At 63.4% G+C, this 40,680-nt stretch carries 31 protein-coding genes and 1 pseudogene; 13 read left to right on the top strand and 19 right to left on the bottom strand.

Features of this window, described 5'->3' with window-relative positions:
* From OXT71_10685 to OXT71_10675, 3 genes are all read left to right on the top strand, one after another.
* The coding region (locus OXT71_10685; protein MDE2926851.1) for a hypothetical protein at positions 1 to 430 on the top strand (430 nt) is incomplete at its 5' end.
* A 212-nt stretch (positions 431 to 642) separates the two neighbouring features.
* A complete protein-coding gene (locus tag OXT71_10680) occupies positions 643 to 1,410 on the top strand; it encodes a polyprenol monophosphomannose synthase (GenBank protein ID MDE2926850.1) in 768 nt (255 codons plus the stop codon).
* Between the two features lie 83 nt (positions 1,411 to 1,493).
* Positions 1,494 to 3,917, top strand: a complete 2,424-nt coding sequence (locus OXT71_10675) for a tetratricopeptide repeat protein (protein ID MDE2926849.1) — start codon at positions 1,494 to 1,496, stop codon at positions 3,915 to 3,917.
* Positions 3,918 to 3,927: 10 nt separating this feature from the next.
* Here the strand turns inward: OXT71_10675 and OXT71_10670 are convergent, their stop codons facing one another.
* The 3 genes from OXT71_10670 to OXT71_10660 all read right to left on the bottom strand — a co-directional run bounded on the left by OXT71_10670 (position 3,928) and on the right by OXT71_10660 (position 8,094).
* Entirely contained in the window at positions 3,928 to 5,808 is a 1,881-nt protein-coding gene (locus OXT71_10670; GenBank protein MDE2926848.1) for a CocE/NonD family hydrolase, read from the bottom strand.
* A 111-nt stretch (positions 5,809 to 5,919) separates the two neighbouring features.
* Positions 5,920 to 7,146, bottom strand: a complete 1,227-nt coding sequence (locus OXT71_10665; GenBank protein MDE2926847.1) for a family 10 glycosylhydrolase — start codon at positions 7,144 to 7,146, stop codon at positions 5,920 to 5,922.
* Positions 7,147 to 7,149: 3 nt separating this feature from the next.
* Entirely contained in the window at positions 7,150 to 8,094 is a 945-nt protein-coding gene (locus tag OXT71_10660) for an ankyrin repeat domain-containing protein (protein ID MDE2926846.1), read from the bottom strand.
* A 174-nt stretch (positions 8,095 to 8,268) separates the two neighbouring features.
* Here OXT71_10660 and OXT71_10655 point away from each other — a divergent pair, with 174 nt between their 5' ends.
* Complete coding sequence (locus tag OXT71_10655; GenBank protein ID MDE2926845.1) at positions 8,269 to 9,960, top strand: dihydroxy-acid dehydratase; 1,692 nt, start codon at positions 8,269 to 8,271, stop codon at positions 9,958 to 9,960.
* Between the two features lie 111 nt (positions 9,961 to 10,071).
* Here OXT71_10655 and OXT71_10650 read toward each other — a convergent pair whose 3' ends face one another.
* The 3 genes from OXT71_10650 to OXT71_10640 all read right to left on the bottom strand — a co-directional run bounded on the left by OXT71_10650 (position 10,072) and on the right by OXT71_10640 (position 13,884).
* Entirely contained in the window at positions 10,072 to 11,829 is a 1,758-nt protein-coding gene (locus OXT71_10650) for a ThuA domain-containing protein (GenBank protein ID MDE2926844.1), read from the bottom strand.
* 128 nt (positions 11,830 to 11,957) lie between these two features.
* Positions 11,958 to 12,941: a zinc-dependent alcohol dehydrogenase family protein gene (locus OXT71_10645; GenBank protein MDE2926843.1), complete on the bottom strand. Its 984-nt coding sequence runs from the start codon at positions 12,939 to 12,941 to the stop codon at positions 11,958 to 11,960.
* Position 12,942: 1 nt separating this feature from the next.
* Positions 12,943 to 13,884: a hypothetical protein gene (locus tag OXT71_10640; protein ID MDE2926842.1), complete on the bottom strand. Its 942-nt coding sequence runs from the start codon at positions 13,882 to 13,884 to the stop codon at positions 12,943 to 12,945.
* Positions 13,885 to 13,895: 11 nt separating this feature from the next.
* Between OXT71_10640 and OXT71_10635 the strand changes: the two genes are divergently transcribed.
* The 5 genes from OXT71_10635 to OXT71_10615 all read left to right on the top strand — a co-directional run bounded on the left by OXT71_10635 (position 13,896) and on the right by OXT71_10615 (position 21,435).
* Positions 13,896 to 15,101: a PQQ-dependent sugar dehydrogenase gene (locus OXT71_10635; protein MDE2926841.1), complete on the top strand. Its 1,206-nt coding sequence runs from the start codon at positions 13,896 to 13,898 to the stop codon at positions 15,099 to 15,101.
* A 100-nt stretch (positions 15,102 to 15,201) separates the two neighbouring features.
* A complete protein-coding gene (locus OXT71_10630) occupies positions 15,202 to 15,852 on the top strand; it encodes a cytochrome c3 family protein (GenBank protein ID MDE2926840.1) in 651 nt (216 codons plus the stop codon).
* Positions 15,849 to 17,150 carry an MFS transporter gene (locus tag OXT71_10625; protein ID MDE2926839.1) on the top strand — a complete coding sequence of 434 codons (1,302 nt, stop codon included), beginning with the start codon at positions 15,849 to 15,851 and terminating at the stop codon, positions 17,148 to 17,150. Before OXT71_10630 ends, OXT71_10625 begins: the two co-directional genes overlap by 4 nt.
* A 96-nt stretch (positions 17,151 to 17,246) precedes the next feature.
* A complete protein-coding gene (locus OXT71_10620) occupies positions 17,247 to 19,763 on the top strand; it encodes a sulfatase-like hydrolase/transferase (protein MDE2926838.1) in 2,517 nt (838 codons plus the stop codon).
* Between the two features lie 256 nt (positions 19,764 to 20,019).
* Entirely contained in the window at positions 20,020 to 21,435 is a 1,416-nt protein-coding gene (locus OXT71_10615; GenBank protein MDE2926837.1) for a PP2C family protein-serine/threonine phosphatase, read from the top strand.
* 27 nt (positions 21,436 to 21,462) lie between these two features.
* Here the strand turns inward: OXT71_10615 and OXT71_10610 are convergent, their stop codons facing one another.
* The 6 genes from OXT71_10610 to OXT71_10585 all read right to left on the bottom strand — a co-directional run bounded on the left by OXT71_10610 (position 21,463) and on the right by OXT71_10585 (position 28,623).
* Positions 21,463 to 22,824, bottom strand: a complete 1,362-nt coding sequence (locus OXT71_10610) for a pyridoxal-dependent decarboxylase (GenBank protein MDE2926836.1) — start codon at positions 22,822 to 22,824, stop codon at positions 21,463 to 21,465.
* Positions 22,825 to 22,872: 48 nt separating this feature from the next.
* A complete protein-coding gene (locus tag OXT71_10605; GenBank protein MDE2926835.1) occupies positions 22,873 to 24,276 on the bottom strand; it encodes an anion permease in 1,404 nt (467 codons plus the stop codon).
* Positions 24,273 to 27,110 carry a hypothetical protein gene (locus OXT71_10600; GenBank protein MDE2926834.1) on the bottom strand — a complete coding sequence of 946 codons (2,838 nt, stop codon included), beginning with the start codon at positions 27,108 to 27,110 and terminating at the stop codon, positions 24,273 to 24,275. Before OXT71_10600 ends, OXT71_10605 begins: the two co-directional genes overlap by 4 nt.
* A 70-nt stretch (positions 27,111 to 27,180) precedes the next feature.
* Positions 27,181 to 27,765 (bottom strand): HD domain-containing protein, encoded by a 585-nt coding sequence (locus tag OXT71_10595; GenBank protein ID MDE2926833.1) that lies wholly within the window; start codon positions 27,763 to 27,765, stop codon positions 27,181 to 27,183.
* Between the two features lie 194 nt (positions 27,766 to 27,959).
* The gene (locus OXT71_10590; GenBank protein MDE2926832.1) at positions 27,960 to 28,172 is read right to left on the bottom strand and encodes a hypothetical protein; all 213 of its coding nucleotides are present in this window, start codon (positions 28,170 to 28,172) and stop codon (positions 27,960 to 27,962) included.
* The gene (locus OXT71_10585) at positions 28,159 to 28,623 is read right to left on the bottom strand and encodes a PIN domain protein (GenBank protein ID MDE2926831.1); all 465 of its coding nucleotides are present in this window, start codon (positions 28,621 to 28,623) and stop codon (positions 28,159 to 28,161) included. The genes OXT71_10590 and OXT71_10585 overlap by 14 nt, the downstream gene beginning before the upstream one ends.
* A gap of 182 nt (positions 28,624 to 28,805) precedes the next feature.
* On the opposite strand from OXT71_10585, the gene OXT71_10580 reads away from it, so the two are divergent.
* Genes OXT71_10580 through OXT71_10570 form a run of 3 tightly spaced genes read left to right on the top strand, consistent with a single transcriptional unit; the run spans position 28,806 to position 31,130 of the window.
* Positions 28,806 to 29,696 carry a homocysteine S-methyltransferase family protein gene (locus OXT71_10580; GenBank protein ID MDE2926830.1) on the top strand — a complete coding sequence of 297 codons (891 nt, stop codon included), beginning with the start codon at positions 28,806 to 28,808 and terminating at the stop codon, positions 29,694 to 29,696.
* Between the two features lie 31 nt (positions 29,697 to 29,727).
* Positions 29,728 to 30,066 carry a hypothetical protein gene (locus OXT71_10575; protein MDE2926829.1) on the top strand — a complete coding sequence of 113 codons (339 nt, stop codon included), beginning with the start codon at positions 29,728 to 29,730 and terminating at the stop codon, positions 30,064 to 30,066.
* An 8-nt stretch (positions 30,067 to 30,074) separates the two neighbouring features.
* Positions 30,075 to 31,130: a hypothetical protein gene (locus OXT71_10570; protein MDE2926828.1), complete on the top strand. Its 1,056-nt coding sequence runs from the start codon at positions 30,075 to 30,077 to the stop codon at positions 31,128 to 31,130.
* Here OXT71_10570 and OXT71_10565 read toward each other — a convergent pair.
* The 7 genes and pseudogenes from OXT71_10565 to OXT71_10535 form a co-directional block, all read right to left on the bottom strand.
* Positions 31,127 to 32,077, bottom strand: a complete 951-nt coding sequence (locus tag OXT71_10565; GenBank protein MDE2926827.1) for an ABC transporter permease — start codon at positions 32,075 to 32,077, stop codon at positions 31,127 to 31,129. The two genes, OXT71_10570 and OXT71_10565, sit on opposite strands and share 4 nt — an antisense overlap.
* A gap of 23 nt (positions 32,078 to 32,100) precedes the next feature.
* Positions 32,101 to 33,594, bottom strand: a complete 1,494-nt coding sequence (locus OXT71_10560) for a sugar ABC transporter ATP-binding protein (GenBank protein ID MDE2926826.1) — start codon at positions 33,592 to 33,594, stop codon at positions 32,101 to 32,103.
* Between the two features lie 2 nt (positions 33,595 to 33,596).
* On the bottom strand, positions 33,597 to 34,553 hold the full coding sequence (locus OXT71_10555) for a substrate-binding domain-containing protein (GenBank protein ID MDE2926825.1): 957 nt from the start codon (positions 34,551 to 34,553) through the stop codon (positions 33,597 to 33,599).
* 547 nt (positions 34,554 to 35,100) lie between these two features.
* Positions 35,101 to 35,877, bottom strand: a complete 777-nt coding sequence (locus OXT71_10550; GenBank protein ID MDE2926824.1) for a DUF3883 domain-containing protein — start codon at positions 35,875 to 35,877, stop codon at positions 35,101 to 35,103.
* Positions 35,878 to 36,427: 550 nt separating this feature from the next.
* Positions 36,428 to 37,225, bottom strand: a complete 798-nt coding sequence (locus OXT71_10545; GenBank protein MDE2926823.1) for a DNA cytosine methyltransferase — start codon at positions 37,223 to 37,225, stop codon at positions 36,428 to 36,430.
* 27 nt (positions 37,226 to 37,252) lie between these two features.
* Positions 37,253 to 37,639: pseudogene (locus tag OXT71_10540) on the bottom strand (DNA cytosine methyltransferase).
* A 1,517-nt stretch (positions 37,640 to 39,156) separates the two neighbouring features.
* Positions 39,157 to 39,354 carry a ribbon-helix-helix domain-containing protein gene (locus OXT71_10535; GenBank protein MDE2926822.1) on the bottom strand — a complete coding sequence of 66 codons (198 nt, stop codon included), beginning with the start codon at positions 39,352 to 39,354 and terminating at the stop codon, positions 39,157 to 39,159.
* A 597-nt stretch (positions 39,355 to 39,951) separates the two neighbouring features.
* Between OXT71_10535 and OXT71_10530 the strand changes: the two genes are divergently transcribed.
* Positions 39,952 to 40,452, top strand: coding sequence for a hypothetical protein (locus OXT71_10530; GenBank protein ID MDE2926821.1), 501 nt, complete (start codon positions 39,952 to 39,954; stop codon positions 40,450 to 40,452).
* The last annotated feature ends 228 nt before the right edge of the window (positions 40,453 to 40,680 follow it).

The raw sequence follows: 40,680 nt of genomic DNA, 5'->3' as shown, positions 1-40,680 counted from the left end.
GGAAAGAGTCTACATGAATGAAGCGGGGGTGTCAAGCATTAGATATAATTCCCTTGATTTTCCGGGCGTCGGCGTGGCCGGCGTGGGAGCCAGCCAGCCGCTCCGCGACGCCATCATCCCGGTACGCCGCCAAGCCGGCGGGGTCAACACGGGAGCGGCCCTCCGCAACCTGAGCGAGTCCGAACTGGAGTTGAACTGCCGGTTGATGATGGGTGGCGAGATGATCGAAATGAAGCCGGTGACTCTGCCGGCCAATGGTCAGGACGCCATGTTCATCGATGAATTGTTCGACCACGACACGTCGGACTTCACTGGTTCGGTCCGTTGTACGGCGTCGGCAGGACAGCAGGATTTCACCGGCGTGGCCGTAGAGATGGACGTCACGAACGGCGTCTTCACCACGCTGCCGGTGGTGCCGGTGGACAGATAGACTGGCTCGCGTCTCGTACATCGACAATCCCAAGCCTCCCGTTGGGCGCACCGAGCCGTTAGAAGCCGGTGCCGAAGTCGCGGGTGATGCGCACGCATTCGGAAGCCGTGTGCGGGCACAGCGCAAGCCCGAGGACGAACCCCGAGTTGACGTCGGAACCAGCTCCAGACTTCGGAAAGCCGCCCTCCGCCGGTCAAGAAAGTTTGTCGACCTTGAGCGACCCATCGCCTCCTGGGCACAACCCGGTGTCCATCGTCGTGCCGACGTTTCGGGAGGCCGCCAATATCCCGACCCTGGTCCGCCGGGTATCCGCCGCTTTGTCCCATTGGCCCGCCGAGTGGGAGTTGATCCTGGTCGATGACGACTCGAACGACGGCAGCGAGGCGATCGTCGCCGAGTGGGGACGCCGCTTGCCGGTGCGGATGGTGACCCGCCGCGGTGCGACCCGGGACTTGTCCCTCTCGGTTCTCGAAGGCATGCGGCTCGCGCGCTTCGACCGGCTGGTGGTCATGGACGCCGACCTGTCCCATCCGCCGGAACAGATCATCGACCTGCTGGCCGCCCTCGACGCCGATTGCGACATGGTCGTCGGCAGCCGCTACGCGCCTGAAGCGAGGATGGACCCGGCCTGGAGCGGCGCCCGCGCGCTCCTGTCCCGGGCCGGCACACTGATGGCGTGTCCGCTCGCCGATTGCCGCGACCCCCTGTCCGGCTTCTTCGCCACCGATCGCCGGGTCCTGCCCGATCTGGAGGATCTCCATCCCGTCGGCTATAAGATTGCCCTTGAGCTGATGGCCCGGGGGCGGCTTCGTGTCCGGGAAGTCCCGATCCGATTCGGCGCCCGCCACCGGGGAAAGAGCAAGTTGAACTGGCGGACTCCCTTCAACTATCTGCGGCACCTGTCCCGGCTCTACGGCTACCGTGTCCACGACAGGGTGCGGCGGACATTCTCGGACAGACCCCCGCGCTCTGCGTCGTGAGCGCTGCGGAGACGGTGGCCGCTGGCCCTCGACGCGCCGTCGCAGTCATCGCCGGCAATTGAGACATGCCCGAGAGGAAGCGAATGGCACTCTCCGCCAACGGTGGCCGCTCTGCCGGCTGGTTGATCGCCCATGCCCTGGTTCTCGGCCTCCTGGTCGTCGCCAGCTATCTGCCGGCGCTTGAAGCCGGATTCGTCTGGGACGATACGATCTTCGCCGATGAGCCGGTGGTGCACGCTTGGTCCGGACTGTGGAACATCTGGGTCTCGCCGGCCGACATCAAGAAGGAAGGTCACTACTGGCCCGTCGTCTACACCAGTTTCTGGCTGGAGCACAAGCTGTGGGGGGTGAATCCGCTCGGCTATCACGCCGTCAATCTACTTTTGCACATCGCCAACGTCCTGCTGATCTGGCGGATCCTCGGGCGCATGGCCGTGCCCGGCGCCTGGGTCGTCGCGGCCGTGTTTGCCGTCCACCCTCTGCATGTCGAGTCGGTCGCCTGGGTCATCGAGCGCAAGGATCTGCTCTCCGCGATGTTCTACCTGACGGCGGCGCTGACCTGGATCCGGTACGTGGAGGCGCCGAAGCCCTCCCGCTACCTGCTGGTGCTCGGCCTGTTCACAGCCGGACTGTTGTCCAAGTCCATCGTGGTCACGCTGCCGGTGTCGCTCTTGATCTGGCACTGGTGGCGATCAGGCCGGGTGACGCGAACCGACTTGCTCCGTGTGGCGCCGCTTTTCGCGCTGGCGGCGGCCATAACGGCCCTGGACCTGTCGTTCTATACCTCTCGGGAGCCCCTGGCGCTGGGCTACTCGTTCGTCGACCGGATCCTGATTGCGGCGCGGGCGCTGTGGTTCTACGTGGGCAAGCTGCTGTGGCCCACCGGTCTGGCCATTATCTATCCGCTTTGGAAGATCGATCCCGTGGATCCGGTTGCCTGGATCTATGTCCTGGCTGCCGCCGCCCTGCCGGCTTTGCTCTGGATCGGCCGGGATCGGCTGGGGCGGGGACCCCTGGCCGGCGCCCTCTTCTATGCCGTGACGCTGTCACCGGTGCTCGGTTTCGTCGACTACGGCTACATGCAGTTCTCTCTGGTCGCGGACCGGTTCCAATACTTGGCCGGCCTCGGCGTCCTGGCGGTGCTCCTCGGAGCCGCCACACTCGCCGTCAGCCGGCTACCGTCTGCGTTGAGAACGGGCGCAGGCGGCGTGCTCGTCGTCATGCTCGCGGTGCTGGGCACCCTCACCTGGCGCCAGACGGGCATCTACCGTGACCCGGTCGCCTTTTTCAGCCACATCGTCGCACTCAATCCGGAGTCGCGGGACGCCCACCTCAACCTGATGGGTCCCCTTTCGGACGCCGGCCGTCACGAGGAGGCGCTGGCCGCCGGCCGCATCGGCGCGGCACAGCGTCCCGGAAGTGCGGACATCCATTCCAATCTGGGCCGGGTGCTCACCCGTCTGGATCGCCTCGACGAGGCCGAATCGGCGCTTCGCACGGCCCTGGGCATCGAACCCCGGCATCTCAACGCCAACCAGAACCTCGGGGAAGTGCTGCGGAGACAAGGCCGGTACGCCGAGGCCATCGAGACCTACCACCGCGTGCTGGAAATCGACGACAGACTCGTTTACGGGAATGGCGGACTCGGCATTGCGCTGTTCCATTCGGGACGCTACACGGAAGCGATTGCGCCTCTCGAGAAAGCGCTTGAATTGGCGCCTGACGCCCATTTCACGGGTGAACTCGCCATGTACGCGGGGCGTGCAGCGCTCCGGTTGGATCGGCTCGACGCCGCGAGCGCGCATCTGCGGCGTGCCGCGGCGTCGATGCCGGATCCTGCGGAAGCCCTGGTGGAACTGTCCAATGTCAGGTTCGCGCAGGGCCGGGCCGACGAAGCCTTGGATCACCTGCGCCGGGCGCGGGAGTTGCGGCCGAACGACCCCGCGACGCTCGTCAACGCGGGTGAGGCGCTGAGGAAGGGGGAACGGAGCACGGAGGCGATCGCGTTGTACCGCGAAGCGCTGCGGATCGATGCAGACTTCGTGCCCGCCCAAGTTGGCCTGGGTGCGGCGCTGTTCAACCTGGAACGCTACGAAGAAGCACTGGAATCCTTGACCCGCGCCATGCAGCAGGAAACGGATCCGGAAACAGCGGCGACGGCACACTACCTGTCCGCCCGGACCCTGTTGGAACTGGATCGGAAGGACGAGGCGGCGGCGCAATTCGAACGCGCTCTGAAACGGGATCCGAACCACGCGAAAACCCTGGACTACCTGGCCCATTTGAGGTTCGGACAGAAGCAGTACGAGGCCGCCCTGGACCTGTATCGAACCCAGGCGACGCTGAAACCGGGCAGCGCCACCGTCCATGCCAACATCGGCGTGACGCTCTACTTCCTGGGACGTCATGCCGAAGCGCTGGAGAGCATGGAACAGGTGCTGCGGCTCGACCCGGACCACCAGATGGCCCGGAAAATGGTCGCTCAACTTCGCAAGGGGAACCGGTAAGCGGTCCCGCCTATTCTTGCCGCTGGTTTCCGTCCGTGCTGACGGCAGGCGACGGGTCCGATTTCCGACTCGGGATCACCGGCAAAGTGACGTGGGAGGGAGATTCGGCGTCATGAAAGACCTTCTGCCGGGCCACTTCTGAACGGGTCTCCAGACCGATATTGTCGGCGCCCGTGTTCAAATTTCGCAGGTAGTAGGGGAAGTAACTGCTGGAGATCTCGACGCGGATGCGGTGCCCCTTCTTGAACACGTTCCCGGTCGACCTCCAGAACTCGATCGTATATTCGTAGACCTTGCCGGGCTCGATCTCGCTCAGACGCTCCGGATTGAACGCCCCTCCCCGTTGCGGGTCCCGATGCCGCGCCCGGATCACCCCGTCACACAGGAGGGCGGCATACCCATCGGGATGGACGTCGATCAGGCGTACCATCCAATCGGTATCCCGCGCCGAGGTGGCCGCATAGAGTTTCGCCTTGACCGGCCCCGTCACTTCCATGTCTTCGCCCAGCGGCGATGTCGTATAGACCAGCACGTCATCCCGGATCGCCGGGATACGCGCATCCACCGCTCCATCGATATGGCCATTCGTAAAAGGGGCGCTGGGCGTGGGATCGGACGGATCGTAGACATAGGCATCCCATGCTTCCTCACCCGGCGGTGTGGTGTTCAACACCCCGTCACCCTTCAGCGAATTTGCCTTCCCTTGACTGTGCAGGTAGTACTTCGTCCATTTCGTTTGAGGCAGCGGCCAATCCGGTTCCGCGTACCAGCGGTTGGGGCCCATGACGAAGACATGGACGGGAGGCCCATCGGTCACTCCGTTGTCGATCCCCTTCAGGAAATGGTCGAACCACCGGCAGATCATTCCGTTCAGGTCGATCTCGGCGTCGGGACCGTAGTCGAATCCCGCGACCACCCGCTGGTTGATGGAGTGTTGCCAGGGTCCGATCACAAGAGATGGACGTCGGGATTCCGGAGTCGCTCCGTACTGCTTCATCCCCTGGTAGTTCATGGGCGAGCCGGGATAATTCGCATCGAACCACCCCGTGATGTTCAGGGCCGGCACCGTCATCTTCGAATAGTTTTCTTTGCCCTGGTAGGAAATCTTCTTCCAGTATTCACCCGTCGAGAGGTTTTGCCGGATCCAGGTCCCGAACCAGGGCGCATCCAGCGCTCCCTTCACTTTCGGAAGGTCGATATAGGGCAGACGCATGTATTCTTCGTGCCGATTGTTTGAAAAGCCGCCGTAGGGCCCCTCGCCGATCACCTGTATGGTGCGGCCGGCCATCATTCCCGCGCCCCAATCCATGGCCCAGCTCACCAGGATGCCGTTCTGGTACGGAGCGTTGAAGAACTGGTCCGGAGGAGCCACCTCGGGCGCGATCGCCTTCAAGGAAGGAGGCGCCTGGCTGGCAGTCCACCACTGGGTCCAACCCAGATAAGAGCCCCCGGTCATGCCGACATTGCCGTTGGACCAGGATTGGCGCGCCAGCCACTCGACGAGGTCGTAGCCGTCCGTCTTGTGCTTCGCGTCGAAGATGTCCGTTTCCCCTTCCGAATCGTATCGGCCGCGCAAGTCGGAAACGGCGTAGACGTAACCGCGCCGGGCGAACCACTTGGCTCGATCCGTTCCAAACCCGGGTGTTCCACCGAGATTGCTGTAACCCGTGTGAGTCAGGATCACGGGAAATCTTCCCGGAGCGTCGGGCCGGTAGAGGTCCACGGAAATCCTGACCCCGTCTCTCATGGGCACCATGTTCCCCAGCACGACCTTGGTTTCGTACTCCGGCTCGGAATAGTGCCCCGAATCCGGTTTCTGGTGCCCTGCCAGGGCCGGAAGGCCAAGCCCCACCAGGGACAGGGTCGATACAATCCTTTGCCCGCGTCCCATCACTTCTCCTTTTGGCGCCTTCTTCTTGGGTGGGTATGGGCTGCCGGGAGAGGGGGCATTCCTGTCCCCTTCTTCTGTTCCCCACTTCATCGGCGACTGAAACGGCCCCGATCACCCCAGCGATCGGATTTCCTCGATGAGGGGCCAGAAGTTCAACTGGTCCACGGCATGGCCGCGGTACATTCCCACTGATTCGGCTCCGTTGGCCAGGGCGGTCCGGGCGGCCCCCATCATCAGTTTCGGATCCTGAAAACTTCCGACGTGGTAGCAGGACAACTCCACGATCAGCGGACAGCGTCCCTGGATCAATTCCGCAAGCTGGCTCGTATGGCGCTCCACCCGGTGCACGTCCGAAGTGGTCCGAAACCAGAGGGTGAGTTCGTCCATCAGCGACTCGTCGAGCCAGGCGCGGAGATCCTGGAAGGCGCCCAGGTAGCGGTCTCCGTGCGGCCCCTCCAGGTCCTGGGCAATGACGGCTATGGAGAGGGGAGCTTCAGGGCGGCGCTCCTTCAACCGGCGGCGCAGAGCCCGAAGGGTTTCGGTGACGAAGCCGGCCCGGAAGCGGAGCCAGTCCGGGTCATGGTTCGGGAGTTCCGAGGGGCTCTTGCCGTACCGCTTGCGGTACTCCTCCACCATGGGGGGTTCGTAGCCGTGGATCGCCGCGCCGTGGCGGTCCCGGAACTCGCTCACGAACTCCACCTGGATGCCGTGGCCGCCCGATTCCTCCACGATGTTCATATACCGGTCGACCATGTAGGACCGGACCTCGGGCACGGCCAAGCTCATGGAGAGCCGGCTCCCCACCTTGAGTTCCCGGTCCCCTTCCAGATCCAGCGCCCACCAGTCGGGATGCTTCTCGGCAAAGGGGCTGACGCTCAGGACGGCCCGGGGGCTGTTCCAGATGGGACGATGGCGATCAAGCTTTTCCTTGAGCTTGGCGGAACCGTAAGGAAGACCGATGTAGTTGAGAGACCAGTTGGCCCGCATCCGCCTCGCGCCATGGCTGTTGAACGCCATGTAGGGATGCATCACGATCCCCTTTTCCGCCGCCGCCTGGGCCAGGATCGGGGATCCGCGGGTCGGAATCAGATGGGTCACGCCATGGCGGGCGCACTTTTCGACGAAGTCGATGACGGCCGCCTCGTCGGAAGGCTGAGTTGGACTGATCAGTCCGCCCGGAGCGCACCAGAGTGAAAATCTGCGTTCGCCCGAACTTTTCGCCGCCGAAGCCGAAACCGCCTTCGCCGCCGTGGACGGAGCCGCGGCGACGGCTCCGCAGGCCAAACTCCTCTCCAGGAAACGGCGGCGGCTCAGATGGGATGCGGACGGTTCGGACATGGGCTACTTCAAGAGGGCGGCGACCTCCTCCTTGTTCCCCTCTTGAGCCAGCGTCCGGGCCGTCTTCCCGTCCTCGTTCCTGGCCCTGGCGTCGGCTCCGGCTTCCAGCAGCACCTTGACCGCATCGGCATGCCCGTTGACCGCCGCGTACATGAGTCCGGTCCAACCCTGCTTGTCCTGCACGTTGACGTCGGCTCCCGACTCGGCCAGGGCCTTCACGGTTTCGGTGTGTCCACCCTCGGCGGCCCACACCACCGAGGTCTTTCCGTCCGGATCCGTTCCCTCGGCGTCGACTCCTTCTTCCAGCAGGGCGTTGACACTCTCCGTGTCACCCAGTTTGGCCGCCAGCAGGACGGAAGGAGATCCGTCGCTGGTCATGGCATAGGCGTCCGCGCCGTGGCTCAGCAGTGCTCGCGCCGTTGCTCCGTGCCCGGCCCCGAGGGACATGATCAGCGCGGTTCCGCCGCTCTGATCCGCCACGTCCAGATTGGCCCCCTTCTCCGCCAGCGCTCCGATGACCTCGTCGTGGCCCCGAGCCGCGGCCCAGAGCACGGCCGTCCGCTTCCGGTTGTCCTGCGCCTCCACATCGGCGCCGGCCTCCAGCAGGACCCGGACCGTCCCGGCCTGACCGCTCGCCGCGGCGGCCATCAAGGGTGTCCGCTGTTCGGAATCGCGGATTTCGATGTCGGCGCTGCCACCGATCAACGACTGGACCACGGCGTCGTGGCCGTGACCGGCGGCCAGGATGAGGGCGAGCTGTCCTTCCTGTCCCTCCTCCTCGCTGGCGACATTGGCGTCGGCGCCTTGTGCCAGGAGTTCCTTGACGGCGGCGTCATCCCCATTCCCCGCGGCATCGATCAGCTCCTCGTTGATGTTCCCGCCACAACTGCAGAGCAGAAGAAGAGAGGGGGCCAGCAACGTCACGAATCCCCGAAAATTCAGCATCATGGATCTCCTTTCTGAGTTGCGGGACGCGGACCGAGCAGTCACAGAATCCGCCGCAGGAACGGCCCTCCACCGCCCTCCGGGGTGTGCGGTCCAGCGAGCCCTCTCCGAATTGTGTCGGAGTTGCGGGCATGATAACACAGGGCTCGGGAATTTTTCGGGGTGGAGGCGAAGGGATTGAAGAACGGAAAAAGGCGCAACTTGCGCAGCCGCGAGTGGTTCGACACCCCCGCACTGTACGGGTGGACCCGGCAGGCCGCCCTGCAGGGACTGGGCCTCGACCCCGGCGTGTACCGGGACCGTCCCCTCATCGGCATCTGCAACACCTGGAGCGAGTTGACCCATTGCAATGCCCACCTGCGCACCCTCGCCCAGCGGGTCAAGGAAGGGGTCTGGCAGGCGGGCGGAGTGCCCTTCGAATTTCCCGTCATCTCGTTGGGCGAGTTCAACATGCGGCCCACCGCCATGCTCTTCCGCAACCTCCTGAGCATGGACGTGGAGGAATGCATCCGGGCCAATCCTCTGGACGGCGTGGTCCTGCTGGGAGGATGCGACAAGACCACGCCGGGACTGCTCATGGGAGCCGTGAGCGCGGACCTGCCGGCGATCCTGGTGACGGGCGGGCCACAGCTCACCGCCCACTGGCGGGGCCAGGAGCTGGGATCGTGCACCGATTGCAGGCGCTTCGAGGCCGAACTGAGAGCCGGGAGAATCAAGCAGGAAGACTGGCTGGATCTCCAGGGCGCCATGATCCGGAGTCCGGGGCACTGCATGACCATGGGCACGGCTTCCACCCTGGCCACATTGGCCGAAGCCCTGGGATTGGCGTTGCCCGGGAACGCCGCCTACCCGGCGGCCGATTCCCGCCGGACCCGGCTGGCGCACCGCGCCGGACGCCGGATCGTGGACTTGGCGGAACGGGATCTGAAACCGTCCCGGCTGCTGAGCGCCGCGTCGTTCGACAACGCCATCCACACGCTGCACGCCATCGGCGGATCCACGAACGCCATCGTTCATCTTCTGGCCGTGGCCGGACGCGCCGGCATCCCGCTGTCGCTCAAGAGGTTCGACGAACTGTCTCAGACGACACCGGTGCTCCTGGATCTGAAGCCGGCGGGGCGTTTCCTGATGGAGGACTTCGCCTACGCGGGAGGGGCGGCGGCGCTTTTGAATGAGATCGCGCCTCTGCTGGACCTGGACCAGCCCACGGTCACCGGAAAGAGCCTGGGCGAAAACCTTCAGGGAGCCCGCAACGACAATTCGGAAGTGATCCGTCCCCTGGACCGCCCGCTGGAACCTGCCGGCGGCCTGGCCGTCCTCTACGGGTCGCTGGCTCCGGACGGATGCATCATCAAGCACAGCGCCGCCGCGCCCGGACTGCTGCGCCATGAGGGCCGGGCGATCGTTTTCGACGATCACCACGAACTGCTGGAGCGCATCGACGATCCGGATTTGGAAGTCGGTCCCGAGGACGTGCTGGTGCTTCGAGGCGCCGGGCCTCTCGGCGGTCCCGGCATGCCCGAATGGGGACTGCTGCCGATCCCCCGAAAACTGCTCCGTTCAGGCGTTCGGGACATGGTCCGGATCAGCGACGCACGCATCAGCGGCACGGCTCGGGGAACGGTGGTGGTCCACGTCTGCCCCGAGAGCGAAGCGGGAGGACCGCTGGCCGCGGTCCGCACGGGCGATCCCATCCGGCTCGACGTTCCGGCCCGGCGATTAGACCTCCTGGTCGAGCCCCGGGAGATCAAGCGCCGGCTTGCGGGCTTCCGTCGCCGAGTCCGGCCCGAATCAAGAGGCTACCGCCGACTCTACTTCGAACGCGTCCTGCAGGCGGACCAGGGATGCGATTTCGACTTCCTGCGATGAGCCACGCCATCCCTGCCGCCGAAGGAGCGACGGCGTTCCTACCGCCATAGGAGCGGCGGTATTCCTACCGCCGACAGGGGGTCAGGGGGGACAGGAAAGTCCCCCCTCCTATCACTCGGCCCGAAGGCACCAGCGGACGGCGTTCTTCATCAAGCGCTGGTACATGGGGTGAAACAGCGGTTCGGCCGGATGGCCGCCGGCCAGGTGGCAGACTCTGCCCTTCCCGGCCTCGCGGACCCAGCCGGCGGGGACCGCGATTCCGTTGTCCATCCGGCTCTCCAGGATCATGTGGACCTGGCTCTCGTCGTAGATGACCGGCGAGTGCTGCTCGTCGGCGGTCGTGTAGTCGCTGACGCCCTCCGTGATGGGATGATCCGGGTCCACCACCTCGACGCGGAAGCGCTCATAGGGTCCGTGCCCGATGTAACGTCCTCCCACCAGCTTCAAGTAGGGTCCGGCGGGAGGATAGAGCCCCAGCGAGTTGTGGAGATTCAGGAAGGAGCCGCCCTTCTCCACGAAATCCACCACCGCCCGCTCCTGTTCCAGGGTCACCCAGGTCTTGATCTCCCCATGCAGGGGATCCACCAGAACCCGCAACGGCTCCCGGCCCTCCCCTTTGCGCTCCACCTGGCGGCCGTCCCGCAGAATGACCAGCAACTGGACCCGGGACAGGTTTTCCGCCGACAGGGCGTTCACGTCCACCGTGAAGTGGGGAGTCACGCCGGTGGCCTGGAATACCATTGCCAACGCCTTCCGGATCGGCGCCGGTGGATGGGGACTGTCCCCGATCAGGACCAGCGCATGGGGACCGGAGTCGCCGGGCCGGGGCGGACGACCGTGGAAGGGAGCATTGGGGACCGTGAGCTCCCGATAGACATGGGCGATCTGTGGGTCTCTGGGGCGCGAATGGGTGGTCCAATACTGGAGCCCGTCGGGAATCCGGACATACTTCTGGACCTCGGCCAGGGAGTATCCAATGGCGATCCCGTAGGCGACCTCGTCCCGGAGCTCCGCCAGCAGGTCGCGGAGACGCCCCAGCATGTTGGTCCCGGTCCAGGAACCGAAGCCCGGTACGACCTCTCGCGCGCCCAGGTCATGGAGGCGGTCCAGAACCTCGATCCAGGCCGCGGTGTCCTTCCCATCCGGATGGAACCGGATGCCGTTCATGACCAGGGGGCCGCCGAAAAGGACTTTTTCCTTCCGCAGATAGAGAGCTCCGGCTCCCTCGTCCCAGACTCCGTCCAGCGGCAGGAACCGGATCGACCGGGCGGAGTCTCCAACGAAGCCCGGACTCGACAGGGCCGTCACCATGGACGGATCCAGATCCGGCATCTTGCCCAACAAACGCTGGCGAATCTTGGGAGAGGTGACGATCTGCTTGACGCCTCCCTTGATCAGCGCGCCGACCAGAGGAGCGATCGCGTCCGGTCCCATGGGTTCGGGAGAGCGGTACCAGCGCTTTTCCACCGGTTCGTAGGCCGAATAGGTCGCCCAGGACGAATCCTCCCAGATGTGGGTCAATACCAGAAGCCGCGCGGGCCGCTTTCCTTGAGCCGTGACCCGGTCCAGATAGGCCTCAACGGATCGGCCTCTGGGCAGGTCGACCAACAGGGTCTCCCCGTCCAACTCCACCCATCCGCAGTTGGCGCTGGCGAATTGGTGGGAGAACCCGGCGGCGTGAACCCCCGGAGCCAGTTCCTCATGATGAGGGAGGAGCTGTGGTTGCGGCTCGGCTGTCATCGATCCCGTGGAGAGTAGCAGAATCAACAACCATCCAAACGATCCGAGCCTCGACGTATGCGGGATGGCTCCCAATGCGCCGGGTCCGGTGAAACGAGCTATCGAATCGGCCCCCACCTGATATGACATGTCGATCCTCCTGACGGACAGGATGCGGCTATTTACCGGCCCCGAGGCCCGGACCCGGCGTCAGTCTACTATGAGTCCGAGACTGCCGCATAAGCCGTGCCCGCGCACGGCGAGCGCCGCATCCCGCATCAAGGGACCAGCACCGCGGCTCCATCCAGCTCGCCCTGCGCCAAACGGCGGAGGGCTTCGTTGGCCTCGGCGAGAGCAAACGTCTCGGTCTCGGTGCGCACCGGCACCCGCGGGGCCACCTCCAGGAACTCCGCTGCGTCCTTCCGGGTCAAATTGGCCACCGAACAGAGCCGGCGTTCCTCCCACAACAGGCGGTAGGGAAACGACGGAATGTCGCTCATGTGGATTCCGCCCAGGACCACGATTCCACCCTTGTCCACGGCTTCGAGAGCCAGCGGCACCAGCGGACCCACCGGGGCGAAGATGATGGCGGCATCCAGCGGTTCAGGGGGCATCCGTTGCGAACCCCCGGCCCAGACCGCCCCCAGGGACACGGCGAAATCCTGTGCCGTCCCATCGCCGGGACGGGTGAAGGCGTAGACGCTTCTGCCCTGGTGCCGGGCCACCTGGGCGACGATATGGGCGGCCGCGCCGAACCCGTAGAGGCCCAGACGCCGTCCCGGGCCGGCCATGACCAACGACCGGTAGCCGATGAGGCCGGCACACAGGAGGGGGGCCGCCTCGATGTCCGAGTACTCCGGCGGCAACGAAAAGCAGTAGCGCTCGTGGGCCACGACCTCTTCGGCGTAGCCTCCGTTCAATGTATACCCGGTGAACCGGGCCCGTTCGCAGAGATTCTCCCGGTCCGAACGGCAGTAGCCGCACTGCCCGCAGGTCCATCCCAGCCAGGGGATTCCGACCCGGTCCCCGACGGAGTGCCGCCGCACTGCGGGACCCAACTCGGCCACTTCTCCCACGATTTCATGCCCGGGGATGATGGGCAGCTTGGTGCCGGTCAGATCTCCGTCCACCACGTGCAGGTCCGTGCGGCACACGGCGCAGGCCCGCACCCGGACGCGCACCTGCCCCGGTCCCGGGTGCAGGGGCGGCAGGTCCACCGGCTCCAGGCTCGTCCCCGGCCGCCTCAGGATCATGGCCCGCATGTCAATTCCCCCGCCGCGATACCTCTTCAGTCCCTCGAACAAGGTCCGAGAGACGAAAGAGAAAGGACTCCAATTCGACCGGGTTTTGAAGCTGATAGTGGGCCGCGGTGGCCGATCCGGCCCCGCCCACGACGAGGGTCAGCCCCTCTGCGCTCAGCGCATGAAAGGCCGTCTCGTCGGCCGGGTGCGTCCCCGCGTAAAGGGGGATCCGTCCGGTTCCGGACGGCGCCAACTCGGCCGCGATCCGCGTGGCCGCCCTTCCCCGATCCCATTCCAAACGGGGCCGCACCAGCAGACCATCCCGGTCACGGATCTTCTGCAGGCGAGGATATCCCCTGAGAACCGAATCGAGAATGCGCTCTATTTCAGGGGAGCGGGCCCGGGCGGCCGGATCCAATTGGAGGCCCAGGGAAACGTCCCTGGGATCCACCAGGACACCGTCGGTTCCCAGGAACGCCTGGACCAGGTCGGCCGCGAGGGAGCGAACCTGCCGCACCCACTCCACCTTGGCCCGCGACCCGCCCCTCAGTCCCGGTCCCGAGAAATCCAACCCGTCGCTGCCGGCGTGATAGAGGCCGTCGATATCCACCATGGAGGCCAGGTCCTGTCGTCCCCGCCGGCTCACGATCACCGTGGGGCAAAGGCCGGCCAATTGGCGGAGCGCCTCCTTCATTCCCCGGGACAGCACCGCCATGTCCTCCCGGGAGACCAGGGGGGCCAGCGCTCCGTCGTAGGACAGAAAAAGCAGCAGCCGGCGGGCCTGAAGCCGATCCCGAATCCGCGGCCAGCGGTCCAGGGCAGAAGGCAACCGGCGATCCCCCACCATCCACGCCTCCAGAAACTCCGGTGTCAGCGTCGTCCGGTCCGCATTGTTTCGCCCCCTCCGGCGCCGAGTCAATCGAGGGCGGTGCGCCTTGACTCGCCCGCGTGCGGAAACTACCATCCCGAACCATCATGAAGGCGCGTCAACTCCTCGGATTCTCCTGGTGCATCCTGCTGGCGGCCGGTGGCGCCGTCCTGGCTCAATCGTCCGATCTTCCGGTGAACTGGAGGAAGCTTCCCGAGCCGTTCCATTCCAAATCGTCCAGCAACCGACCGCAGATCGTGCCCCGGCCCGAGGGGGCCAGCCTGAAGCTCCCCGACGGCTTTCAGGCCGAGGTCATCGCCAGCGGTTTCGAGAAGCCGCGCTTCATGCTCCTGGGTCCGACCGGTGAGATTCTGATCACCGACAGCGGCAAGCGGAATGAACCGACCGGAACCGTCACCCGGCTGATGCACGGCAAGAAGACCGTCCTCCTGGAAGGATTGGACCGGCCTTACGGTTTGGCCCGCTACCAGGGTTACCTCTACGTGGCCGAGCCCACCTCCGTCAAACGCTATCCCTACAAGAACCTCTGGATCACGGGAGAGGGCGAGGAGGTCTTCTCCATGGCGGGATTCGGCAAGGGCCATTGGACCCGGACCCTGTTGTTTGACCGGCAGCGCGAAAAGCTCTACGTGACGGTGGGTTCCAGCTCCAACATCGGCAAGGGGGACCCTCCCGTCCGCGCAGCCCTCAACCGGATCAATCCCGACGGGAGCGGACACGAGATCTTCGCCACCGGTCTGCGCAACACCGTGGGTCTGCGCTGGCGCCCGGGGACGGATGAGCTCTGGGGAAGCGTGCAGGAACGGGACGGACTGGGCGACGATCTGCCGGACGACTACCTGGTCCACATCGAACAGGGCGGTTTCTACGGCTTCCCCGATGCCTATTCCGGTCCCCACAAGGAGCCGCGCCACAAGGAGACCGACCAGGAGAAGGTCGACAGCAGCCGCTACCCGGACGTCCTGCTGGGCGCACACGTGTCGGTCCTGGACATTCTCTTTTACAGCGGGAGCCAGTTCCCCGAGAAATACCACGGCGGCCTCTTCCTGGCCTTTCGCGGCTCCTCCAACCGGGCGGTGCGGGTCGGGTATTCCATTGCATTCATCCCCTTCCTGAAGGGCCGTCCCACCTCGGGTCCCACCGACTTCCTCACGGGCTGGATGTTGGCGCCCGATCGTCCCGAGGTCTGGGGACGGCCGGTGGGGCTGCTGCAGATGGTCGACGGGTCGCTGCTGATCTCCGACGACGGGGCCGGCAAGATCTGGCGGGTGTCCTACGATCCCAAGAGGTAACCCGCCGCCACAGTCGCCGCGGACCGGTGTTCGCGGAGCGAATCGGCGCACAGGCCCGCCCCGGCGATGGCCCCATGCGTCCCCGACGGGAGCGGTCCTCATGTCCGGGAAGCGCCTGAGCCAAACCGGCTTCGCCTTTGGCGCGCCCCTGGTGTTCGGCTTGACCCTCCTCGCCTCCCCGGATTTCTCCCACCCGGTTCATCTCGAACTGGGATTGGCCTGCGCTCACTGCCACGCCGGGGCCGAAACCAGCCGTCAAGCCGGCGATCAGATCTTCCCGCGGCCCGCGGTCTGCCTGTCGTGCCACTCCGACCCCGAGCGCACGCCTCTCGACCCGGCCCGGCTCCGCTGGACCGCTCCGGAGCGCACCTACCGATTCGATCACGCCTTCCATGTCCGGATGGGCGACCTCGCCCCTGTCCTTGCGGCTGCCATCGACGGCGGCAAGTATTTCGGATCACCTGAGATCCGGCCCCTCCTGGACCAGTCCGGCGGCTGCATGGCCTGCCACCGGGGACTCGACGCCGGAGAGGCCACTCCCCTTCCCGTCATGTCCGACTGCCTGGTCTGTCACTCGGAGATCGACAACCCCTTCAGTTGCGGCGACTGCCACCTGGAGGGGGTGAACCTGCGGCCCGCGGATCACACCCAGGAATTCGCCGATCTCCACGGGACGGGCAAGATCCAACTGGACAAGGCCAGTTGCCTGCCCTGCCACGGAACCAGCTTCGAGTGCCGAGGTTGCCATTGAAACCAATACCGCCCAATGAACCCGGCGCGACCGGCACACTCTTCCTCCCCACCGAAGAGATGAGCCGCCGCAACGGCCTCCTCTACCTCGTCTCCATGTGCATCTTCATGTTCGCGGCGCCGGTGGTCTACGTGGGCGTGGTCCAGGCCGCCCTTGCGGACAAGCTGGGGGCCAGCGCCATGGTGGCCAACCTCCCGGCCTCCACCTATCTTCTGGGCGCCTTCGCTCCTCCCCTGCTGTCGTGGCTGGTTCCCCACCGGTTCGTCCGGACCACCGCCGTGGTCGCCTGCGCCGTGACCACCACCATGATCTCGCTGGTCTGCATCTGCCTCTTCGCGCCGTTCAGCGATACGGTCCGCTTGACCGCAGTCATCGGTCAGGGCCTGATCCAGGGTTTTTCCGCCTACACCTTCCAGGTGTACAAGTACCAGTGCCTGAAGCGGGGCACGACACCCCAAGGCCGCGCCTGGGCCTTCAAGTGGACCTTCGCGCTGGGACCGATCTTCGCCGTGGCCGGATCCCTCTGGGCCCAGTACGTGCTGGGGGGTGGCATCGAGTGGCTCCCCTACCCCTATGACTTCGCCGTGCTCTACCTCATCGGCGCGCCCAGCATGGGCATGGCCTGCTACCTGACCAGCCGGTACCACTTGGCTTCGGTCCCGGAATCCCCGCGTCAACCCTTCGTCAGCTACTTTTCCGGCAGTTTCAAGTCCTTCGTTCAAAACCGCACGCTGGTCTACCTGTGGCTGGGCTTCTTCATGTGGTTCATGGTCTTCACCGCCATGCCCACCCTCTCGCTGTACAGCCGGGAGGTTTTGGGCGGCGACCCCAAGGACTACTCGGGTTGGGTGATGGCCCTTCGCTTCGGATTCAAGGCCGCGGCCGGATACGCCCTGGGCGTGATCACGTTGCGGTACGGCCTGCGGGCCTCCCTCTTCGTCTGCATGGTACTGCTGGGGACCTCCATCATCTGGGGCTGGACGGTTCCCGGCTACTTCTTCCTCATCGCCTTCGGATTGATGGGAGCCGGTGAGCTGGGCGGCGCCTACTTCCCCAACTACATCGTCGGGATCTCGTCACCCGCGCTCTCCACCCGGAACATGTCGATCCTGATGATGACCAGTTGCGCCAGCTTCTTCGCTCCCAGCACCCACGGAGCCCTGGCCGACCATTTCGGGTTCCAGGCCAGCTTTATTTTCGCCCTGGCGGCGGCGGTGGTGTCGCTGTTCCTGATCGCCAAACTTCCGAAAGTCCGCGCCCAGGACGAGGCAACGAGCTCGACGTCCAGGGAGGGATAAGGCCGAATGGCGCTCGGGCGTTCGCCGCAAACCGTATAGTAGGGGTGCCCGTTGTGGGGCGCCCCAGGCCAGCGCGGGCACACCATTCGATAACACATGCCGGCCACGAGAGAGAACCGAGTTTGGAAATACGCCCTGCACATCGGGACTCTCTCCAGCTTGTCGGTGGCACAACCGGTTCTGGATCTGCTCTCCCAACAGACTGAGTACCTGGTCTCGCGCCAGGTGGGAGTCCTGGAAGCATCGTTCCTGATCTTCTTCCTGGTCCTCGCCGTTCCGGGACTGGTGGTTGCGGGGACCTTTCTGGCGGGATGGGCCATCGGCGCGAAGCGTTGGTTTTACGGCGCCGGCATCGGGATCCTTGTTGTTCTTTTCGGCCTGCTGGTGCTGAAGACCCTCATGCCGGATGCGGGAATACTCCTCTCCGGCGCAGTAGGCCTGCTGGCGGGGTCGACGGCAATCGTCTATGACCGCTCCTCAACTGCGCGCCGGTATCTGACCCTCCTGTCGCCGGCCCTGCTCATCGTTCCGGCGCTCTTTCTGGCTAATCCCTCGGTTCAGAGCGTTCTCAATCCGGACGCGCCGCAAGGCGTCGCATTGGACAGCGGTCGGACGCAGACGCCCATCGTCATGTTGGTCTTCGACGAACTCCCACTTCAGTCTCTCCTGGACCGCCGGGGCGAAATCGACTCCTTGCGTTTTCCCAATTTTGCCGGGCTGGCCGAAGACGCCGCCTGGTTCCCGAATACGGCGACGGTTTCCCCTTCCACCCAATACGCCGTCGCGGCCATGCTGACCGGGAATCTCCCGGAACCGGACCGGACGGCTCGCCCCACGCGGGCCGACTATCCGGACAATCTCTTCACCTGGCTCCGGAATTCCCACCGGCTCAACGTCTTCGAATCCACGACGCATCTCTGCCCGGCGTCTCAGGCGCGCGCGAGTTCCCGCGTGCAGAGCCTGATTCGTCTGCTGGTGGATGTTTCCCTGATCTATCTTCATCTCGTCCTGCCCGAGGATTTGACATACCGCCTGCCTGACATCCGATACGGATGGACTTGGCAGTTGGGTCATCCGGCCCGGCAATTCGAGTCATTCCTGGAGTCGATTCCGGGCCCGGAGGAGCCCGGATTGCATTTCATTCACCTTCAGATCCCCCACCTGCCCTGGGTCTATCTCCCCTCGGGAAAACGCTATCTGTCCGGTGGGGACATCAGCCTCTTCGGGAAGCGGGGCCTCTGGACCCGGGATGAAGCCCTGGTGACCCTGGCCTACCAGCGTCACCTGCTGCAGGTGGGATTCGCCGACCGGCTCCTGGGCCGCCTGCTCAAGAAGCTGAAATCACACGAACTCTACGATCGGAGCCTGATTGTCGTCGCATCGGATCATGGCGTCAGCTTTCGGCCCGGCGGGTCCAGGCGAGCCATGACCGACGCCAACTTCAAGAACATCCTGAACGTGCCGCTGTTGATCAAGGCTCCCCACCAGGAACAGGGCCGGTCGTCGGATCGCCCCACACGAACCACGGATGTCCTCCCCACCATCGCCGGCATTCTCGGGGTTCCGGCGCCATGGCCCACAGACGGAATCCCGGTCACGGAAACCGAGCTTCCGGAAAACCGGGATCTGGCTTCCACCGCTCTGAACATCGCTCGCCCGTATCAGTTTCTGCGTTCTCAAACGACGATATGCCTCCAAGGGCGGTCGTTCGACGTGACCCAGCGTGGATCCCGCGTTCATCTGGATGAGGTGAGCGAGAGCGGCGGCAGGATCATGTTTTTCGGCTGGGCGGCAGACATGGAAACCCTGGCGCCGGCCGACTCCATACTCGTGTTCGCCAACGGCGAACTGGTCTATCGGGGAATGGCTCGGCGCCCGCGCCCGGACGTGGTCGAGTCCTTCAAGGCCGCGGAATTGGAGAATTCCGGGTTTTTGCTCGAGCTGGACCGGGAACTCCTCGAAGGGAATCCCGCGGTGCGTTGCTTTGCGTCTTTCGGAGACCGAATCCGCGAGGCCCAATATCCAGCCAGTTTCCCCTGGTCCACCGAATCGGACGAGAGTTTCGATAAAGCCAAGACCGCCGACGCTGGCCGGATCTGCTCCCAGGATCAGAACGAGCAACGATCCTTTCTGATCACACGGCCGCTCACATCCGAGTCCCTCATGGCGGCCTCCAAGCCCAGTGACTTCGAAATCGGTCTCCGGGAGCGGGCTTGGGACGCAGGCGAAGACGGATTGTTCCAGCCCGCGCCATTCCGTGCCCTGATCGGGAAACGGCTGGATCAACTTACCGTACGGCCGACTCCGGACCTCCGGATCGAGTTGGACAAGCCAGGCTTTCTTTCAAGGCTGAGGCGGCGACTGGACTCCGACTTCATTCCGGCCGCCGTCGAAGGACGGGTCTCGACGAAATACGCGGAGGTCTTGGCCGTGGCCGTGAACGGAACCGTCCGAGCCGTTGCTGCCACATTCGAAGGACGAAGGGGCGACCGTCGTTTCCAGGCGATCGTCCCCGAGTCTACTCTGCGGGACGGGACGAACCGAATCCAGGTGTTCGCGGTGGGACAAAACAACGGCCACGTGACCTTGTTCTCCTCAGCCGAAACCGACTGACTTCAACCTCCAGTTGATTAGGAGCGGGAGCGGGAGCGGCGGTTTCCTAACCGCCGATTCCCGGTGTGACAAACTTGGCGACGAAGACCGGACGATTGGAAATCGTCCCTCCTTTTTCTTAGAAACGCGAGGGTTTTCCTACCCCCGCCTCACGACGGGACAAGACTGCCCCTCCTGGTTTGGAGACATCCCAAGCGCCAGATATAGTTACGATGCACGCGCCAAAAGCGAGGCCCATGCGATCCAAATCCTCCCCATGACGACAGACCCGCAAGTTCTCGACATCGCGGTCGGATCCATCCTGGTATTCAACGGCCTCGCCGTGTTCCTCCTCTGGGGGTCCGTACGTTCACGGAGCGGCATCGAGCTACCCGCCTTCGCCGTCTGCTGGCTGCTCTACGGAATCCGGATTCTGGGCCCGGTCGAGGCCATCCGGAATGCAACCCCAATCCCCCCTGCCGTTTGGGACTACATCACCTTCGGGGCCTACTACAGCCAGGGAATCGCCGCATGGTTCTTCGTGGAAGTGTTCTGGAGGACCAAAGGCGTCTTCAATTGCTTTCGCCGGATCTGGCAGTTCCACATCATTTTCGTGATCGTTGCGATGACGGTCGACCTGTACAACGGCGCGCCGGGCTCGATGCTCCCGGTCCACGTCAATCTGCTCCTCATCTACATCCTGACCACCATCGCCAACTACTTCACCGGCCACATCCGATACGAGCGGGAAACCGCCCCCGCATACATTGCCATGGTCATCGCCTCCGTCATCATCCTCCACGACGTGTTCGCGCGGCTCGAACTGCTCCCGTGGACCATATTGTTCGGTCCCATCGGAAATTTCGTGCTCGCCGCCGCCATCTGCTACGCGTTGCTGCACCGCGCCCTCAACAACGAAAAGCGGCTCGCCACCATCGAGTCGGAACTCAATACCGCCCGGCAGATTCAACACTCCCTCCTTCCCCGGCAAGGGCCGAGCATCGAACCCGAGAAGCTGAGCGTGCGTTACATCCCCATGGACGCCGTGGGCGGCGACTTCTACGACTTCATCCCCATCGACGATCACCGGTTCGGCGTCATGGTCGCCGACGTCACCGGACACGGCATTCCGGCCGCCCTCATCGCCACCATGGTAAAGACTGCGTCGGCGTCACAGTCTCATGCCGTGGCGGAGCCCTCCCGAGTCCTGGCCGGGATGAACGATGCCCTCTACGATCAGACGGACCTCCACTTCGTAACCGTCACCTACGCCTATATCGACCTGGAGGCAAACGAACTGCGTGTCGCGAGCGCCGGCCACCCGCCACCTCTGATCTATTCGCCCACGCGGCAGTCCGGCAACGAGGTCGACATCAACGGTATCGCGCTGGGAGTCCTGCCCGTCCAGAGTTATGAGACCGCAACGATCCCTCTGGCTCCCGGCGACCGCATCGTCATCTACAGCGACGGCGTGACGGAGGCCGCCGCGCCCGACGGCGAGGAATTCACCACAGAACGTCTGCTCAAGATGCTTGTGGAGCGTTCCGACACCACGACGGATGAATTCGCCGACTACACCCTTCGGCAACTGATCGGATGGACTCGCAAACCGCGGCTCGCTCTGGACGACGACCTGACGCTGCTTGTCATTGACGTGCCGGAGAACGGAAACAGGGCCCGCCAAACCCGTTGAAACCGGATAGTCACTCGATTCACAGAGTCAGACACCCGGCCGCGCCATGTCATCGGCGACACGCAGAATCGCAGCCAGACTTCGCTCCACGTCTTCGTCGGTCGTCGCCCACGACGAGACACTGATGCGCATTGCGGCGCGGCCGTTCCAGTTCGTTTTCCCGCACCAGCAGGTTCCCTCACGCTGCACGCCCCTTATGACGTCAGTCGTGATGCGATCGTCGCCGAACGCGACGAGCACCTGATTGAGCACCACATCATTGAGAATCTCCCAACCCGCGTCGAAAAGTCCGGCCGCGAACCGCCGCGCCTGGAGGCAGTTGCGATCCACCAATTCCTCGATTCCGTCCCGGCCGAGCGCGAGCAATGCGGCCCAGATCTCCACCCCGCGCATCCGGCGGCTCGTTTCCGGCGTGAACTCGAACGGATCGCGGCTGATCCGGCCGGGGAGATAATCGGCATGCACGGACATCGTCGCGCGCAGGGCACCCGCATCACGGACGATGGCAAGACCGCTGTCGTAGGGCACGTTCAGCCACTTGTGGGCGTCGGTCGCCCACGAATCGGCACGTTCGACGCCGGCGGACAAGGGACCGAGCCGTCTCGATGCTCGCGCCCACAAGCCGAAGGCGCCGTCCACATGGACCCAGACGTCCCTGCCTCCCACCGCGTCGCACACCGCGCCCACCGGGTCGAACGCGCCGCTGTTCACGTTCCCGGCCTGAGTGCAGACGATCGCCGGCCCGTCGAGATCGGGAACCGAACCAACTTGCATCCGGCCCTGCGCGTCGACGGGCACGCGCCAAACCCGGTCGCGTCCGAGACCCAGCATGCCGAGCGCCTTGAACAGGGTGGCATGGGCCTGCTCGCCCACGACCACCGTGATCTCCGGCGCCCCGTGGAGTCCATGCCGGTCGACATCGTGACCGTGCGCGTGCAGGACCGCGCGCCGGGCCGCAGCGAGTGCGGTGAAGTTGGCCATGGTCGCTCCGGTGACGAACGCGGCTCCTGCGTCCGCCGGCAATTCCAGCGCTTCGAACACCCAGCGCATCGCGACCTGCTCGATGGCGGCACCGGCCGGCGAGCCGGCCTCGCTGAAGGCGTTCTGATCCCACGCCGCCGCGAGCCAATTCGCGGCCAGCGACGCCGGCAGCGCGCCACCCGTGACGAAGCCGAAGTAGCGAGGTCCGGCGCTCGCCACCACACCTTGCACGCCGGTCACGTCGAGCCGCTCCACGATCTCCGATGCCGGAAGTCCCTTTTGGGGCAGTTCGCCTCCGAGATCCGCCACGAGCTCTTCCGCGTTTCGTGCCGCCGAGACCCGGCGTTCGGGGAGTGATTCGAGGAACTTCGCGGCGCGCTCGGCCGTCTCCTGCAACAAATCTCGCATGTCGTTCATGATTGGACCTTGGGAGACGAATCGCTTCGCCGATCCCGTCTACCAGATCCCCAGCACCTTCCACCAAAACCCGCCGGCGACGAAGTAGATGAGGATGTTCACCACGCTGAGGAGGCCGCCCAGCTTCCACCAGTCGCCCATCTCCACGTAGCCTGTCCCGAAAAAGACCGGAGCGGGGCCGGTGCCGTAGTGCGTCATGCCGCTGAACAGGTTGCTGAAGTAGCCCAATACCAGCGCCGCCAGCAGGGGCGGGGTTCCCACCGCAATGGCCACCGCCAGGAAGGGAGCGTACATGGAGCTGATGTGGGTCGTGTTTCCCGCAAACAGGTAGTGGCTGTAGAAATAGAGAAGGCTCAGGAGTACGAAGGACTTCATCCAGTGCCCTTCTCCCAGTACGGCGGCCAGTTGATCTCCGAACCAGGGGATCAGCCCCATGGAGTTGAGGTGACTGGCCAGGTTGATGAGGACTCCGAACCAGATGAGCGCGTCCCAGGCTCCTCTTTCCCCCAGGATGTCCTTCCACCTCAGCGTCCCGGTCAGGAGCAGGATGGCCAGTCCGGTCAGCGCCGCGACTGCGCTGCTGATCCCCAATCTACCGCCGAACACCCACAGGATCAGAAGGAGGGCGAAGGTGCCCAGCATGATCCGCTCGGACGGCTTGAGCGGCCCCATCTCCTCCAGCTTCCGCTTGGCCATCCGGGCGGCTCCGGCCGTCTCGGTAATCTCGGGAGGATAGATCCGGTAGAGGATCCAGGGGCCTGTCATGAGACACAGCAGTCCGGGAACCAGGGCGGCCAGGAACCACGTGGTCCAGTCGATCTCGATTCCCATCCCCGCAGCCAGCCCGGCCGCCATGGGATTGCCCGCCATGGAGGTCAGGAACATGCCGCTCACCACGACGCCGCCCTGATAGGACGTTTTGATCAGAAACGCGCCCAGCCGGCGGGCGCTGGCGCCGTCGGGACGGCTCCCGAAGGAGACGGCCACGGATTGCAGGATGGGGCAGATGACGCCGCCGCAACGAGCTGTGTTGCTGGGGATGGCCGGGGCCAGGACCAGATCGACTCCGATCATGCTGTAGGCCAGCCCCAGACTCTTCTTCCCCACCGCCGCCATGAACAGGTACGCGATTCGCAGTCCCAGGCCGGTGACCAGGAACCCCCGGGAGATGAAGAAGGCGGACACGATGAGCCAGACCACGGGGTAGCCGAACCCGGCCAACGCTTCGTCCGGCTTCAGGACGCCGGTGAGCATGGACGCGATGACCCCCAGTAGCGCCATGGCGCCCAAGGGGAGGGTCTTGGCCAGGATCCCCGCGATGGTGGCCAGGAAGATGGCCAGGAGGCGCCAGGCCTGGAGCTGGACCTCGTCCGGTGGCGGCACGAACCAGACCAGCAGTCCGATGAGGACCGGGGGAAGGAAACGCTGCGGAAGACGGCTCATGGCTCGGACGGTTGGTAGGTCACCCAGACGGGAGAGCCCCAAGCCACCATGCCGTCCTGCTGCAGGACCCGCACGTAGTAGTAGTGCTCGCCTTCGCCCGTGTCGGCGTCCACGTACTCGAAGGAGATCTCCTGCTCCTTCTCGGGAGACACCTGGTAGACGATGGCCTCATTCCGGATGACGTCCACGCGGTGGAGCGGATCGGTCCCCACCACCCTCGCCTTCAGGCGCAGCGGTCCCGATACGTCGAACTCCTCGCCCATGAGATGCTCGCCACCGGCGTGGACGAAACGCACGTCCAGGATGATGTTGTCGGTGGAGGCGTAGGCGCGCCGGCTCCGGATCGCCTCCATCAGGCTCTCCAGGGTCAGTTCCTCGGCCAGCAGGCAGGCGTAGCTCATGTGGGTGGAGTGGTGGTCCGAGGAGGCGATGAATCCCAACCGGTAGCCCTTGGCCAGAGCGTTCCAGACGTAGCCGGGACGTTCCTCGGCGTTCCGGGGCTTCAAGGTTCCGGGCTGCGGCGCTCCGGCGTGCTCATAGGTGTCCCGGAGACCCTGGTAGATCTCCACCAGGGTTTCCACCTCGGGGTCGTTGTCGCGCCAATCGTTGGACCTGCCGGTGGTGTGAGGGATGGAGGTTCCCCCGTGGCGGCGGAGGTACCAGAAGAGCCGCTCGGCGCCCTCCTGGCCCCGCTCCTCAGGCCCCAGGATGGGATGGATGGGCTTCCCCCGTTCGGTGAAGAAGATGTTCCGGTGACCGCTGGGGAAACTGAGCGACCGCTCGTAGCCGTAAAACGAGACAAAATCCTCCAGTTGGAAGAGGTCGGCGGTCTTCTGGCTCCGCCACCAGGTGTAGGGCTCGTCAACATGGTGGGTGTGATCGCTCACTCCCAGGAAATCCAACCCACCGGCATCCACGGCATACCGGTAGGCATCCAGAAGCGTGCCGTCCGCCGCTCCGTCAATCGAGATCTCGGTGTGGCGGTGGAGATCTCCCCGGTAGATGGAGTAGGTCTTGCCGCGATGCTCCACCCGGAAAGCGCGGATTCGGTCCAACTCCTCCTCTTCGTCGGGATGGATGGGCGGGACCGGAGGATCCTCCGCCGACGACGGGGCGGGAACCAGGGAAACGCCTTGTTCCAGCTCCGGCGGCTGCAGCTTGGCCAGGAAGACCTGGTTGTGTTGCTGCATGTAGCTCTTGGCGTTCCGGTGGTCCGTGGCCCAAGTGAGCCAGAACGCGCCGTCCGGAGCCCTGGAACCGGAGGGCATCAGGGCGTTGCGGCCGCTGGTGCGGGCCAGACGCATGGGTGCACTCCATTGGCCGCCCCGGTATTGGGTCAGATGAATGTCCCAACGTGGGTAGTAGACGGGTCCCAGTTTCCCTCTCACTTCCCGGATGTCGGGCTGGCGCAGATACAGTTTCCGGACCAGCAACCAGGGTTCCCCGGAGGGCCCCGTCTCCAGGTGGGGCATCTCCCAGAGATCTCCGATGAAAATCGTGGAGAGCGACCCCTCCGTGGCCAACCGCTTCTCACCGTCCAGGCAGACGATCCGGATCTCCCTGGACTCGCGAAGCTGTGTCCCCTGCACCCGGGACAGCCGCCCCGTGTCCTTGCCCCACTCGACGCCCGACTCCTGCCAAGCCACCCAGATCCGGCCTTCGGGACCCACGGTGACGGAAGGGTTGGCCTCGAACCGCGCGGTTCCCGCCACCGTCCGGACCGGAAGCCACCGGCCCGATGACCAGACCCGCAGATAGACGTCGTAGCTGCCGGAGGCATAGCCGTCCCAGACCACCGCCAGCGAGCCGCCGGGTCCCGCCGAGGCCACGGGCCACCAGTTGTTGCCCGCGGCCGAATCCCCCGTGCTGATCTGCCGGGGCGGCGACCACCGGCCCTTCTCCAGGCTTTGGGCCATGATTTGAGCCCGGTCCTGCGGCACGGAACGCCAGATCAGCCAGAGGCGTCCCGCGGCATCCCGGACCAGGGAGTGGTGCGTGTCGGGACCCGCTCCCTCGGTGAGCCGCTCCAATCCGGACCAGCGGCCTCGCTCATGGGATCGGCCGTAGAGATCCCAATTGCCGTCCACCTGCATGGACCAGACCACCCAGACCCGCCCGGAGTCGTCCTCGGCCACCGCCGTTTGGAACACGTCGGACTCTGTTGCCAGCACCTGCGTCGGTCCCCAGGAATCCCCCGAAAGGTTCCGGACGCAGACCGCATCGGAGTCGTTCTCGTACTCCTGCCACGCCAGCCAGAGTTCCCCCGAGCCGGAGGCCCAGATCGCCGGGTGGTCCTGTTGTCCCGCGTATCGGGAATCGACGGCCAGGGGTGAAGGCACGGACTCGACCAGCACACCCCCGTCCAGATACTCGGCGGACGAGAATGGGGGAAGTTCCCGGAAGACGAAGGAAAAGGCGCCCCGGACGGTCTCGATCCGGATCGGTCCCTGGTTGGGGTTCTCCCAGACCTGGACCAGGACGCTGGGATACTCCAGTTGGAAGGCCTCCGGATCCCGCATCCACGCTTTGCGCGAACTCGCGACCCAACTGGACCCGGTCCGGACGTAGTCGTTGGGGAAGAGCGGGTCCTCGCCGGTCGCGAGGTTGTGCTCCCGGAGCAGGTCAGGCAACGCCTGAATCCGTTGTCCCGGGGAGAGAACCAGGCGCCCGTCCCACGCCGTCGGAGAAGCGTCCTTCAGACCGAAGGTCAGGCGGTAGGTGGCTTCGGGGACCGGAGGCTGGCTCGCCGGACGGTTCGAAACGGGGGCCGAGTCCAGGGCGCAGCCTGCGGCCAGAGCCAACAGCGAAAAGAGAGGCCAGACACGGACTCGCATCACCGCTTCCCTCCGAAATCCGATCCACCCTCCCGGGGCGGTTTCCAGGCGCTGGCCGGGATGGTCAGCCTCAATCCGAATCCAGCAGGCCGGCCGCCTCCAGAGGCCGCCAGAAGGCATAGTCGGCGTGGTGGACGATGGTCACGTGAAGCGACCGGCGGACCAGCTCCCCCTCGCCCGAGTGGCAGCCGGCGGCATGGCAGACCTCCTCGGGCAACCCCACCGTCAGGCAGACGTGAGTCCCGTACTGGGGATGGCGAATGGGGGGCCAGCCCGAGGCGGCGGGCCGGCTGCTCCAGCGCGCCTGGCGCTCGGGGTCGAACTCGTAGGGCTTGCCCACGTCATGGCAGAGCGCGCAAGCGGCCAGCAGGTCCCGGTCGATGGGGAGCTGGGGAAACTGTTCCTTGAGGGTGTCGCCCAGGGCCAGCGCCAGGCGGGTCACCCCGCGGATGTGGTCGGTCTGGGTGCCCCCCTTGAGAGTAGGGGTGTCGGGGTTGCCCGAGGGGCGAATCTCGTCGATGGACCGGAAGGAACTCTGGCCCAGGCAATAGGCCCAGGCGTCCACGACCAGATTCCGGAGGCTTTCGTCGATGATTTCCGACAACTCCGGCAACGAATTCCGGACCGATTCGCGCAAGTCCTCACGTATTTCCATGGCTTCACCCCCAGTGCGGTCACGCTATCCCCGCCTCCAAGGGGAGTCAAGTGGGGGTACGGGTCGTCCACAGGGTGACAGGGTCGCCGGAGCCGCTCAGCGGTAGCGTGCATGAAGAGGCAAGGAGTCAGACCAACGGTCAGACACGGAACGCCACCTTGGATTGCCGACCAAGCCTGGTGGCTCTCATCACTTCAGTTGTCTCTCGTTGGCCTTGCGAGCCTACCGGGCGCAGGAAATCCTTTGTCACCAGAACCAATGACAGGCGTGTTGGATGCGTCCCGAAGGCGCTTTTTGATATAGGACTGCTCCTCCTCGAAGGTCATGCCATCGATCTCGTCACTGATGCGATCCCGAATCGAGCGCATCACCTGCACAGCGTCGAACTTTTTCTCAATCATTGCCATAGTCGATGACCTCCCTGGGAGTTCGAATCTCCAGGATAGGATAGCCTTCACGTAGATTCACCGAATTATAAGCCTGTATTCGCTTCAAGTTCACTATATGTTTGAAGTTCCAACTCACCAACGCATCTACTCGGCTGACCGTTGCTATGGCTATGTGTTGGGCGTCTGCCCTGTTTGCCGGACCAATGGCGCGGGCGTCAATGTACAGCCCCGCAAGCACTAACGCCTCTTCCGTCATCTCAACGCGTTCTCGGTGCACCTCCGGCACTTGAGCTAGCGTGGCTTGTACACCGGACGGAGCCGACAAAAGCTCCAGCTCCGTAAGGCTTGAAATCACCAACGTCGCCTCACCATGCCTGAACGTATCCATCAGGATCTGTGACGACTGAGTGAATTCCACATCAAGGACACCCCCCATCACGGAGGTGTCGGTGTAGATTCTGCGTTTCATTTCAGTAGAATTCTGCCTGAAAACTCGGACGGCCGTCATTCATGGCCATTCGCGCCCCCAACGATCACGGGAACTCGTCCATTTTCGCTGTCTGGACGACCTCCTCGAATTTCGTCTGTGCGCAATAGCCCCGGTGCGATTTGTCGACTCCAATTGAAAAATCCGAGTATCCTGTTCCGGCTATGCCCAGGCCGCCGTTGTTGAGCCGATTGGCCCAGGATGTACCCATCATCTCGGATGGGGCCACCGGAACCTACCTCCAGATGCACGGCCTGGAGCCGGGTGGTTGTCCCGAGGCCTTCAACGCCGACCATCCCGACATCGTTCGGGGAATGTCCGCCGCCTACTCCGAGGCGGGATCGGAGATGGTGCTCACCAACTCCTTCGGCGGCAACCGCTTCATGCTCAAGAAATACGGCTACGGCGACCAGCTTCACCGCTTCAACAAACTGGCCGCCCAACTCGCCCGCGAGGGCGCCGGCGACGACTGCTACGTCGTGGGTTCCATGGGACCCACGGGGGAGTTCGTCGAGCCGCTGGGCGAGGTCACCGAACGGGAAATGTTCGAAGCCTTTGCCGAGCAGGCGTCTGCCTTGGCCGAAGGGGGCGCCGATGCGATCCTGGCCGAAACTATGACCGCGGTGGAAGAGGCGACGCTGGCCGTTCAGGCCGCCAAGGAGGCCACCGGGCTTCCGGTCCTGGTCTCCATGACCTTCGACAAGGGTCCGCGCGGCTACTTCACCATGATGGGAATTTCTCCCGAGCAGGGCGTCCTCAAGTTGGACGCCGCCGGCGCCGACGTGGTGGGAACCAACTGCGGGAACGGCATCGAGAGAATGGTGGAGATCTCCGACATCATGACGGATCTGACCGACCAGCCGCTGGTGGTTCACTCCAACGCCGGCATCCCCAAACTGGTGGACATGAAGATCGTCTACGACGAAGAGCCGCGCTGGATGGCGAAACGCTTTCGCCGCATGGCCGATATGGGAATCAAGATCATCGGCGGCTGCTGCGGGACTACTCCCGAACACATTCGCGAACTGGTCAAGGCGGTGCGGCCCGCGGCGTGAGCAAAGCACGAATCGCACCAACGGGGTATTCGTGCCGAACTTGACGGAGTTGATCGCGAGAGCGCCGTGGCGCGAGGCCAAGACCTACCGCAATACCTGGCCGCACGAGTACGTTCTCATCAGGAAGGACAAGCAGCAGGCGCTACTTGAGGCCTTCTGCGAACGCATCCGGGACGGCGAGGGGATTGACGGGAAGTTCTTCAGCAAGTCGTTCACCTACCTCTTCATCGGGGAGTACAAGTATTGGACCTACACCCCCTGCATGAATATCGATTTGGATGCGACCAAACATGAGTTTGTCCTGAACCGGGCTCGACTCTACCGGGACCGGCGGGATTTCTCCGTTCGACCTGGCGACAAGGGAGTTTAGTGTCGCCATTGCTCTACAAGAAGCTGGCGGACATGGCCGTCGCCGGCCTGGAGATTCAGGCAGGTCAGTTCGTTGAAATTCGCGGCGACGCTGCCATGTGGAAATGCATCGAAGCCGTATCGCTCGCGGTAGAAAGAGCCAAGGCGATCCCCTGCCTCAACGTCACCTCGATTGCTCACGAGGCGGAACGCATTCGGACGTTGCCCATTGAGTGGCTTCGATCTCCGTCACCGTTTCTATCTGACCTCGCCACCAGGGCCGCTGCCGCCATCGTCATCGAGCGTGACTGGCGTCCATTGACGGAATCTTGTCCTCCCGAACGGCTTCAGGCATGGAACCAAGCCATAGGAACGCTTTTGCATCAACAGGAATCCAGACGCGTTCCCAATTGCATGATCGCGCATCCGGGCGCGGTGCCACAGGATGAGCTCCTGGTCCCGAGGGGAGACATCTATCGCGCAATGGAGAACTCGATTGACGTGGATATGATCGAATTGGACCGGCGTGTACGGTCCGTCAAGCAGGTCATTGAAAATGGAAGCGTCCTGGACATCAGGACTCCCAATAGCGGCCGCCTGGAGTGTCAGCTTGGCGGCAGACCCGTATTCGAGAACGATGGCCGTCTCAACAGTCTCGTTCTGAACCTGCCGTTCGGTGCGATTTCGTTTACCGTACCGGAAACCACCGTTCAGGGCTCCATTTGTATTGAACGGTGGAGAAACGTCCGCGATCTGACCCTTACTTTCGTCGACGGCCGTATTTCCGGCATTTCGGCGGCCAACAGCCCGAAATCCTTTACGGACTTTGTCGGCACACATTCCGGCCACCGTGATCGAATCAGCCACGTGGGGATTGGAGTCAACCCGGGTATCCACTCCCCGACGGGAAACATAGGCGTTGACGAATGTAAAACAGGGATGCTGTTCTTTGCTTTGGGAGAAAACAGGTACCTGGGTGGAAAGAACGAATCCACCCTGAATATGGATCTGACCTGTCCCGGTGCGACGGTGTTTGTGGGGTCGCGATGTGTCGTCCGAGACGGCCGATTGACTCTCGCCAGCTAATCCCGAGACCGCTCGTTGATCCGGTTGCCGAGAACCGCGGCCAGGATGAGGGTGCCCCGGACCACGTACTGCCAGTACTCGTTGATGTTCATCAACGTCATGCCGTTGACCAGGATGCCCAGGAAGATGACGCCCATCAGGGTGCCCCGGATCCTCCCCTCCCCGCCCATAAGGCTGGTTCCGCCGATGATGACCGAGGCGATGACGTCCAGTTCCCAACCCCGCGCCGTCGTCGCCGATCCGGCCATGATCTGGGCCGACTGCATGATTCCTGCCAGGGCGGCCAGAAAGGCCACGCTGGCCATCACCACCACCTTGACCCGGCCGACCCGGATCCCGCTGAGGCGGGCCGCCTCCGGATTCCCTCCCACGGCATAGACGGAACGCCCGAACGAGGTGTAGCCCATGAGGACATGGGTGGTGAGGAAGACCAGCAGGAAGACCAGCGCCGGAAAGGGCACGCCGAAGAGGTAGCCGCCCCCGAAGAAGTTGTACCACTCGGGAAAGGGGGTCAGCGGAAAGCCCCCGGTGATGAGCTGGGCTACTCCCGTCAGCACGGTCATCCAGGCCAGGGTGATGATGAAGCTGGGGACGGCGAATCGGACCCGGATCAGGCCCGTCAAGGCTCCGATGCTCATGCCTACGAGGAGCGTCGAGACCATGGCCAGGGGAAGAGCCACCAGCATGGCTACTCCCAGGGCGGCCAGCCACTGCGTCAGCCACGCGGTGACGCACCCGGCGAAGGCCACGGCAGATCCCACGCTCAGGTCGATCTCGCCCGAGATGATGACCATGGTCATGCCGAAGGCGATGATCCCCTGCATGGAGACGTTCCGCAGGACGTTGAGCAGGTTGGCTACCGTGAAGAAGCCTTCCGCCTGGAACGCCAGCACCAGGCAGAGGACCACCAGGACCAGCTCCAGGATGGAGCTTCGGGCCCAGGCCATCACTTGGGAAGGGGTCAGCCGGATTACATGCACTGGACGAAGAGTTGGTCGGCGGTGGTGTTTTCGGGCCGGACTTCCTGCTCGATCCGACCGTGCTTCATGACCAGGATACGGTGGCACACCTCCACCAGTTCCTCAAGCTCGCTGGAGACGAACAGGACGGCGATCCCCTGGCGGCTCAGGTCCCACATCAATTGGAAGATCTGCTGCTTGGCCTGGAGATCGATCCCGCGCGTGGGCTCGTCCAGGAGCAGCACCTGCAATGAGGTGCCGAGCCACTTTCCCACCACAACCTTCTGCTGGTTGCCTCCGCTGAGCGAGGAGACGGCCTCCTCCACGTCGGGGGCCTTGATGTGCAGGCGATCCACCTGCTCCCGGATCAGGCTCCGCTCCCGCCGCCGGTTCAGGAATCCCCGACTCGAAATCCGGTCCAGACTGGCCAGGCAGAGGTTGGACCGGATGCTCTGGGTCTGGACCAGTCCCTCCTGTTTCCGGTCCTCGGGGGCGAACCCGAGACCAAGATTCTTCATTTCGGAAGGAGAAACTTTATCGTAAGTCTCCTCGGATACGAGAATTTCACCACGATCGAAGGGAAGGGCTCCGAAGATCGACTTGAGCAACTCGGTGCGTCCCGATCCCAGCATGCCGGCGATCCCCAGGATCTCTCCCCGGTGAAGGGTCAGATTCACGTCCTGGAACTCGTCGCCCCGGGACAGTCCCCGAACCTGCAGCACCGGCTCCCGGCCGGCCAGGAGATCGGCGGGACGCTCCTTCTGCACGGTCTCCCCGAACATGTAGTGAACGATCTCCCCGTCCGTGGTTTCCTCCATCTCAACTGTCGCCACGTGATTGCCGTCCCGAAGGACGGTGACCCGGTCGGCGATCTCCCTCAGCTCCTGGAGCCGGTGGGAGATGTAGAGGATGGCTACTCCCTGTTCCGCCAGTTGGCGCACGAGCCGAAAGAGGCTGCGGGTTTCGTGCCGCGCCAGTCCCGACGTCGGCTCGTCCAGCATCAGGACCGAAGGCCGGAAGGACATGGCCTTGGCGATCTCCACCGTCTGCTGCTGGGCGAAGCCCAACCGGCCCACCGGCTCGTCAACATCCATCTCCACGTCCATGGTGGCCAGCACGGAGCGGGCCCGGTCGGCGGCCGACTCCCAGTCGATGAACGGACCCCGGTTTCGGGGCATCCGTCCCAGGAGGATGTTCTCGGCCACGCTCAACCCCGGCACCAGGCTCAGCTCCTGGTAGACGGTGGCGATCCCCCGTTGGAAGGCGTCGCCGGGCGATCTCAACTCGACGGGTTCGCCGTCAAGCAGGACCTGGCCCGCAGTGGGTTGAGTGGAGCCGGCCAAAATTCGGACCAGGGTGCTCTTCCCGGCGCCGTTCCGGCCGATGAGCGCGTGCACCTTGCCCCCTTCGAACCGGACCGAGACGTCCTTGAGGGCGACGGTCCCCGGATATTCCTTCCGGATCCCGCGGGCTTCGAGCTGGATCGGCTTGGAGACGGGATTCACGGTTAGTTGGCGATGAGTTCCTGGAGCCGGGCCCGGTAGGCGCGAACGATCTCGAGATCCCTGCGCTCAAGCAACACCCCGGACATGGAGACGTGGCTCTCGACTTCCCTCCCCTGGATCACGGCGACGGCCGCTTTGACGGACTGGTAGCCGATTTCGAAGGGCTTCTGGCCGGTGACGGCCTGCAGAATCTCGTCCTCCGCCAGGAGGAAACCAAGCATCTGGTCGCTCACGTCGGTCCCGAAGACGACGACCTCGCCTCCCCGTCCGGCGCTCTTGACCGCCATGACGGCGCCCACCGTTCCCCCCTCGTTGGCGCACCAGATCAGGTCGATCCCGGGATTGGCCGTGAGGATGTCGCCCGCCTTGCGGATACCCATCTCCGGCAGCCAGGCATCCTGCTCGGCCACGATCTCGACTCCGGGCAGATCGGTGACCCGGCTCTTGAAACCGTTGGTCCGGGCTTCGCTCTGCTCCGTCAGCGCCGACTTGAAGGCCAGAATGGCGATCTGGGCCTGTCCGCCCAGTTTCTCCTCGATGTATGTGCGGGCCGCCTCTCCGGTCTGGGAGCCCAAGTCGGACTGGTCGCTCTCGATGAAGGCGGCCGGAAGTCCGCCCTCCACGGTGGAGTTGTAGGCGACGACGTGGATTCCGGCGTCGTGGGCCCGCCGCAGAGCCGTGACCGAGGCAGTGGCGCTCAGGGGCGAAAGGACGATGCCATCCACCTGCCGGGCGATGTAGGTGTTGACGAGTTGGAGCTCCTTTTCCGGCTTGCCGTCCACGGTGGAGAGCAGCAGCTCGGCACCCTCCTCCTTGGCGGCCTGCTGCATTCCGAACCGGACCAGACGGAAGAACTGGTCCTCCTGCATGAACATCCCGGCGATCTTCAGGCGGCCGTCCTCGTCCGCCGCCGGCCCGCAGGCCGGCGCCGAGAACACCAGCAAAAGGGCAACCGTCACTAGAAATCCAATTCGTGCTCGATGTCTCATGGGCACGTCATTCTAGCAGCCCGTCGTGAAAGTCAAACAGAGCACCGGACCCTGGGTGGACGATCTTAACAGTCCGTGGTGAAAGTCCCGCGAGCACCGAGACCGTTCCTGCGCCCGCCGGACAAGGCGCGATTCGGGTGCATACCGGGAGTATGTGCCCGAATCGCAACGCAGTCCGCCGGACTGATTCCATAATCTCTGTAAACCATTTAATAAAAAAGAGTTACGTATTATGCGGAGACGCTCTCCCCACCATTCTTTCCACCTGATCGAACCGGATGGGCCTGGACGTTCCTGGCCGTAAATGGACCGCGTCAGCCCCGGATACCCACGTGCCGACGCCCCCGAAGTTTGACATTTTAGATCGCCACCGACATCCAAAGCGAAGGCGGCAGGAAATGGAAGGCATCATGAAGGGAACGAGTGAGCCTATTCCTATGGGCAAAATCGGGGCCGACATACTTGAGTACCCAAGCGATCCTACAACTGCACCTTCCCCACCCCGCATAGGTGGTCGTTATAAGAAATCAGCGTCAATACTGAGTGACTCTAAATCAAAACGACTGAGCCGGAAAATGACTAAATTGCGCGCTACCGGTGCAGTGTTGGCTGCCGGATTCCTCACATACCAGATTCGAGGCTTGTTGGACCCGTAGAAGTCAACCACGGCTAGCACGAACGTGTCTTGATAGCGTTGCGCAGCACTCCACTCTGACGACTGGAGTTCCGGATATGTGAAAGCGACAGATGATTTTACCTCCAACCGTAAGGTTTGGCTGCCTCGCCGCGCTTCTAGATCGTAACCAATTCCATGTTGGTTGCCTCTGTACAGTACATCCCACCCTTGGCGTAGGAGATCCTTAGCTACCAACAACTCGGCTCCAACACCAGTATTGACTGTCGCGGCCACCGGTGCAGGTGGGAGTGGCACAGCAGACTGCATCAAATCAGAAGGGCGCGGGGCAGCAGCCTGCACCGGCGGCATATCGTGATGCCGCTCGGATCGGCCGAGGTCCGCATCAAATACGAGAGATACCACCCTGGTGTTGTATTGCGCTTGAGGGTCGCAATCGAACAGTGCCTCAACCTGCTCAAGGGTGAAACCGAAATCCGAAGCGAAGTCCGGGATTCCGACGCGGTTTCTAGCCGGATACACTCCCGCAGGAGCAAAGCTGTAGAGCACTGAAATGAGAGGAAAGATCGGTATGGTTTTCCCATGTGGCCGGAGGTAGTCCGTGTGGACGGCTGGGTGGTCAAGATCTGTTATCTGGTAACCGTCCGGAGCTACTCGCATCCAAATTGAGTGTTCCTCACCCCGATAGGATGTGCTTCTGAGGCGACAATGGTGCCGTCCTCCCTCATCCATGGACATGTGTTGGCAGGCCAATCGCCGCTGGGGACTGTCTAACAGACGGCTTATGATGTCTGGTTCTGCTGGGCAGCCTACACCTTTCTGTATCCCGAAGTTATTGCGCCAAGTGTTGGTTGGATACCTTCGTCCGGGAGCCAGAACGTTCGTGAGGGTACTATATGGAGCTTCAGGAGATGTGCTGCCACCGAATGGCGCTGTCAGAACAACGAAGGGCTCAGGTCTATGCGTCTTCGTATACAGCCGATCGAGAAAATCCTCGATTGCTCGACTTGGAGTTGCGCCTTTGCTACCAAGATGGTGGAGAATAGTATGGCCCGCCGCCCGAAACTTGAGCATACGACGGAGGCCCAAATACAGCGCGATAAAGCGACCCCGTACGCTCGTTGTTTGCGCAAATTGACTGAGTGCATTGAGCCCTTCCTTTAGGATGTCGGATCGATCGACCGGCAGCACTTCGCACTCCCAATAGTCGTCAAAACAATGATGGATATGAAGAAACCGCGCGAGGTTTGGCGAGACACTCTAAACGGATGTCGCCGCGCGCCCATTGCTGGAACTTCGAAACGGCAGGCTTCGCATATGCAACCTCGATTTCCGGGTCTGCCACATCAGTCAAGGGAAGGTCTCCGATCGCATCTGAAACGCTGAAACCATGTGGCGCGTCTCGAGCATCAAGGGCTCCTGGTTGTAATCGAAGCTGGGATGGGGGCAAAGGGCAAAATTCGGGCTGAGGCCACGGAAGATCTCCATGATCTCGGGAGGCCAGTAGGAAGAGTCGGCGGCGCCGCTGTGGCACACCGTAGGCCTCTGCGTGGGCGATCATGACTGATGTAGAGTACGAGAAATCGTGGAAAGAACGGCGGATCTCGCGGAGCGTTTTGGCATGTCGTCGATAGGAAAGTGCCGGCACGTTTTCCATTAATGCGTAGCGTGGTCTGAGGGCCTTCGCCGCCTCCAAGAAGGCATAAACCAACCCATTCCGCGAGTCATGCGATCGAAGATTGCCAGCAGTCGAAAATCCCTGGCAAGGAGGACCGCCTGCTACCATTTGAACGCCGTCCTGCCCGGCACGTCGTCGGATTTCCTTGATGGTATAGTCGAAATTGCGGGGGTCTGAGAGATCTTTACGGAGCACCAGTTCTTTTGACGGACGATTCAGTTGGTACGTCGCGGTGGCGGCAGGGTCGTTGTCAACACTAGCCAGCACAGAGAACCCTGCGCTCTCGAACCCAAGTGAGAGTCCGCCTGCTCCCGCGAAGAGGTCCACCATCGGCCCAGGCTCAAGCACAGCCGCAATGTTGTAGGCCAGTAACGGGGGAACCGCATTGCCAACCTGGATGTAGCGAGCACGTCCTCGACCGAAGAACCGATAACAGTCCGGAAAGCTCTGCAGTCGAGCAGCCTCTCTGACAGTGATAAGCCGATTAGCCTCCGGATGAATGAAGCACCCGTTCCCTGGACGATTGAAGTAGGTAGAGATAGTGTAGCTAGGAGAGTCCCAGCGAAGCCGTCCGTAGTACGTACTGCGACTTCCGCCGCCTTGCTTTGCGCTCTTCCGAATCTGCTGGACGCGTGCAGATTTAAAGTCCTCTGGCAAATTCCTCCAATTCCCGCCTGGAGGAACGGCCCGGACAACTTCCTGGTCAAGCTGACTGAGCTTCCCGGACACGTGGTCGACTACCATCATCCCAGGTGGACTAGTTCGGCAAGCCGTGGGGAGATTCCGCGATTCAATGCTTCGGGCTCAACAAGATGGTTGAGATCAATCTCATGCAACGGTACAGAGACTTGTTGTTCAAGCCACCGGCGAGCAGTCGCTGCGGATCGGCCATGGCGCAGGATTAGTCCAAGCTTCGCAAGTCGCCGTCGACTTGAGGGAGGCACGGGAACCTCGACGAGGGAGCGTAGAGGCACCCAGCTAATGAGCTCGATGCGACGCGACTTGACTGTCAGATTGCCACTTCCAGTGACGACTTCATAATTCGTTTCTCTACGGCTCGGAAGAGTTGCGAGCATCGAAGACCCCCAAATCCCAAAGGCAAAGGGCTCCGATCGCAACAGAGCCCGCGCCGAACGCGAATCCTCCGGAAATCCTTTCAAGGAAACGGCTTCCAAATTCACATCCTGCCGCACTCGTGCAAGTGCGATGGCGCAAGACATCAAGGACTCATCGACTATGGTCCATTTCCGCCCTAGTCGCTCGGCCGCGACTGCCGTTGTTCCGCTTCCTGCGAATGGATCCAGGACGGTATCTCCCTTGTTGGAGCTAGCGCTAATGAGACGCTCAAGGAGCGCAAGCGGCTTCTGTGTCTCGAAACCAACTCTCTCTGCCGAGTGAGAGTCGAGTCGGTTGATATCCAGCCAAATGTCCTGAACCGCAACACCTTGTCCGTCGTCGATATAGCGCTTCAAACGAGGTATGCCGTTCGAGGAATACTCAATGCAACCCTGTTTGTCGAAAGCCTCCATCTGCTCACGCTTCCAGGCCCAGTGGCGACCGGGAGGAGGCCACTGGTTTCGCCAGCGGTAGTGCGCCCGGGTTCCCGTCCGATCGCCTGGTGCCGTACAGGTGATGAGCTGGTACTTGCCCCGCTCGTCTGAGTTTCTAAAATTCTTTTTGAGATACGCTTTGCTGTACTTCGAGAATACTCGGTTCCACGTGTACCTGGGGCTCTTCGTATAGAACAAGATCGTATCGTGAACTGGTCCGTAGCGTTTGGAGCTACTGTGGGCGTGGGTTCTCTTCCAAATAATCTCGTTTCGAAAATTCTCTGGACCGAAGAGGTGGTCGAGTAGCACCTTCAGATAGTGGCTCGCTGCCGGGTCACAGTGTACATAGACGGATCCTTCTTCTCGGAGGCAGCGGTGTACTTCGGCCAAGCGCGGCGCCATCATGACAAGGTATGCTGAGATGTCGGTCTTCCCGAGTGTGGTGACCAATGTATTCACGATGCTTACCGCCGACTTGGGAAGCCACTGGTCTAGGCTTTGAGCAAGTCTTCCGGTATCGCTGGACCAACGCCAACTGTCAGAGAATGCCGACTGGATCTCTCGCCCCGACTGTCGCGACATCGTCACGACTGTGTCGTATGAACGCCCAGAGTTGAACGGGGGATCGAGGTACGCAAGCGCAACAGAGCCAGAGGGAAGCTGTGCGATTGCTTCAAGGTTATCCATAGCCCATAGACGACGCATGGATGTCTACTCACCCGAATCCGAGCTGCTAATCGTCCGACTCGAAAAGAGCGGCATTTGGGCCTCAAGGTACTGGTCTACCGCGTCTCGGACGACCCACGCTCGCGAAACGCGTTTGTGTCTAGCCACGCGCTCAAGCTCGCGGTATTGCTCACGGGTCAACGTGATTGACAACCGTCTAGTGTGCCGCTCCGTGGAAGACATATGGCGTTCACCACTGTACACCACTCCGGTGACGCTAGCTCATCTTTCCTATTTCCGACCCAGCGTCGCAGCCACAATCCACTTCTCCGCCGTCGACCGCGTCGTACTGTCGCTAGACCCGGCTTGCCTCGTAGCACAATCGCTCTAGTTCGGGCTCCAGGATTTCTCGTCTGAACCGGTTTCGCTTGGGCCTACTCACCGAGCCGTCCCGGGCACACCTTCGGAAACTACTTGTAGGATACCCCCTAGGGCCTAGTCGACCTTGCGGTCGCCGAACGAGATGCAAGAAGTCTTCATAGTAGCCTTCCCGCAGGGATGATTGAGACGGGAGCGACCCCCCCCAGGGGGTGTTGCGCAAGTGTAAGTTGCGCAACACCCCCGCGCCCGCACCGGGCAGGAAAAAGGGGGGGTCGCTCCCGTCCACTTCCGCTTTCCCCGTGCGGGCGCGGCGAAGCCGGGAATGTGGCCGCAACTGCATGAGCGACAAAGGGATCGGGGAAATCGCGCGTGTAAGTCGAAAGACTTCCGCGATGTAACTTGCCTCCATTGTCTCCCTTACACCTCCAGATCGACACCGGGAAGCCCTTTCACCTCTCCATGAACCTCGTCGGTCCGCAGGTGACGCAGTTGTCGCAGGCGCTGGAGGCGCTGGGCCTTTCCCGGCGGCTGTTCCCGTGCCGCCACTATGCCGGCCACGCCCACGGACAGAGCCGGTACTTCCCCCGCAAGCTCCCCCTGGCCCTGGAGGAGGACCGGGCGACCTTCGTCTATGTCGATCCCAGCCGGCACACCGACTCGGAGCTATGCTCGTGGGGGGCGGAGCACGCCCGGCTCTGGGCCGCGCTACACGCACAAGACCACCCGGTGCACGTGGTCGCGGTGGCCCGCGACGACCTCCGGCGGGAGCGGGCAACCGCCCCCATCCTCCAATGCCGCATCCGCATCGACCGAGGCCGGACCTGGCTCTCGGTCCGGATTCCAGCGGAAACCGGGGGGAGGGTTGTGGATCGCCTAAGGGGCCGCGCGCGCCCGGTCCCGGGTGGACCCTGTAGACGTCGCGGATCCACGGGCTGCGAAGAGCACGGAAAGTCCCATTGACGGCAATGTGGCGGACCGCTCCCGGGCCGTGTTCCACCTCCGGGGGCCTGTCCGGCGAAGTCCCGGGATGTGAAACACACATGGGGGGGTGTGTTCCACTCTCGGAGCGGCGAGTGTCACAAGCCCCCTTTCCGCCATCCTGTTGAGCCCCTTCGGGTTATCCCCGCCCTTCGGGAGGAGGCGCGCCCGGACGGGGAGTCCGGGGAGGAGAAGTGAGCGACCCCCCTG

Source organism: Acidobacteriota bacterium (genome assembly GCA_028874215.1).
Taxonomy (GTDB): domain Bacteria; phylum Acidobacteriota; class UBA6911; order RPQK01; family JAJDTT01; genus JAJDTT01.
The sequence above is the reverse complement of the archived record's forward strand: the minus strand, read 5'-3'. Positions and strand labels throughout refer to the sequence as shown.

Coding starts and splice junctions, on each gene's coding strand:
- OXT71_10675 (MDE2926849.1), top strand. CDS start 1,494: ATGGCACTCTCCGCCAACGGTGGCCGCTCTGCCGGCTGGTTGATCGCC.
- OXT71_10645 (MDE2926843.1), bottom strand. CDS start 12,941: ATGCGGGCCATGATCCTGAGGCGGCCGGGGACGAGCCTGGAGCCGGTG.
- OXT71_10650 (MDE2926844.1), bottom strand. CDS start 11,829: ATGTCATATCAGGTGGGGGCCGATTCGATAGCTCGTTTCACCGGACCC.
- OXT71_10580 (MDE2926830.1), top strand. CDS start 28,806: ATGCCCAGGCCGCCGTTGTTGAGCCGATTGGCCCAGGATGTACCCATC.
- OXT71_10565 (MDE2926827.1), bottom strand. CDS start 32,077: ATGGCCTGGGCCCGAAGCTCCATCCTGGAGCTGGTCCTGGTGGTCCTC.
- OXT71_10660 (MDE2926846.1), bottom strand. CDS start 8,094: ATGATGCTGAATTTTCGGGGATTCGTGACGTTGCTGGCCCCCTCTCTT.
- OXT71_10530 (MDE2926821.1), top strand. CDS start 39,952: ATGAACCTCGTCGGTCCGCAGGTGACGCAGTTGTCGCAGGCGCTGGAG.
- OXT71_10640 (MDE2926842.1), bottom strand. CDS start 13,884: ATGGTAGTTTCCGCACGCGGGCGAGTCAAGGCGCACCGCCCTCGATTG.
- OXT71_10600 (MDE2926834.1), bottom strand. CDS start 27,110: ATGCGAGTCCGTGTCTGGCCTCTCTTTTCGCTGTTGGCTCTGGCCGCA.
- OXT71_10545 (MDE2926823.1), bottom strand. CDS start 37,225: ATGGTGGACCTCTTCGCGGGAGCAGGCGGACTCTCACTTGGGTTCGAG.
- OXT71_10620 (MDE2926838.1), top strand. CDS start 17,247: ATGCCGGCCACGAGAGAGAACCGAGTTTGGAAATACGCCCTGCACATC.
- OXT71_10610 (MDE2926836.1), bottom strand. CDS start 22,824: ATGCGAGATTTGTTGCAGGAGACGGCCGAGCGCGCCGCGAAGTTCCTC.
- OXT71_10665 (MDE2926847.1), bottom strand. CDS start 7,146: ATGTCCGAACCGTCCGCATCCCATCTGAGCCGCCGCCGTTTCCTGGAG.
- OXT71_10630 (MDE2926840.1), top strand. CDS start 15,202: ATGTCCGGGAAGCGCCTGAGCCAAACCGGCTTCGCCTTTGGCGCGCCC.
- OXT71_10670 (MDE2926848.1), bottom strand. CDS start 5,808: ATGGGACGCGGGCAAAGGATTGTATCGACCCTGTCCCTGGTGGGGCTT.
- OXT71_10605 (MDE2926835.1), bottom strand. CDS start 24,276: ATGAGCCGTCTTCCGCAGCGTTTCCTTCCCCCGGTCCTCATCGGACTG.
- OXT71_10550 (MDE2926824.1), bottom strand. CDS start 35,877: ATGCGAGTAGCTCCGGACGGTTACCAGATAACAGATCTTGACCACCCA.
- OXT71_10615 (MDE2926837.1), top strand. CDS start 20,020: ATGACGACAGACCCGCAAGTTCTCGACATCGCGGTCGGATCCATCCTG.
- OXT71_10590 (MDE2926832.1), bottom strand. CDS start 28,172: ATGGCAATGATTGAGAAAAAGTTCGACGCTGTGCAGGTGATGCGCTCG.
- OXT71_10635 (MDE2926841.1), top strand. CDS start 13,896: ATGAAGGCGCGTCAACTCCTCGGATTCTCCTGGTGCATCCTGCTGGCG.
- OXT71_10585 (MDE2926831.1), bottom strand. CDS start 28,623: ATGAAACGCAGAATCTACACCGACACCTCCGTGATGGGGGGTGTCCTT.
- OXT71_10595 (MDE2926833.1), bottom strand. CDS start 27,765: ATGGAAATACGTGAGGACTTGCGCGAATCGGTCCGGAATTCGTTGCCG.
- OXT71_10535 (MDE2926822.1), bottom strand. CDS start 39,354: ATGTCTTCCACGGAGCGGCACACTAGACGGTTGTCAATCACGTTGACC.